Origin of the sequence: Ensifer adhaerens (genome assembly GCF_002940685.1) — a bacterium.
Lineage (GTDB): Bacteria > Pseudomonadota > Alphaproteobacteria > Rhizobiales > Rhizobiaceae > Ensifer > Ensifer adhaerens_E.
The window spans coordinates 1-56155 of record NZ_PNFP01000014.1 but is presented as its reverse complement, the minus strand read 5'-3'; the positions used below and the strand labels follow the sequence as shown (position 1 = coordinate 56155).

Here is a 56155-nt window from a genome sequence, read left to right as displayed (position 1 = left end):
TTTTTGCGTGGTGTCGATGACGGTGCAGGGCGCGATCCCGACGCCGGGTCACGCCATGGCTTGGACAACTCGGCCGATGCCAATACAGGCGTAGGCTCTGTCCAGGAGGATCAATTCCGGTCGCATACCCACGGATATCATATGTTTCCAAACGGCAAGGGAAAGATTGCCGGCAGCCCCTGGTGGCAGCAGGGCAAAGCCCAGACCGATCCCGCCGGCGGGAATGAGACCCGGCCAATCAATGCCTACGTCTACTACATCGTGAAGGCGCAGTGAGATGACGCAGCCGAAGGATTTCTGCACCTGGAGCGAAATTGATGATGTCATCTTGAACGGCATCGCCGTCGGCTCGTTGGCGGTGGATTACGAGGTGCAAGCAGGTAGCGACGTACGCAATCTTGCAAACATGCGCGCCTATGTGCTGAACGCTCATGCCAGGATTTCAATTCCATCAGGGGTTTCCGACCTATTCGCAGCGCTTGAGTTCACCGATTATGCGGCTGCTTTGATCAACGCGATGGAGCCTGTTTCAACCGACCCGAGCCTCGAAATACGATTGCTCGACTACCTGCCCAAGACGCTGAACAGTGCGATCAGCGTCAATCAGGATTCATCGACAGCGGGTACGGTCTCCCATAGCTCACAGCGTACCCGCGGCTCCTCGACGTCGAACACCCAATCCTGGGACGTCGGTGGTTCGCTTTCAGGTTGGATGGGCGGTGGCGCTACGGGTGACATGCCGACGATGAATGGCGGAGGCAGTCTTTCTTTGTTTGCGAGCGGCGGGCGCTCGGTAACTCACAGCCACTCGCTCGAGACCTCGCATGGCTCCACCACTGGAAGCTCGACCGGCCTGACAATGGGCACCGCTATGAGCATCAAGGATTGGGCAAGCTACGCCTCGCTTGATCGAGCCAGCCGCTACCCGACCTGGATATGGGGACAGGAGTATCCTTGGGACGTATTGCGGTTCCACGTTAAGGATTCCGACAAGAATGTTTCGCTGCCCGATGCGGTCAAGTGGCAGCTATCGGATGGCAAGCAAGTCTATCCACCTAGCGAACTCTCGCTTTACGGCATCACGTTTCATGCGTCCGCCAAGTGGTTGATCCAGGTTCGCAAACCGTCAGCTGCCGCAGAAACCATCGATGTGCGGCACAAGGTTCGCTATTACACCGCGAGCCATCGACTGCGCGCAGGTGAAGCGGATCCCAAAGCACCGCCACCGATCATTGCATCCATCGACAGGCGCGGCGACTTCGAAAAGGTGCATCACTTGAACCTTGCGCTGCTGGGTCTTCATCCCATCATCGCCGACGGGCCTGGCAACGAAGCGATCGTCGGGTTTGCTCCGCTCGAATTTGCCCGGGCCCCTGACGCTTCAGGCGCGTTTCGCATTTTTTCCGGTGCAAACAACATTTATGTCACGGGAGCCGGCTTTACCGAGTTCACTCAATCCGACGGCGTCCTGCGCGCAGATTTGGGCCCCAAGAACAAGACGGCGTCGCTCAGCGTATCGTTCAAGATCGCGGATACAGAAAAGGAATTTTCGCTCTATCTGAAACACTGGACTACAACTCAGGCCGCATGCACGCTGACAATTGTCATAAACAAGAACGTCAGAAACCCGATCATACGGCGCGTCGATGCAAGCGACGCCAGCAGCGGCTCCGACAACATTACGAAAGTCATCTTGCGGGACAAGGACTACGCCTCGGCGGACTATTACAACTATCTGCGAACCGGCCTGAACGAGTTGGATATCGTGATCGGTCCCCTCGACGGTAATCCGTCCGGTGAATGGTCCTGCGGCTACGCGCTTCGCGCGCTTCTGGTCTGTTGAGCAATGCCGGGGCCAAGCTATTTTGTACTCGACCCGACAACCGGAAAGTATTCGGTTTCAAAACGGCCGACGAACCAGAACGGAGCCAAGGTTGTTCGCAAAACCTCGGCTTATATTCAGGCGAGAATCCCCGCTCATCTTCGCAAGCGGCAAGTGCAGAACTTCCTCGGCGGCGTGAGCTCCAACGTCTCTTTGTCGAAGATGGCGTCAATCAGCAAGAAGGGTATCGACATGGCCCACGTCATTTCCGCAAACGAGCTGGGCTATATCCTCAACTTGGCCTTGCAGGCTGGTAAAGACGCGAAGAATGCAGCTGCGCGGCGTGTAGTGAAAAGTTATTTGAAGACTTTCTTGGACACGATTGTGAGCTCGGATGAGGACATCGCCACGATGACGAAGCGGCACGACGACATCGACGCCATGTTCCCGAACAACTTCAGCCTACCGATGGATGCAAGGGCCGCGAGCCGACTTTTCGCCAGGATCAACCGCACTTCCCGCAATCTTTTCGGCGGAGATGCGATTATCAACCGCAAAATCCAACAGCATCGTGACATCCCCCGACAATCCGATGGGACAGACATTCCCTATGTCCGACTACGAGTAGCCGCCGCCGACACCTACTATGCGAGTATGAAAACTACGGCGCCGACCAATTATCTTCCGCTGTCTGACACCACTACCGGTATGGAGCTGTCGTCCACTCAGTAATCTGGGACCATGATCCGGAAGGCCCTACCAGAAAGGAGGGCTTCCACTCGAAGCATTGCGCGCGCGCCCAGCTCCTTTGTGACGAAGGAGATCATCATGGGAAAGCGGGCCAGCCAGCCGAGAAGGCTCAGGCCCTGACATAAGCGTTGAGGCCAAGGGTCAACTTGTCAAAGACAAGGCGGCACTGGGGAACTGTCTTTTGGTCCTCGTGCATGCAGAGCCACATGCCGACCTTCGATGAAAATGCTTGCGGCAGAACGGGCGATAGCCCTTCGCGGCGGGCAAGTGGTCCGTGGCAGACGCCGATACCGCAGCCGGCGCGGATGGCGGAAAACTGGCCCATGTCGCTATCCGTGCGCAGAGAGAAGCGCTCACGCGTCACCGGTTTACCCTCCAGCTGGAAGGTCCGCGTGTAGGGTAAGGGAACATCAAAGCCAACGATGGCATGTTGTGCGAACAGCGCTGCCACACTTTCTGGGGCGGGGCGGCGGGCAAGATAACGAGGCGAGGCAAATAGGCCGAGGTCCACGTCGCCGATGCGCCTTGCCAACAGAGCCTCCTGTTGGGGCGAGGCCATACGCACCGCGATATCGGCATCGCGCCGCAGGAGGTCCGTTAGGCGGTTGCTGACCACTAGCTCCAAGACGATCCGCGGATGCTCTTCCTGCAGTCCGGCAAGGATGGGCGCGAGGACTTCGGCAGCGATGATCTCGCTGGTCGTGATGCGCACGGTGCCCACATCGTCGCCCGGCAGCCCAGAGGCGGCGCGCAGAAGGGCCTCAGCCGCTGCCTCAAGCGCTTCCGCCTTTGGACGTAGCGCCTCCGCCGCCCTGGTGGGGAGAAGCCCGTCAGGAGAGCGAGTGAACAGGCTGTGGCCAAGTGCTGTTTCCAGTGCCGCGATATGCCGACCGAGCGTCGGCTGGCTAAGCCCCAGCACCCGCGCAGCGGCCGACAGCGAACCTTCCCGCAGGACGGCGAGGAAGGAGCGATAAAGGGACCAGTCGGGATTCGATTTAGTCATTCATTCATGAATAGATGATCGACGAGGATATGCAATTTCATTTCCACCTCAGAACAGTCAGAAACTGCGGCATATCAACGGCAAAGAGATCTCATGCCCATCACGCCGCCCAAGTCTTTCCGCATCGCCCTGGCAGCAGACACGCTCGGCGACCTCCGTCGTCGCCTCGCCGAGAGCAGGATCGCGGACATCCTGCCTGCGCCTCCGGCTCATCTCGGCCTTGCCGCTCCACGCCTGCGGGAGATCGTGAACCATTGGCAGTCCTTCGACTGGCGCAAGACAGAAACAGAGATCAACGTGGTGCCTGCCTTCAAGACAGAGATTGACGGCATCCCCATCCACTTCATCCATGTGCGTGGCAAAGGTGCGAACAGCATTCCCCTCGTGCTGACGAACGGTTGGCCGAGTTGCTTTGTGGAGTTGTTGCCACTCATCCCCTTGTTGACGGAGCCGGTGAATGGCCTCTCCTTCGATGTCGTCATCCCGTCGCTGCCCGGCTACGGTTTTTCCGGCCCGCCGCAGGCCCCAGGGCTTAACATCACCCGGATCGCCACGATGTGGGCCGATCTGATGGCAGGTCTCAGCTACAGCCGGTTCCTCGCGCATGGCAGCGACATGGGTGCTGGGGTGGTTGAGCGGCTGCGTGCAAATCATGGCGATAGGCTGCTTGGCGCGCATATGATGAACGTCAATTGGTTCTATCCCCGTCCGGCCGATATCACGCCGGCCGAGGAAGCCTATCTTGGCGCCGCCGAGGCATGGCGGATGCAGGAAGGAGCCTATGCGATGCTGCATGGCAGCAAGCCGCAGACCATAGCTGCAGTTCTCGCCGATTCACCGGTCGGCCTCGCCGCCTGGATTGTGGAAAAACTTGATGCCTGGACCGACGATGCGAAGGGCCTGCCCCTCGACACGATCTGCACCCTGCTGACGATCTATTGGGCGACCGGCACAATCGGCTCGTCACTCTATCTGTATTACGAGGCCTTCGGTGACGTTGGTGTGATGTCGCCGCCGCCGAAGTATGGCGCACCGGTTGCCGTTGCTGTCTTTCCGAAGGACATTCTTCCGGCGCCGCGTGTCTGGGGTGAGCGCTGGTATGATATCGCGCGGTGGACGGTCATGCCTGCTGGCGGGCATTTCCCTGGCTTCGAGCGCCCTGACCTCCTGGCTGCGGACTTGCGCGGTTTCGCCGGAGATCTCGGCCTCTGACAGGAGCTTGTTTTAGCTGCATCCGATGCCACTGCCGGATGTCCCGTCACTGCAAGAAGTGTGCGCAGTTCCTGTTGCCGACGCGGGTAGTAAACATAGTAGACGGGAAAGGGCAGCAATAGGCCTCCACAGCACCGCCAGTTCCGCCGCGCGCCATTGCCCAGGGCGCGTTTTGGGCTGGTGCCCGCGCGCTTCGCTGCTTGGCCGCGACGCCGCCTCTTTCATTTCGTCGAACGCACCGCGTCAGGCGCTCGGGCGGCAGACCGGGAAGCTGAGCATATGTGGTTACATCGCAAAGGCATTCACACCTGCGTGGAGGGCTTCCGGATCATGGTTTTCGATACCATGCAGTATATCGAGTAATGGAAACGTCATCCGATAGAAACGCATGCGATGTCTTACCGCCGTGTCCAGCGCAAAGTGCTCAAGGACCAAATCGGCGAACCGGTCACCGAACCCTGCCGCGAGGCTGGCGAAGTCGTAAGCTGGGTCGCCGGGACCACAACCCGAAAAATCAATGACGCCCGAAAGTCGGCCGTGATCGACGAGTATGTTCCCGCTTCCGAAGTCTCCGTGGATCAGGCAACTGGGAAGCGTGTCACACATCGTCAGGAAATCGGCGAAGTCCTCCCGTATATGGGTGACGACCCCATGTGAGAGTAGTGGGAAAGCGGCCGCTTCGCATTGCGCCAGAAGCCGACGCCATTCGGACGAAGGCGCTTCGGTCGGCTGGAACTCCAGGCTGGCCGTGGGAACCGAATGCAATGCCTTCAGGAAGGCGGCAAGGTCCGCCGCCAAAACCTTCTGTGCATGTATCGTCAGGCCAGTCAGGTCCGTCAACGGCATCCCAGCGATCTTGGTGTGCAGCGAGACGAGTTGGCCGTCGATACGGCGCACATCAACATCAGGTACCGGCACGGCGATGAGCTGCCGCACCGCGCAAAGCGCTGCCGCTTCCCGTAGGAGGTCGCGTTCGGCGCCCGCATGGCGCGGCAATCGGAGAATCATGCCTGCGAACTCGTAGGCCACGGAATTCTGTCCCGAGCCAATCAGGACAGCCGGACGTTTGGAGGCCAAGCCAAGTTCTCCAACGATCCTCTCCAAGAGCGTCACTTCGCAACCGGCTTGCGCACCTTCCGCCTCCTTCTGAATGGAGGAGGGCGCTATTGGCGCTCCAAACTGGTGCTTCATTGCGCTCGTCCTTTGCAACCCCGTTTGCCAGGTCTCGGCTCGTGCTTGATCTTGTTCGCCGCGACAGCAATTAGCCTAGCCATGCGTCACCTGGCCAATTTCGACAATGCGTAACAACCTCACGCACGAACCCGTGCTGATAGGCATCCGCCATCATTTCTGCGATCCCGCGCTCTTACCGCCGGACCGGGTGATTGTTTCTAGTGCTGATCGAACGATGACACCGATACCGGCGGCATACATCCGATCGAAGCTGCCTCACTGAAAGTCCGTCGGTTTAATGTGGATCATTCGGCGACGGCGCAAGGGCGAGCAGGAACGTTGTCGCAGCTTTTTCGAGGCTCATCAGATCGTATCCGCCCTCCTGGATCAGCAGCACCGGCAGATTGAGCCCCCCAAGCATTTCCCCGATCTTCCTGAAGGCCTCGACGGTCAGCTGGAGGCCTCGCGCCGGGTCGCTTGCCAGCGCGTCGAAGCCGAGGGAGATGACCAGAACCTCTGGCCCATGGGAAAGTGCCGCTTCAAGGCACGTGCTGAACGCTGCGATATAAGCCGCGTCGCCTGTTCCTGCCGGAACCGGATGGTTGAGATTGAGGCCCGGGGCCGATCGTCCTCCCGTCTCGTCGGAAAAGCCGGTGAGGTGCGGATAGTAGTCTGTTGGGCCCCTGTGCAGGGAGGCGAAGAAGACGAGCGGATCCTCCCAGAATATGTCCTGTGTCCCGTTGCCGTGATGCACATCGATATCGATGAGGCTTATCCGCCCGAGTGTGGCTGAAAGCGCTCTCGCCGCTATCGCAGCATTGTTCAGATAGGTCGCACCGCCGCCGAAATCCCGTCCGGCATGGTGACCCGACGGCCGGCACAAGGCATAGGTGATCCGCTCTCCTGCGCTGATAAGCGACGCTGCGGTCAGTGCCGCCTGTGCGGCCCAATAGGCGGCCTGCCATGTCCCCTCGCCGAGCGGCGTCAGTTGGTCGCGTAGATGGTAACCCGCCTTGGCAATCAGCGACCAATCCGGTCTGTACATTTCGGGACGGTTTTCGAAGACAGCCGGCGCGAGCCACCCGGAACACGCGTCTCCGCATCCCGCGGACGAGAGAAAGCTGAGATAACGACCCGTATGGACGGCAGCGAGCGGCGCCATCCCGTGATCGACGGCATCGACAATCTCGAACCCGGCATGCCGCGCCGCCCGCAACAACGCGTCGAGACGATCGGGCACGTCCCGGCTCCGCCGGGCAACGCCCCCTTCGACGACGGAGCCGGGATTGTGCAACCGATGCAGGCCGGAATAGACCGCCTTCATGTCAGGCCGGGATCAGTACGGCATCGCGGCTGTTCCAGCCGAGCGAAATGGCCTGCGAGGGTGTGACATCCACGCCCGTGCCCGCATTGGGAATTTTGGCGACGAGCGTCGCATTGTCTCCGAAACGGACATGGACCCGGCGATGATCCCCGAGATAGATGACCTCGGCGACGGTCCCGGAGAAGCGATTGCTGCAGGCGGCGGCCTGCTCAAGATAGAGGCGCTCCGGGCGCAGGGACACGATGACGGACTGGCCCTTGGCGAAGGCCGCGCTGCTGGAGACGTTGATGACCTGGCCGTCTGCTGTGCGTACGCCGTATTCGCCCCCGCTACCGCCGACGATCTCGCCCACGAACCGGTTGTTTTCTCCGATGAAGCCGGCGACGAAGGCCGTGGAGGGGCGCTCATAGAGTTCGCTCGGCGGCGCAAGCTGCTCGATCTTGCCGGCGTTGAACACGGCGACGCGGTCGGACATGGTCAGCGCCTCGGACTGGTCGTGCGTGACATAGACGACGGTTATGCCGAGGCGCTCGTGGAGATGCTTGATCTCGAGCTGGAGATGTTCACGCAGGTTCTTGTCGAGGGCGCCGAGCGGTTCGTCCATCAACACCACATCCGGCTCAAAGATGATTGCGCGGGCAAGCGCGATGCGCTGCTGCTGCCCGCCTGACAGTTGCCCGGGCTTCCTCCCGCCCATCGCCCCCATCTGGACCATTTCCAGCGCCCTTCGAACGCGGGCGGTCCGCTCCTGCCTGGCGATCTTACGCACCCGCAATGGGTAGTCCAGGTTTTCAGCGACCGTCAGATGGGGAAAGAGCGCATAGTTCTGAAACACCATGCCTATGTTTCTTCGGTGTGGCGGCATGGCTTCCAGCGATCGTCCGTCGATCCGGATACTGCCGGAGCTTGGCGCCTCGAAGCCCGCGAGCATCATCAGGCTCGTCGTCTTTCCAGAGCCGGATGGCCCAAGCATGGTCAGGAACTCACCCTTCGCGATGGTGAGGTTGAGATCGTCGACCACAAGGCTGTGGCCGTCGTAGCTCTTGTCGATGTTGAGGAATTCGACGTAGTTGGAGGATGACATTTTGGTTCCCCTTTTTATCTGTCATTCAGCCGCGTGGACCGCGGGTCGGCGCTGCGCCCAGGGTCGCGCTTCTTCCAGTTGCGCCGCCAGCTGAAGCAATGTCGCCTCGTCGTCGAACCGGCCGGTGAACTGCGTGCCGACAGGCAGGCCGCCGGCTGTCCAGTAGAGCGGCATGCTCATTGCCGGCAAGCCAGCCATGTTGGCAAAGGTCGTAAAGGCGAGAAATTCCAGGAAGCGTTCCATGACCGCCTCTCCGCCATGCCGGTCGGCATCGAAGTGGCCCAGTTCCGGCGGCGGCGTGCTGAGCGTCGGGGTCAGCCAGACATCGACGTCGAGCAGGAAATTCGCCAGCGTTCTGCCGGTCGTGTGGAACCAGTTGAGATCGACGAGATAGTCCGCCGCCGAGATCCGCGAACCGACGCCGTAGAGATACTGATTGAAGCTCTCCACCTCGGCCACGAGCAAAGACGCGTCCTCGCCGCGGCTTCGCGCGAGCGCGGTGATCGCCCGTGTCGCCGTCATCGCCCAGAAGCGCTTGTAGAGGGTGCGGTAGGTTTGCCCGTCGATCGACGGCGCGCATTCCACGACCTCGTGGCCGAGACTTTCGCATAGGCGCGCCGCGTCGGTCGTCGCCGCCACACAGTCGGGATCGACCGCAGTGCCGAGCAGCGAGGCCGTCGTGAAGCCGATGCGCAGGCGGCGCGGCTTCGTCCGGATCGCATCGGCATAGCGACCCGAAGGGGGAGGTGCTGCGTAGGGATCGCCGGGCATGGAACCCTGTGTCGCGTCGAGGAGGGCGGCGCTGTCGCGCACGCTGCGGGACAGGACATGTTCGTTCACGATCCCGCCCGTGCTGTCGCCGAGATCCGGCCCCAGCGTGATACGTCCGCGGGAGGGTTTCAGCCCGAACACGCCACAGCAGGATGCGGGAATGCGGATCGAGCCTGCCCCGTCACCGCCATGCGCCGCCGGCACGATGCCCGCCGCCACCGCCGCGCCGGCGCCGCCGCTCGAACCGCCACTTGACCGCCCGACGTTCCAGGGATTGCGCGTCGGGCCGAACAGCTTCGGCTCGGTGGTGCCAAGCGTTCCGAATTCACACAGGTTGGTCTTGCCGAACGTGCTGAGGCCGGCCGCGCGATAGCGGCGCATCAACTCGCTGTCTCGGGCGGGCACGAAGCTCCGGGTCAGCCGGGAGGCACCGGTGGTGGGCACACCGCTCATGTGGCAGTAAAGGTCCTTCACCAGGAACGGGGCCCCGGCGAAAAGGCTGTCCGTGGCCGCCTGCGCCGCTTCCGCGCGCCCTTCGTCATAGAGTGGCGCGATGATCGCGTTGATCGCGGGGTTCACCTTTTCGGCACGCCGGATGGCCGCCTCGACCAGCTCCCCGGCGGTGGCCTGCCCCGACTTCACAAGATCCGCCTGCGCGGTGAGGTCCAGATTTACAAAATCGTCCATCGTCACGCCCTCACGCTGCAAGTCGGTCGGCAACATCGTCAAGCGCCGCCGCTATGCCGTCGACAAGCTGGTCGACTTCCTCGGGCGTCATGACGAAGGGCGGGCATATGGAAATGACGTCGCCCATGTTGCGGATCATGACGCCATGCGCCCGGCAGCGCTGTTCGACCAGAGTGCCGACCTTCAGAGCGGGATCGAAGGGCGCACGGCGCGGCTTGTCGGCCACCAGCTCGATGCCGGCAAGGAAGCCGGTTCCCCTGACCTCGCCGACAAGGGCATGGCCCGCAATGCGCGCGTCGAGCGCGGCGAAGAGATGGCGGCCAAGTTCGGCGGCTCGGCCCGGCGCATCCATTTCCTGGTAGATGCGCAGCACATCGGCCGCCACCGCAGCGGTGACCGGATGGCCGGAATAGGTGAAGCCATGGCCGAAGACGCCGATACGGTCGGCCTCGTCGGCAATGGCCTGGTAGACATGATCGCCGATCACCGCCGCGGCGATGGGCAGGTAGCCTGAGGACAGGCCCTTTGCGACCGACATCATGTCCGGAACGAAGCCGAGCGCCTCGGACCCGAACCACTTTCCGGTTCGCCCGAAACCGGAGACGACCTCGTCCGAAAGAAGCAGGATGTCATGCTTCGTCAGAAGCTGTCGCAGCGCCGGGAAGTATCCCGCCGGCGGCGTGACGACGCCGCCCGCCCCCATGATCGGCTCGGCGATCATCGCGGCGATGGTTTCCGGCCCTTCCGCCTCGATCAGGGCCTCCAGCGCGGCAATCAGCCTGGCGCAATAGGCCTCCTCGCTCTCATCCGGCAGGGCGTTGCGGTAGTAGTGCGGCTTGTCCGTATAGATCACGTTGAGGCCGGGCATGTTGAAGCTCTCATGCATGTGCGGCAGACCGCCGAGGGCCGCCCCCATGACGGTGCTGCCGTGAAAGGCGCCCCTACGACTGATGATCTTGCGCTTGCCGGGCTTGCCGCGCGCGACATTGTAGTACCAGGCAAGCTTGATCATCGTGTCGTTGGCTTCCGAGCCGGAATTCACGAGGAAGACCTTGCTCCCTGGGATGGGGGAAAGCGTCGCGATCTGCTCGACGACATCCACCGTCGGGTCATTCGAGCGGTGATTGAAGGTGTGGTAGGTGGCAAGCCTGCGCATCTGGCTTGCCGCAACGTCGGCAAGGCGCTCGTTGCGAAAGCCGAGCGAGGCGCACCAGAGGCCTCCCATGCCCTCGAGATAGCGATTTCCCATCTCGTCGATGACGTAGCAACCCTCCCCTGCCGTGATCACCAGGGGGCCCTCGGCCTCGAGCCTGCGCGGGTTGGTCTGTGAATGGAAGTGGTACGCCATGTCGCGCGCCCGCAGCGAATTGTGCAAGGTAGCCTCCGAAACCGTGTTTGCTATTTTATAAGTTATAAGTTATCAGCAAACGCATGCAAGTGAATTTCGCCGGAGGCGAGAAACTTTTTGCGACGTCACGCCGCCGCGGCGAGCGATAAGATATAAGCGATTGGCGGCTCGGGGCATTTTCAGCTAGAGCTGCATCAAAGATGAGGAGAATTCCCATGAGCGTTATGGAGATGCAGCCCGGCGAAGCCGGCAGCCTGTCCGCCCGGATATACAACAAGGTGCGGGAAGGCCTCATCGTCGGTAACTTCGCGCCGGGCGACCGCCTCCTGATGCAGGATCTTGCAGAACAGCTCGGGACCAGTGTCACGCCGGTGCGCGAAGCCTGCCTGCGGCTCGTCAGCGAGCAGGCGCTCGAACTGCGCTCCGGCCGCTTCGTCACGGTGCCTGACCTCAGCCGCGCCCGCTACATCCAGATCAAGCTCATCCGCATAGCGCTCGAAGGGCTGGCTGCAGAGCACGCCACCGACCATGTGACCGCCGCCGATCTGACGCAGCTCGAAAGCTTCCACGCCGCCTTCGTGAAAAATGAAAAGGCCGGCAATCTGGAGGAGGCGCGCTCCTCCAATCGTGCCTTCCACTTCGGTGTCTACCGGCTGTCGCGCATGCCGATGCTGGTCGGCCAGATCGAGAGCATGTGGGTGTCGATGGGGCCGATACTCAACGTCTACTACCGGGAAATTCCGCACGGCTATACCGGCGCGGAGGAGCACAACCATCTCATCGAGGCCCTGAGGGTCGGCGACAAGCAGAAGGCCCGCCAGGCCATCGAGAACGACATCCAGCGGGCCTCGCCCAGTTTCCTGCGTTATTTCGAGGAACGCGGCGCCGAGTGAATTCGGCGCCGGAGAGGTCCTAGACCTGCACGATGCGCGGGGTGCGCAGGCCGGCAGTCTCCCCGCCATCCACGGTCACAACCGTGCCGTTGACATAGGTCGACTGATCCGACAGCAGCCAGGCGACGACATCCGCCACTTCCTGCGGGGCCCCGAAGCGATTGGCGGGAATGCGCAGTTCGAGCTGCTTCTTGCGCAAGGCATCACTCATGATCTTGTCCATCATGCGCGTTTCGATCTGGCCGGGGCAGACGGCATTGAAGCGCACCTCGTCGCCGAACTCCAGCGCCAGCGCCTGGGTGAGGCCGATGACGGCAGCCTTCGAGGCGCAGTAAACGGCCAGCCCCTCCTCGCCGGTCTTTCCGGCGATGCTGGCGATGTTGACGACTGATCCCCTGCCGCGCCGCAGGCCTTCCAGCGCGTGGCGGATGAAAAGGAACGTGCTGCGAGCATTGACCGCCAGCACCTCGTCCCAATCGCCCTGCGTAGCGGAAGCGAAGGAAATGCGCTTCGACATGCCGGCATTGTTGACGAGGCCCGAAAGCTGGCCCCCGCCAAGGTCGAGCGCACTGTCGATGACGCGCCGGCAATCCTCTTCGCGGCTGACATCGCCGGGCAGGAAGGTGACGCCGGGACCAATCTCCTCGAGCGCCCTGCCCGCCTCCGCATCCCGACCCGTCGCCACCACCCGGGCACCGGCCGCTGCAAGCTTCTCCACGCACGCCCGCCCTATCCCGTGCGTGGCACCTGTTACGATGATCATTCCTTCACCTCTATACATTGGCAGTCGAACGGTTTGTGGCGGCACGCTTCTGGGCCAAGGCCCCACCCCCCATCAGGACGATGGAGATGATCACGAGCAATGTCGACATCGCCAGGATCGACGGATCTATATTGTCCCGAAGACCATCGAACATCTGGCGCGGCAGAGTGCGCTGGCCCGGCCCGCTGATGAAGAGCGCGACGACGACCTCGTCGAACGAAAAGACGAAAGCGAAGAGCGCGCCCGAGATGACGCCCGGCGCGATGAGGGGCAGCGTCACCGTACGGAAGGCATGGAACGGACTGGCGCCGAGGCTTGCCGCTGCTCGAACGAGATTGATGTCGAAGTTCTTCAGTGTGGCCGTGACCGTGATCAGCACGAAGGGCACCGCCAGAACCGCGTGGGCAAGAACGAGACCCAGGAAGGAAGCGACGAGACCCAGCTTGGCGAAGAAGAAATACATGCCGACGCCGCTGATGACGACGGGCACGATCATCGGCGAAATCACCACTGCCAGGATCATCGAGCGCGCCGGCAGCCGGCCGCGCGACATGCCGAGTGCTGCCAGCGTGCCCAGCACCGTGGACACCAGCGTCGCGCCGACGCCGATGAGCAGGCTGTTGAGAAGAGCCGACATCCAGGGCTGCGGCTGCAGGATCTTCTCGTACCATTGCAGGGAAAAGCCGGGCAGCGGATAGGACAGGAAGTTGGCCGAACTGAAGGAGATCGGGATGATCACAATCGTCGGCCCGATCAGGAAGATCATCGCGAGGCAGCAGAAGGCGATCTGTGCGCGTCTCAAGGCAACAGGCATCTGTCACTCCATTCCAACGATGCGGCCGATGCCGACGATCCGCCCGACAATCCCGTAGAGCGCGAGGATACAGGTCAGAAGCAGGACGCCGAGCGCGGCGGACATGCCCCAGTTGATCGTCGTGTTGGCATAGAAAGCCACGAAGTAGCTCAGCATCTGGTCCGATGCACCGCCGACGAGCGTGGGCGTGACGTAGTAGCCGGCGGAGATGATGAAGGTGAGAAGGCATCCCGCGCCGACACCCGGCAGCGTGAGCGGCAAATAGACCCGAAGAAACGTCGTGACGGGTCCGGCGCCGAGCGAAGCGGAGGCTTTGACATAAGACGGCGAGATGCCCTTCATGACGCTGACTAGCGGCAACACCATGAATGGCAGCAGGATATGCACCATCGCGATGTAGAGGCCGGTCCGGTTGAAGACGAGCTCGAGCGGCGCGTTCGTGATGTTCAGCGCCTGAAGCAGGCGGTTCACCACGCCTTCCTTCTGCAGGATGACGATCCAGGCGCTTGTCCGCACCAGGAGCGACGTCCAGAAGGGCAGAAGCACGCAGGCCAGCATGATCGCCGAGAATCGACCGCCGATGGCGACGATGGCATTGGCGATCGGATAGGCGACGAAGAGGCAGATCACCGTGACCAACGCACTGATCGTCAAAGTCCGCATCAGCGTCGACAGGAAAAGCCGCTCCTCCCGCGGTGCCATCTGCACGCCGCCGTTCTCCCCGGGGCGCAGGTCGACGGCCGAGAGCAGGTAGAAGGCTGTCAGCGGTGCGCCATTGCGCTGGATGACCCGCCAATAGGCAGGGTTGTCCCAGTTCCCATCGATGGCGAGCAACTGGATCCTGGCGGATTTCTCCGGCGCCGCGCGGACCGTTCGGACCGTTTTTGCAAGAAGGCTCCGGAATCCGGTGATCTCGTAATTCAGCCGGCGACCAGCCTCCGCCATGGTCTTCGGATCGGCGCTCGCGCGGATGTCAGCAGCCAGCGCGTCGAAGGCCGCATCGGGCGGCGTGCCCGTCCCGTCCCAATCCTCCAGCGAGGCGAGCGTCATTGGAAAGGCATTGCGGACCTCGGGATTGTTGATGGCATGGAACAGCATCGTGCCGAGCGGCAGCACGAAGGCGAAGACGATGAAGGCGACGAGAGGCCCGATCAGGAAGAGGCTGCCGATCGTCTGCCGCCGCCTGTCGGCGCGAAAGCCGGTGGCAAGGGCGGACACCCGCCCCTGCTGGCCGTCGACCGCGCCAATGCGCGGCCCCGTGAAAACAGCCGACGTCATTGCGCGCGCCATGTCGCAAATCTCGCCTCGAGCGCCTCGCCGTGGTCGGCCCAGAACTCGGTGTTGAGCGCCACCGCCGTGGCCATGTTCGCCTCGGTCGTCGGAAGATCCTTCGCGATTTCCGGCTTGACGCCGCGAATGGCGGCAAGATTGGTGACGCCATAGGCGATGTGCTGCGGGAACGCTGCCTGGGCACTCTCGGTCGAGGCGAAGGCGACGAACTTCTCCGCATTCTCCCGATTGGGCGAGCCCTTCACGATGCCCCAGTAGTCGATGCCGAAGACCTGACCGTCCCAGAGGAGGGCGAAGTCCTTGCCGGAGGCATTGGCCGCCGCGACGCGGCCGTTGAAGGTCGCCGTGGCGACGACGTCGCCGGCGGCAAGACGCTCGACGGATTCCGCGCCGGTCGCCCACCAGAGGATCGACGGCTTGATCTCGTCGAGCTTGGCGAAAGCGCGATCCTGGCCCTCGTCCGTGGCAAGCACCTCATAGACCTTGTCCTTGGCAACGCCGTCGGCAAGGAGGGCGATTTCGAGCGTCATCTTCGCCGTCTGGCGAAACCCGCGCTTGCCGGGCCATTTCTCGACATTCCAAAGGTCTGCCCAGTTCTTCGGCCCATCCACCAGTTTCACCTTGTCGTAGCTCGCCACCATCGACCAGACGAAGGCGCCGACGCCGCAATCGCTATAGGCTTCGGGAATGAAGTCCTCCCGTTTGCCGATCCTGCTCCAGTCAAGCTCCTCGAAAAGCCCCTCGGCGCAACCGGATAGAAGCGTGTTCTGCTCCACCTGCATGACGTCCCAGGAGACGCTGCCGCTGTCGACCATGGCGCGCACCTTGGCCATCTGCCCGGAATAGGAATCTTCCGTAAGCGCCACGCCGGACGACGCCGCGAAGGGCTCGAAGAAGGCCTTGCGCTCGGCATCCTGCAGGACGCCGCCGGCACCGACGACAGTCAATTTGCCGGCATCGGCAAAAGCGGCGGGTGCACCCGCCAGGGCGGCGAGCAAGCCCAGTCCGCCGAAAAACCCACGATAGGTCATGACATCCTCCCTTATTGTGCGACCCAGCGGTTGAAGCGCTGCTGAAGTTCTTCTTCGTGATCCACCCAGAACGGCGTGCTGACGGCAAGCGCGCCCGCCATGTTTTCCTCGGCGGTCGGAAGCTGCGGCTTGATGTCGGCGGAGATGCTGTCCATCGCCTTGGCATTGGTCACGCCGTAGACCATCTTCTCGGCAAAGGCCTTCTGCGGGTCGGGGCTCGTCATGAAGTTGACGATGTCGAACGCCTGGTCCCTGTTGCCGCCCTTCGGGATGGCCCAGAAGTCCATTGCATAGAGCTGGTTGGTCCAGGACATCGTGAAATGCCGTCCCTGCTGGTTTGCGGCGATGACGCGCCCGTTATAGGCCGAGGTCATCGTCACCTCGCCGGAGGCCAGCCATTCCATCGGCTGCGCGCCACTCTCCCACCACTGAATGCTCGGCTTGATCTCGTCGAGCTTGGCAAAGGCGCGGTCCTGTCCTTCCTTCGTCGCCAGGACGGCGTAAAGCTCCTCCGGCTTTACGCCGTCGGCGAGCAGGGCGACTTCGAGCGTCATGCGCGCCTGTTTGCGCAGGCCGCGCTTTCCCGGCCATTTCTCGAGGTTCCAGAAATCCGCCCAGGACGTGACACCGCTCGTCTTGTCGCCGTCATAGGCGAGGATCTTCGACCAGACGAAGGCGCCGACGCCGCAATCGGACTTGGCCGCCGCGATGATCTCGGCGCTGTTCGGCAGACTGGCCCAATCGAAAGGCTCCAGCAGACCCTGGTCGCAGGCCAGGATCATCTCGTTTTCGTCCATCTGCACGACATCCCAGGTCGTCGTGCCGGTCTCGACCATGGCCTTCACCTTGGCAATGCCACCCGTATAGGATTCCTCCAGAAGCGGCGTGCCGACCTTGTTCCGGTAAGGCTCGAAGAGCGTTTGCCGCATCGCCTCCTGCGTCGCGCCACCGAAGCCGACGACGGTCAGGTCGCGGGACAGCGCTGGAGATGCGACGACGAGTGCAGCACTCGCCATCATCGCAAAAAACCGAGTTCTCATGGGTTCCCCTTTTATCTTTGAGAGCAGGTTTGAAAGATCAGGCCGCGACCGAACGCGCGAGGCCGGCCATGGTCGTGTCGATGAGCTCGAGCGTGTCGTTAAGGACGGCGCGATCGTGACTCAGCGAGAGGTAGAGGCGTTTGAGCTGGAGCGGCTGGAAGACCTGCCGGCCGGCGATCAGGGCCCGCCGGAAGCGCATGTCCAGATCGTTGTCGTTGCGCAGGAGGTCGGAGTAGTCGCGGAACGCGCCGTCGAAGAAGTAGACGAGCCAGACCGAACCGAAACCGGCGGCCTGCGCCTTCAGGCCGTGCCGCGCGATGATGCCGTCTATCTCGCCGCGCAGATACGCGCCAAGTTCAAACAGCCGCTCGTAGACCCCCGGCCTGGCCAGTTCCTCGATCGTCGCCTTGACGGCCGCCATCGAGGACGGCGTGCCGTTGAACGTGCCGCCCATGAAGACGGCGCCCTCGCCCGTCCGGCCAACCCGCTCCATGATCTCGCGCCGGCCGGCGACGATGCCGATCGGATAACCGCTCGTGGCGGCCTTGCCGAAGGTCGAAAGATCGGGCGTGACGCCGACGATCGACTGGTAGCCGCCGAGCGCGTGCCGGAAACCGGTGATCACCTCGTCAAAGATGAGGACGACACCGTGCTCGGTGGTGATCCGGCGCAGGTCGGACAGGAACTGCTTCTCGGCAATGACCGCGCCCATATTGTGCGCGATCGGCTCGACGATGATCGCCGCAACCTCGCCGGGGTTCTGGCGGATGTAGTCCTCGACGGCACCGGCATCGTTATAGGGCAGGATGGCGGTGTGGCGGGCGGCATCAAACAGCATGCCGTCGGACATCGGATCGTAGGAGCCGATCATCTGGCGGCTCGACTGACCGTTCATGGCGACGTAATCATGCCAGCCATGGTAGCCGCCCTGGAACTTGATGATCTGCTTGCGCCCGGTGTAGGCCCGGGCGAGACGCAGGGCATGGTAGGTTGCCTCCGAGCCGCTGCTGCAAAACGCCACCTGGTCGGCGCAGGGGATCGCGTTCACGAGCAGTTCGGCCACCTCGACCTCCAGCTCCAGCACGCCGGCCCCGATCAGGTCGAGGTTTTCGGCCGTCTTGGCAATCGCGGCAGCGACGGCGGGCGGACGATGGCCGAGCACATTGGCCCCGAAGGCGCAGTGATAATCGGTGTAGCGGTTGCCATCGGCATCATAGAGATAGGCTCCCTCGGCCCTGGCGAAGGCGATCGGCGCGCCGAGGCGTCGGCTGGGACTCAACAGGCCGCCGGGTATGACGGTTTGCGCGCGCGCGGCGATCGTTTCGTTGTTCGTCGACATCGGCATTCTCCTTACGCAATGTTCTCGAGCGCCACGGCCCGGATGCCGTCGCCGTCCAGGCGGTAGTGCCTGTAGAGATGGGTGGGGGGTGCGATCAGGCTGTATTCGTCGCGGATGCCGTGCCGGACGAGACGGGCGCCCCTGCCCTTTTCGGCCAGCACTTCCGCAACGGCTCCGCCGAGGCCGCCGAGGATGTTGTGCTCCTCGACCGTCAGGATTATTTTCGAACGAGCGGAGGCCTCGATGATCGCATCCTCGTCGAGCGGCTTGATCGAATGCATGTCGATCAGACCGACGGAATGGCCTGCGGCATTCAGTTCCTCCATCGCGCGCTTGGCGCCATGCACCGGGTAACCCGCTGCGATGATTGTGATGTCCTTGCCGATGCCGTGTACGATCGCCTTGCCGAGTTCGAATGCGACGCCGTCCTCGTAGACGACCGGATCGTGCCCACGGTGGATGCGGAAATAGATGGGGAGCGGATAGTCGACGGTCGCCCTGAGGGCCGCATCGAGCGCCGGCCCATCCGCCGTCGAGACAACCGCAAGGTTGGCAATGCTGCGCATGATGGCAATGTCTTCGGTCGCATGATGGGACGTTCCGTAAAAGCCGAGCGAGATGCCGGTGTGATGCCCGATCAGGCGGACCGGCTGCTTGCAATAGGCGACATCCATGCGGATCTGCTCGCAGCACAAAAGCGCAAGGAACGAGGCGAAGGTCGCCACATAGGGAATGACGCCTGTCGTCGCCATGCCGGCGGCGGCCGAGACCATGTTCTGCTCGGAAATGCCGAACTGCACGAAGCGCTCCGGATAGCGCTGGGCGAAACCGGAAAGGCCGTTCGAATATTGCAGGTCCGCCGTGCCCGCCATGACGGGATGGCCGGCGTCGGCAAGGGCGATGAGCGCATTCGACAGCGTGGGGAGCGAGGGTGCGCGGCGGTTGATCTCGCGGTACTGCCACGAGTCCTTGGAAAGCAGTTGGGTCATTGGGAAATTACCGTGTTCAGGATCGTTTCGCGGGCCTTGGCCTCATCTTCCGCACCGAGATAGCCGAGATGCCAGCCGGGTTCGGTTTCCATGTAGTCGATGCCCTTGCCCTTCACGGTGCGGGCGATGATGCAGCACGGCTTTGTACGGGCACGGTCGGCCTTTGCGGCGCGCAGCAGCGTCGTCAGCGCCTCAAGGTCATGGCCGTCGACGGTGTGAACCTCCCAGCCGAAGGCGCGCCATTTCTCATCAAGCGGTTCTATCGCTATGACATCGTCGACCTTGCCATCGAGCTGGTAGCCGTTGCGATCGACGATGGCGATCAGGTTGGAGAGATTGTGCGAGGCGGCGGACAAGGCGGCTTCCCAGACCTGGCCCTCCTGCATTTCCCCGTCGCCAAGCAGGACAAAGGCATTGAAATCACGCTGCTGGAAGCGCGCGCCAAGCAGCATGCCGACGCCGTTCGACAGGGCATGACCGATAGACCCGGAGCTGAAATCGACGCCCGGGACCTTCGTCATATCAGGGTGATCGCCGAGGGGGCTGCCGAGCCGCGTATAGCTTTCAAGCCATGCGGGATCGAAGAAGCCGAGATCAGCGAGAATGGGGAAAAGGCCAACGGCCGCATGTCCCTTGCCCATCAGGAAGCGGTCCCGGTCGGCAAAGGCCGGCTCGCCCTTTCGGAGCCGCATCACATCGTAATAGAGCGCTGCAAAGATCTCCGCACAGGAAAAGACCGAGGTGTAGTGGCCCACCTTGGCGATCGAGATCAACCGAAGCGTCTCGAGCCTGATGAAGCGCGCGCGCTCCTGAAGGAAGGCAAGCTGTTCTCCGGACAATAGTTCATGGCTGCGCGCCACCGAAAGATGGCCGCCTGGGTTCTGTCGCATTGACAAGGATCTGCTCCCGCTGCTTGTAACTTATAAGTTATAAGATATAGGAAAACAGCGGCTATGCAACAGGTTTTTGATCCCCGTTTCGATGGAGACCCACTTCTAGCGGACTCCGGCTTATGGGAAGCAGCGCAGTCTCCGCCAGCGCTATGAAGCGATGTCAGAACGGACTTTCAAAAACGGCGTGGTTTTCCAAGGCAGCGAGGAAGGCGCGGATCTCGGACGAGGCCCTTTGCAAGGATTGAGCAAGTCGCACGCGGACAGGCTGATGATGGCGGCGTGTTCAAGAAGCGGCTCGACGACAACCTGCATCGTTCGATCGTTTTGGCAAACGCCGTTAAGTACTGGATGTTCGCCTATCTGCTCGGCCCGTGTCGTGATCAAAGTGAGGGGTGCCGTTTGCTCGCCGCGACGAAAACGGACAAACAATCGCACTGAGTTGTAGCCTTATATGCGTAAATGGAAATATACTGAGTTCCCAAGTCCAACGGAAAGAAGGACGAGAGCGTGCACGAACGTAGCGTCGAAGATGCCCCCAAGGGCACGAACTCCACGGCCGAACTCCAACACCTTGCGCAAAAACTTGCGGATCTGGCCGAACAGATTAAGACGATCGCTGCGACCCCAATCGGGGAGACCGTCTACCCGCACGAAAAAAACGAGATGTCTCGGCAGACATCGGTCGAGTAGCATCGACTGCGCCGCGCGACCCAAAGGCGCCGCATACGCTCTGCACAGGTCGCAGAAAATTTTGTTCGCCGAGATCGTTCAAAATCACTCGTTTGCGCTATGGCGATTGCCCCAATGGGTTTCGAATCCGCTTCCGTCCCCACCGTTAAACAAGCGAGCTCGTTATTTAACAAAATGGCTATTTAGTTTATTAAGCCGACCGTCAACGCGGCTCTGGATCACCTCCAGAAACTCGGGATCGTTCAAGCCGTTGCGGACCGGTTGGTGCGGCTTTGGGAACGTGGCGAGTGTGCTCGCCCCGACTATGAGGACGTCTGGATGAGTTTCTGATGGAGCGACCAGTTGCTGAGAGCATGAATTGCAGTTGGCGTCGCGCAAGGCGTTGCATGCCGCGGGAAGTTGGAATTCATGCAAGCGTTGACCTGAAAGCGCCGCCGTCGAGCAGGATATTCTGGCCGACAATGTAGCCCGCATACTGGCTGCAAAGAAATGCCGCGGTGGCGCCGAACTCCTCAATGGTGCCGAAGCGCCCGGTCGGATTCTCCGCATGCGCCTCCCGCCGCGCCTGTTCAATCGAGATGCCCTTCATTTCTGCCCTTCGCTGGAGAAGCACGGTTACACGATCGGTCTCATGCGACCCCGGCAGGAGGTTGTTGATCGTTACGCCATGTTTCGCGACTTGCCTTGCCGTCCCTGCTACGAAACCGGTCAGGCCGCTGCGCGACGCGTTGGACAGGCCCAACTCCGGGATCGGTGACTTTACTGACGCGGAGGTGATGTTGACGACGCGCCCCCAGCTCCTGTCGATCATGCCGGGCAGAACCGCTTTCATCAGCATGATCGGGGTCAGCATGTTGGCGTTCAATGCGTTCAACCATTCATTCGTCTCCCAATCAGACCACAGCCCGGGCGGCGGTCCTCCTGCATTGGTCACGAGGATGTCGGCTTTCGGTTCCGCTTCGAGAAGCTTTTGCCGTCCCTCTGCGGTCGTTACGTCGGCGACCACGGCATTGACTTCGGCATTTGTCAGCTCGCGAAGCTCCTTCGCGGCGGTCTCCAACGTTTCCCGGCTACGACCGTTGAGGGTAACGATCACGCCCGCCTCCGCGAGCTTCTGCGCCACGCCTCTGCCCAGCCCTTTCGAACTCGCGCAGACGATCGCGCGCTTGCCCCTTATTCCCAGATCCATCGCAGTTCCCTCCTTCTATCGGATCGCATCTTTTGCGATTTGTTCAACCGCATGGACAAGGCCATCGACCTCTGCCGCAGTATTGAAGTAACTGACCGAGGCTCGGGCTATTTCCTGTAGACCACGCGCGGTCATGTCGAAGGGCGTGTAGGCTATGCCGTTTGCCCCGATTGAGATGCTTTTCTCAGCTAGCCTGCTTCTCACAACCGATGCAGAAACTCCCTCCACGGTGAAAGAGACGAGGCCTGACTTTTTTGCGCCGAGGTCGCGCACCTCGACCCCCGGAATGCGCTTCAACCCTTCCCGAAGCTGGGTTGCCAGGAGGGCGATGCGGGCCTGGATCGCCTCGACACCCAACTCTAAAGCCAGCGCGATCGCCGCGCCGAGCCCCAGGAGCAGTGATATAGGCGCCTCGGACGTTTCGAACAGGCGAGCGTCTTTCCTCAGCTCGACTTTTCCATTCACCAGAGGGCCGGAGCTCACATCGACGAAACCGGGATCGAGCTTCTCAAGGAACCTAGAGCGAACGTAGACGAGAGCCGTTCCGCGCGGCCCCCTGACGTATTTCCTGCCGGCCGCCTTGAGAACATCGCAACCTATCCTCGACACATCGATGGGGAGCTGACCAAGTGCCTGCCCGGCATCCACGAAGTATGGGATGCCAGCCGCGTTGGCTACCCGCCCGATGGCTTCGGCGTCGTTTATCAATCCCCCATTGGCAGGAAGCCATGTCAGCGAGATCAGGCGCACCTTGTCGTCGATCATTGTGGAAAGAGCGTTCGGATCGACACTGCCGTCTTCCCTGCAGGGAATGATCTCGATGCTGGCCCCGGCACGGCTTGCCGCACGCTGCATCGATGCGACGTTGCCGCCCCATTCCTGTCGGCCAACGAGAATGCGGTCGCCCGACCCCAGCGGTGGCAACGCGGCAAACACGTTCCCCCAAAGGGCAGACCCCGATCCACCGAACGCAACCTCGCCTTCCTCGGCACCGATGAATTTGGCAGCGTTGGCACGAAGCATCGCGAGCTCGTCCGCAATCAATGCGGCGGCTTCCATCGGACCGCGCGTCGATTCCAGCATCAGGTGGTTGATAATTGCCTTGGTGACGCGCTTTGGAGGGAGCGAAGCGCCGGCGTGATTGAAGTGCCTCCGCTCGGCGCAGCCGGGTGTGTCGTTGCGCAGGCTGTCGATTTTTGCGTCGCTCAGCACCTGGTCGGCTCCAGTTCCACAACCGCATCGATCTCGACGGCTGCCCCGGAGGGAAGCGAACTGACACCAATGGCGGCCCTCGTGTGCTGCCCGGCTTCGCCGAACACCGCAACCATCAGGTCCGAGGCACCGTTTGCAACCTTTGACTGATCCTTGAACGCGCTCGTTGCCGCGACGAATACGCCGAGCTTCACGATGCGACGGACAGACGAAAGCGAACCGTCTGTTTTGGCGGCGATCAATCCCAAAACGTTGAGGGCTGCGATACGTGCCGCTTGCACGCCCTCATCGTTAGAGATGTCGGCACCCAGGGTGCCCGCAATGATCTCACCATCCGGTGCCCTGCTGATCTGACCGGAAATGAACAGGAGGTTGCCCGTGCGGACGACCGAAATGTAGTTCGCAGCCGGAGAGGTCGGTGCGGGCAGTTCCAGGCCAAGAGTGGCCAGTTTGTCACGGATGGATATCGTCATCGCGTTCTCCTTTTCTTTCTTGCTTCATGGAAGAAATCCGAGGAGCCCGCCAATTCAAAGCTTTGCGCCCTGCGATCGAATTCGTTAATGTCAGCCGTCATTCATCCGCGAGGCATCGGCACGTTGCGCAGTTCCCCACTCCTCCCACCCCTTTCCGCGGCCAGGGTCTTTCAGGTGGTCGCAAACCGGGGGAGCTTCCGATTGGCCGGCGAGGAACTGCTCATCACGCAAAGCGCGGTGAGCCACCACATCAAGCAGCTCGAGAATGCTCTGGGTACTCCGCTCTTTCGTCGCAAGAGCAAGAGCATAGAGCTGACAGAGGCAGGCACGATGTTTCTTGCCACCGTTGACGAGGCCTTCACGGTGCTGTCGGAGGGCACCGCAAGGGTGCGCTCGCGATCCGGGCAGACCAGCTTGCGTGTGAGCTTGCTCCCCTCTTTCGCCGCGAACTGGCTGGTCAACAGACTTGGCGGGTTCCTCAAGAGCCACCCGGCGATCGAACTCGACTTGGATCCGACCCTGCGCATTGTCGATGTCTCGCGCGGAGAAGCGGATATCGCGGTCCGATTTGGCGATTTTGGCGCGAGCAAACAGTTCTGCGTGCACCTTGCAAACGAAGATCTGTTTCCGGTGTTGAGCCCGGCGCTATACGGAGACGGCTCCCAGTTTCAATCCGCCCTGGATCTTCTCGGCCACGAGATATTGCAGGCCAAGAGCGGCCTTGAGTGGCAGCTGTGGTCGCAGGCGGCCGGATTTCCGCTTGAGAAGGCCAGGCAGACCCGCCTGACTGACTACAATATTGTCTTGCAAGCCGCCCTCGATGGTCAGGGTGTCGCCATGGGGCGCGGCCTTCTTGTTCGCGAGCACATTCGAGCCGGGCGGCTGGTCAGGCCCTTGTCGGCGTCCTTGAACTCACAGAAGGCAGCCTACTGGGCAGCCTTCGACCCGCTTTCGAAGAAACTTCCAGCGATAGAAGCGTTTGTCGGCTGGTTGAAAAACGAGATGACCCGATCGGCGTAGAAAGCGTGCGGCTCCTTCCAGTTGCTACATTATGCGATTTTACACCGCCTCCGATCTCGTCGAGCGGCTCGTGTTCTCCTTCACCCGCAAAGAGGCGGCTTGCGGTCAGACCATGGCCGCGCCCTTTCAAGTTGGCCAGCGAGTTGGAACAATGTTGCCTCATCGCCGAAGCGGCCGACGAAGTGCATGCCGATCGGCAAACCACCATCCGTCCAGAAAAGCGGTACCGACATTGCAGGCTGTCCGGTCACGTTGAACACCGGCGTCCAAGGCATAAAGGCGAACGTGTCTGCGGCAAGACGTTCAGCAATCCCGAGCCTTCGAAGCAACCAACCGGCCTTGGCGCGGCCGATCGCGCGGATGATCGTCTTCTCCCAAGGCGAAGGCTGAAGCGCCCCGATCGGCGGGGGCAAGCGCGAAAGCACCGGCGTCATGAGCGCGTCATGGGTCTCGAAAAAGGAACTGACGCCGCGCGCTGCCAGCTTGAGGTAGCGCAGGGCCTTTGCAAGATCGCCAGCGGAGAAAGCCTGCCCAAGCAGGCCCATGCCGATCGTGGAGGCGTCGAAATCCTCGACCCTAATCGGAACACCGGCCGCTCTGGCCGCGTCTTCCATGTCCACGCGCATTTCCGCGGCGAGCACGGTGAGAAATGACAGTGAGAATGCCTCCGCGTCGACGTGGGGCGCTGCCTCGACGATCTCGTGACCAAGCTCGGCCAACAGCCTTGCTGCGTCAGCGAACGCGGCAAGGACCTCCGGTTCGACTGTACCACCGAGCATCGGCGCTGAGGAAACCGCGATTCGTAGTTTCCGGGCCGGCTCTCGGACGGCGTCGAGGAAGGAGCCCGAGAAGCGCGGCAGATAGTGCGGCGCCCCCACGTCGGCCCCCTGGACGTGGTCGAGCAGAGCGGCCGAGTCGCGCACCGACCGCGTCAGGACATGCTCGACGGCGAAACCCGACCAGGGCTCTCCGATATGGGGACCAGACGGGGTGCGGCCGCGCGTCGGTTTCATCCCGAAGACCCCACAGGCCGATGCCGGGATCCTGATCGAGCCGCCACCGTCTCCCCCGGAGGCGAGCGGCACGATGCGAGCTGCGACTGCCGCTCCCGAGCCGCCGCTGGAGCCGCCCGGCGTGCGCTCAAGGTCCCATGGGTTCCGAGCCGGGCCGAAGGTTTCGGATTCTGTATAAGGGGTCAGCCCGAACTCAGGGGTGTTGGTCTTGCCGAGGATGATCAACCCCGCCTTCTTCCAGCGCTTCACGATTTCCGAATCGCCGCCGGCGGCAAGCTTCGCCCAGTGGCGGTTGCCATGAGACGTGGGCACACCCTCAACAACCGACAGCAGGTCTTTCATCAGAAATGGAACACCTGCGAAAGGCGCACTGATATCCACATCGGACGCTGCACTCCGCGCCCGATCGAACATGGTGAGAACAACGGCGTTGAGAACCGGATTGCGAGCCTCGATCCTTGCGATTGCCGTCTCTACCAGCTCAAGAGCCGACACGGACCCGGCCTTCACCAGTTCCGCCAATCCGAAACAATCCAGATCGTCGTACTCAACCAGCATGAACTTCCCCTCGAGTTCCACTCGCGATTCTATTCCGAAAACTCCGGTTCGAGAAAGCCCGGGGTATCTCTCGCCAACCAAGCAGACTATCGGGGTACCGAAGCGGCTGGCTGGGAAGCCGAGCCAGATGTTCGGCTGCTGCAACGAAGAGCCGCGGGCGTGCGGGCCAGGAAAGCTTCGACCGACAACGCGATAGGTGCCAGGCACACGCCATGCGCGATTGCCGTAAGGACCGGCGCTGGGTATGGTCGAACCGCTAAATGCAACCAATCAGCTGACGAGGATGATTATGGCCACCGGTACTGTTAAGTTTTTCAACCAGGACAAGGGTTTTGGTTTTATCACGCCCGACAACGGTGGACCGGACGTCTTTGTCCATGTGTCGGCGCTGGAAGGCGCGACATCACTGCGCGACGGTCAAAAGGTCAGCTATGAACTTGGTCAGGATCGCAAGACCGGAAAGTCGAAGGCCGAAAACGTCAGGTCAGCCTGAACTTCGCTTCCCACACCTTGAGAATTCGCTTCATTGCATTCCCCTACCGGCCCGGCCGCACCAGCGACCGGGCAATGTCGATGATGTCGTCGCGAGACACAGGGCCGGAGGCACTGCCGCCCACGCCTACGCCAAAGGCTCTTTACTGAACCGATCTCACTGCACGACGAAATCAAAACGCCCGAACTTGCCGCCGCCGTTTCTGGTCACATCGAGTACCAGCGCCTCGTGGAAAATCGAGTCGACGGCGTTGCCTGGCTCCCCGGGGAAATAGAGCTGGGTGGTAAGAATTCTGGCGCCCGGCCGCTGCACCTTGACGTGGAAGTGCCGTGTTCGGCCCGGATAAAGACCCGGTACGACGGTGTTGAACCACCAGCGGCCCTCGGCATCGCTGAATTGATGGCCGCGCAGCTTGTAGCCGTCGTTGTCGTAGTTTCCGGTTTCGTCGCAATGCCACAGTTCGACCAGTGCCTTGGCAACCGGCCGGCAGTCCTGTCTCAGCACGTAGCCGGCGAGGGTGATCTTTTCGCCGCCGGGGAGATCGCCGGTGAAATCCTGTTTCTCGGGACTGTTGGGCGTGAAATAGGGACCCTCGGTCTGGGCCGGCGTCAGATCGTCGTCATCTACACAGGACGGGCTCGGCGCGAGTTGCGCCGGAGCGGTCGAGTAGGCATTGATGGGCGCGAGCACTGGCCCGACGGCAAGCAAGGACAAAATTTGTCGACGGGACGGCATCAGCTTTCTCCAGGTTATCGCTGAGTTTGTCGCGGCGGTTTCGGCGGAAATGAGGCACAGCATCTTCCTGGCAGCCTGGCATCGCGCTGGCCCGCACACCGCATTGAACAAATTTCCGTTATCCGCCGTTCGGCCGCTCCGTGGGAATCAGCGCCGTCACCGCAATTTCTGCCGACAACCTGACAATCACAGCTCCTAGTGCTAGTGCAGCGATGTCAGAACCGACTTTCAAAACGGCGTTGCTTTCCAAGGCAGCGAAGAAGTGCGGACCTCCAGCAAGGCCCCTTGCGAGGCGATTGGACAAGTCGCACGCGGACAAAGCTGATGATCTCGGCGGCGTGCCCTCACCCGGCGCTGTAAGCAGACTCAATTTGGTGATCGGTATCTGCGACAGCGCTCGCCTGCAGACAGTGCGAAATCCGACGGCACGTTCGGCATGAGCGGCCATCTGGAAGATGCCTGCTTGTCGTCCCTCAGGGCCGAGGTCGGCAGCCACTGAGGCGCGGCCCATGAGCGACGAAGGGTTGAATTCGGCGAAGAGCCTCAGGCGGGAAAGACAGCTGTGCTTGCTTTCGCCTTAGGCCGTTGAACCCCGGCGCAGTTCATTTACGATACAACCCTGTTCGACTGGGCCCATCAGGAGTCATCGCTCGACTAACAATGTCGATAGATCGTGCTGCGAAAATGTCATCCAGAACTAAGATCAGAGCCGCCCGAGAAGAGGATGCGCCCGTGCTCGGCACGCACGGATCGCTGCTGATGGCGCTTCATCATCAATGGGATCCCAAGCGCTTCCTGGCGACGGGAACCGATACGGAGCTTTCCTATGCTCGCTGGCTTCGAAGTCAGCTTGGAAAACCCGGTGTCGTGCTTCTCGTTGCCGAACAGCAAACGACAACTGTCGGTTACGCCTATGCCTCACTTGAGGGCTATGACTACATGGCGCTCCGAGGACCGGCGGGCGTCATTCACGATCTTTTCGTAGAGCCTGAAAAGCGCAGTCAAGGCATTGGCCGGATGCTCCTCGATGCGGCCATTGCAGAGTTAAAAGCGCGAGGGGCGAACCTGATCGTGCTCTCCACAGCGCATAGGAACGAGGCTGCTCAACGGCTGTTCGCTACAGCAGGCTTTCGCACGACCATGGTCGAGATGACACTCGACGGGCAAGAGTGATCCGGGAGCACCGCCGCCTCGTAATGTTTACCCCATGTGGAGTATGTACGCTCCGGGCGATTCAACGATAACCTCAAGTGAGGAAAGTTTACCGACGTCAGCGCCTATCAGGATTGCGCAACTTCGATCAAACTTGCCCTATTTGGTTGCATACTTGCTTTGCGACAAGAGATTGCTTCGATGAGGGGTTGATGTGCGTAAGTTCGTCATCACTGCGCTGCTTTGTGGATTCGTTTCCACCCAATGGACCATAGCCGCCGCGATGACTTACGAAGAGTGCACAGCAGATGCCCTTCAGCGCGCGAACGGCTGGCACAGCGACTGCATACGAACCTATCCAAATGGCAACGTGGATTGCCGTTCGTACCGCCAACAGATCTACGACGACCATATGAACGAGTGCGCGATGATGCGACCTCGGTCGAACAAATCACCCAAGACGACCAAATCACCTTCCGGATCCACGCGCTCGTCCGACGGTCAACCATCAAAAAAGGTCAATGTCGATCCTGATCCAGACTGGGCTGGAGCGACGAGGGAAAGAATACTCAACGGCAAGCAGGAAAAGCCCATCGCGGTCAATCTGAACCCGAACCGCTTCGCGCCTTACGGATCCTCAAGTTGCGCCCAAATCACACCAAAGCCCAATCGCGGTAAGATCGATTGGGATTTCGTGGTCATCAGGAACGCTTGCTCTTATCCGATCAAGGTTTTGACCTGCTATCATGACAAGGGCCGCGACACAGACTGTGTGCCCAGAAGAGGCGCGCGGGGCTGGGGTCTGTCAGGAGTAATCAAGCCTGGCGGCACCCAAGACAGCATCATGACTAACGTCACGGCAGCTCCCGCCAAGGCCAAAATAGTGGTCTGCGATATGCGGGAGAAAAGCGATCTACTTTGTACGCTACCCTAGTATTTGCGCGCCGACCCTGCAGCGACCACTAACACCACACAGGACGCATACTCTGCAATGATCCGCAAAGCCTCAGCCCTCAATGGTATTCGTCTGATCTCGATCGCATCCGTGCTGATGGCACTGCCAGCTATTGATGTACATGGCCAACCCGCGCAAATAGGACCGGATGAACTGACCAAGCCTGCCGCTCGACAGGAGCCACCGGGTGATGCCATGGCGGCGTGCGATCTGCTTTCCGCAGATCCTGCTGACAAACAAAAACCCGCTACGATAAAAGGGGAAGCGAAGGTTTCGGTAACCGCTGTGCCACCCTGTATTGTTGCTGTCGAGAACGACCCGCAAAACGCCAGATTGAACTATCAGGCGGGCAGAGCCTTATATGAAGCCGGAGATCACTCCAGGGCCTTCTACTATTTTGACCGGGCCCATACGCTCGGAAGCGCGCGTGCGACCGTCCGTATGGCTGACGCGTACATGTCGGGTTCGGGTACGGTGAAAGATCAAGAAAAAGCGGTTGAGATCTACAAACTCGCCGCGATCCAGGGCGATGCTCATGCCGCCTTGCAGATTGGCAGGTATTTTATGGAAGAGCCTTCAAGGAATCTGGACCAGGCAGTCCACTGGATATCTGGCGTGGAAACCGCAGAAAGCTTTCTCCTATTGGGCGACGTGTATCGCGTGGGATATGAGAACGATGCGATTGCTCTCAAATGGTATCTAAAAGCCGCCGAATTAAAAGAGCATGCTGCCTACAAGCGCCTGGGCGACGCCTACTACGACGGCATGGGCGCCCCTCAAGACCGAGCCGAAGCCGTGAAATGGTACCAGCTCGCATCCGAACAGTTCCCAGAAGTGTGTCTGCGAATTGCCGGTCACTACCAAGTTGAAGGCAATGTAGGTGAGACGATCAAATGGCTGGAACGTGGCGTGTCACGCGGTGATGCCACGTCGGCCGAGGCGCTGGCAAGGATCTACAGATTCTCAAAAACCACCGAGAAGAACTTCACCAAGGCGATGTCCTGGTACCAGAAGGCCTTCGAACTCGGCGACGATAGTGCACTTACCTCTATGGGCGAGCTGTATCAGAGCGGCGAGGGCGTGGAGAAGGACATCCAACGTGCGATAGAATACTACCAACAAGCGGTCGAAAAGGGCGAAAAATCTCACTGGCGGGTGGCATACGCCTACGAAAGCTTGTCGCCTCGGGACGACCGCGCTGCATTCGAGTGGCATAAAAAAGGTGCAGAAGCGGGCGACTCGTCGGCAATGAGCACGGTCGCGGAGCGATACCGCGATGGCATGGGCGTTGAGAAAAATCCGAAAGAAGCTCTGGTTTGGTTTAGAAAAGCAGCTGACGCTGGCAATGCCCATGCGATGAACCAACTCGGCCTGCTATACGGCTCAGGAAGTGGCACCAAGCTGAACTACGTCGAGGCCGGCCGCTGGTATGAGAAGGCTGGGGCAGCGGGAGAACAATGGGGCAATTCAAACCTTGCCATCCTTTTTGCGCGGGGAATGGGAGTGAAGAAAGACACGTGGCTGGCGGTGGATCTTCAGGAACTTGCGATGGCTGAAAGTGACGATGTGTGCAGCACGTTCAAAACTAACTGGAACGAATGGCCTCGAGATTTCCTGAAGGCGCTTCAATCGAGACTCGCTCACCTCTACGCCTACAAAGGACCGGTCGACGGGAAATTTGGAACGGGTTCACTAGCAGCCGTCGATGCTATGTGCCAGGAGCGGGTGACTGCGGTGCAATGAAATCGGTGCAGGTGGAGGCACTTTTCTTTTCTGAGTTCTTGTGTAGGTTGTTCTGAAATACAACTTCCCGAGTTTCCTGCCGCCTATGCTCATTGATCTACACAAACTCGATCGAGCGCTGGACCGGACCCTTGAGGCCGCGTTCAATCCGGCGATTTGGCCGGAGATCCTTCAGGGCGTTGCAGATGCAACCAGCGCATTCGGGGTCAACATTGTGCCCGTCAAAGGACGATTCCCGGGTGGTCTAATCTCAACCGACAGCCTGCTGCCTGCACTCGAAGGATATTTTGACGGCGGCTGGGACAAGAAAGAATGGCGAACCCGTGGGTTTCCCATTCTGGCTGCCCGAGGGACGGTTCTCGAGCAGCACTACACCTCCAGAACCCAATTCGAGACCGAGGAATACTATCGCGCCCAGTCCAAGTTCGGTCTGGGGCGGACTTGCATCGTCGGCTTCAACGGCGGAGACGACCTCACATGCTTCGTGCTGCATCGAAAGATGGACGAGGATCCTTTCGACACTGAGCATGAGAGTATTTTCGGATTGATGCGCGACAGGCTGATGGTCTCGACGACCATCATGAAGAACATGTCGGCATCCAAGGTAGAAGGGATGGTCGAAGCGTTCGACAAGGCTACGATTGGGGCTGTGTTCTTCAACAGGCATGGCAAGGTGACAGCGATCAATGCTGAGGCCTCCAAGAGCATGGGAAGTCACCTGACCGTCTTTCAAAACGAGCTCCGCACCGGCAAGAGTGAGCAAACCGCCAAGATTCGAAAGCGTATGCAAGCTGTGCTCGGGACTGGTTGGCTGCAGCCCCAGGACAACCAGCCAATCTTGATTGAAAGAGAACACCAAAGACCGCTACTTCTTCGGATTCAACGGCTTGGCGGCGCTATTCCGGATGTCTTCAGCCATTCAGTCGGCGTATGTCTGATTGAAGATCTCAATCCGCGTTCCAAAACAGATCCTGCCGTGCTTTCCCAAGTGCTCGGCTTGACCAAAGCAGAGGCTACATTGGCCATGAGCTTGGCCGGGGGACTCTCGCTACAGCAATCGGCGACGGCTAGATCGATTAGCTACGAAACGGCGAGGACACATCTTCGATCGATCTTCGACAAGACCGGAACGCACCGCCAGACTGAGCTAATTGCTCTGATCAACGCCGTGTCGGGTAATGCTAAAGCGGATTGATTGAGTAAATTTTCCACCGTCGATCATGGTGAGTCGCCGACATCGCCTCATCCGTACGCCGATCGATGTGCAGAGTACTGCGTCGTCCAACTGCCCTGACGCCTGTCCGAGATATGGTCGCCGGTCCAGTTCTATGAATCTTTGAGATGTAGGCGATGGGGTGGCCCCCCGCGTTCTAATCCGCAAACCAATCACCAGCAGCGGCCGACAGCCGCCAGACAGTGCTGCAAGGCGCCCCTTTGTAGATCGAACCGAAGACATGCCTGAGTGTCGTTTGGAACTTGAACGCAAGAATGCGGCCGTACTTTTCTTGGTTGGCATTTAATTTGAGATTCTGTGGGCTGAGAATCTCAGAGTAAGTGCAACTGCGAAGATCTCCGCGACTTGCGCTCGCGGTTCGTCGCCACCTCTAGCGCCGGGTCAAGCTTCCCGTGATGACGGCCGCGTCATCGACACCGCGATATCCAAGGCTGTTCGGCCCGTTCCTTGTCAGCGTGATGTGCATGGTCCCCAGTTCGTTGGTATAGCTGTAGCTGAGCGCATTACCGTTAATCGTTCCAACGATTTCCTCACGGGAACCGTCTCGAGGGAAGTATGTGAACCCAGAAGCACGATTTCCGCTGACGCTTTTGATCGTCACCTCGACCGGTCCGCGAAAAACGAGGATTCCCGCCGACCCGGACCAATGACCCCGAAAGAACTCGGGTCCGGATGCAGAATCTCGTCCGGCATCCGCTGGTACCTCGGCATATCGGGTGCATCGCTCGATTTGAATGTTCTTCCTGGTAATCGGCTTCGCGTCGAAGAGGCTCTCGTGGGCGGAGCTACTGTTCTTCAGCACTGTCGAATGCGGTGTGTTGTCCAGGTAGTATTCCACCTTGGAACACGACGCAGCCGAGCTGCGTACTGTTATCTCCGCGGAATAGCTCGGCTTGGACCCGCCAATCTTATCCAGTGTTATGCGGCCCCTGCAACTCCCGATCGGCTTCTGAAAGTCGCACTCCGCAGCCAAGGAAGGCCCGGCGGAAAAAGCTGTAGAGGAGATGGCAAAAGCTGCGAGTATTGTCTGCACCGAGTTCATTCGCTGTCCCTTATGAGGTCTCCGTGTGCCACCGCATCCGTCAAGCCGGATCACGAGGCTGGCCGCACGGATAGCTTTAGTGAGCGTGGGGGGTATCATGTTCAAGCGTCATTGAACGCTGCAGGCATTACGCTTCCAGTCGTCGTAGGAACAGACTCTGTACGAAATGTCGTATGTCGCTGGAGTTGCTGTGACTTCCTGGCTTCCGGAGCGAAGCGGTCCGACCGTTCCTTTCCCGAGATAGTCACTCGTGTATCCGATCATCACCGGCGCGTTGCAGCCATTGTAGAAGCCGTGATTGTTGCCAATTCTCACTACTTCGACGCACTGCGCGCTCGCCGTGGCAGGTGCAAGCAACATTGCGCCCAGGATAAGATGTATGCGTTTCATGTGTTCCTCCATGCCCGAAATTGCGAATGCTGAACCGCGAACGTCGACTCCCCATCCTCTATTGAAGTCGGTTGTGTTCTCGCAGCGTTTAAAACGTCCCAAATCTACGTCATCGACAGCAGGCTCCGCCTCACTCATTTGGAGGAGAGCGTGCAGGCTGTTGTCTGTGCCTGAAGCCAGCGACGCCGAGAGGGTGCCCATCGCCGTGGGGCATTAGAAGCCGACGCCGCCCTCGAGGCTTTCGCTGCGAACGGCAAGGCCCTCATGTTGTTGAGCCCGTGTGAACAGGTCTGCGCAGGACGCGCGGACCGCGATTTCCTGCACGGTAACACCGATCGCATCGGCAGCCCTCAGGGCGAGGTCATTGGCGAACCGCAGAATTTGCTGCCGGCGAGGGAACCGGGCTTTCGCGGTTCGGGCCGAGAGGGCCAGCCGAGTTTTAAGACACCTGAACGGACGCCTCTCCTCCAAACGTAGGATGTGACTTCTGCGATATCTGCATCGCGCCCCTTGTTTCCAGGCGCACCCTGGAGAACATAAAGTCCTACCTCTCCAGCTTGATCCTTTACCGCAAACATCCGCCGGCGCGCGTGTGCACCGCGACCCCTTCGAGCCGATCATGTCCGTGCTTGAGTCTGACAGACCGCTCGCCGAGTACCGCAAGATCACCGATGAAATCATCCCGCGCATGCCGGATCAGGATCGCTACCCGCGGTCGGCGGCCGAAGCGGTTCGATCCTTCCTCATGCTGCGCCTTTGCCTCCATCTCGGTCTGCGCCAGAAGAACCTCACGCAACTGCTTGTTTGCCCACGGGGGCATTTCCCGACGTCAGAGCGTCGTCTTGAAGACATGAAGCGTGGTGAGATCCGCTGGTGCGATCGCGATAGCGGTTGGGAAGTTCTGATCCCCTCCAACGCCTTCAAAGAATGCGAACTCCTCATTCTTCGGTTCGAAGCCGTTCCGTCTGGTGCGTCCGAACCTGCAAGGTCTCTAGGGGAAGCAGCGTAGTCTCCCAACTTTTTCCGGCAACTTGATAGTTGTAGCACCTGGTGCTATATAAAGCGATGTCAGAACGGACTTTCAAAACGGCCTGGTTTTCCAAGGCAGCGAAGAAGGCGCGGATCCCCGACAAGGCCCTTTGCAGGGCGATTGAGCAATTCGCGCGCGGACAGGCTGACGATCTCGGTGGCGGCGTGTTCAAGAAGCGGCTCAACGGCAACCTGCATCGTTCGATCGTTCTGGCAAAAGCCGGTGAGTACTGGGTGTTCGCCTATCTGTTCGCGAAGAAGGACCCGCGCAAACATCGATGACGACGAGCTCCTGGCCTTTCGGAAGCTTGCCGAACTCTATCGGCGAAAGACGCAGGCCGAGCTTGACGCCGAAATCGAGACCGGCGCCCTACTGGAGATTTGCAATGACGACTAAGCGCAAGTTCAAGAGCGATGCCTTTGAGGCGATCCATAGCGCCGTTGAAGGCATGTATGCGGCAGGCACCATCGATAAGGAAACCATGAAGACCTTTGATGAGACTTGCTTGTCCATCCCGCAGGAGCTGACGCCAAGCGAGATCAAGGCTCTGCGCGAGAACAATCATGTCAGCCAGCCAGTCTTCGCCCGCTACCTGAACACCAGCGAGTCGACAGTGCAAAAATGGGAAACGGGCGCGAAGCGGCCGAGTGGCCCCGCATTGAAGCTGCTCTCGATCGTCCGGAAACACGGCCTAGAGATACTGTCCTAGCGACACATTGGCACTGGCGGCGCAGTGTAAAGACGCGACTGTCAAGGTTGGTGGCACCTCACCAAAACCCGCGCATCTTCCGGTTCGCCTTCTGGCTCTGCATTCTGTTGAACTCTACCTGGATGCGCTCCTGCTTGCCAAATGGCTCGACCACAAAACGATCTGCAGCTTTCAATAGGATCTTGGCGAGCGGTCCAGGATAGCCATCGATGCTGGGCTCGTGCTGCGCAAACGCACGGTGGCCCACTTGGTAGCCCTCTCCTCCACCAGAGAAAATGACACCATCATGTATGGCCCAACGCCGGCTGCCATGTTCTCCCAGGTGAACCGGGTGATGGCGACACTCGACGAAATCTTGGAGAAGGTGCGAAGGGTGTTGCGGCCCGTCTCGTAATCAAGGTCTGGGTGCGGTTTGGCTCGCCGCGACAAAATCGGAAAAATAATCGCGATACGTTGTAGCCTTATATGCAGACATGGAAATATACTGAACTCCCAAGTCCAACGGAAAGAAGGACGAGAGCGTGCACGAACGTAGCGTAGAAGATGCCCCAAAGGGCACGAACTCCGCGGCCGAGCTTCAACACCTTGCACAAAAGCTTGCGGCTCTGGCCGAACAGATCAAGACGATCACGGCGACCCCCATCGGCGAAACCGTCAACCTGCACAAAAGCATCAAGATGCCTCGGAAGCGATCGCTCGAGTAGTACAGAAGCGCCACGCTGCCGCGCCATCCTCCGCACAAGCCTCAGCCGACTTTGCACCCCAAAATCGTTCGAAATCAATCGTTTGAGGTATGGCGATCGTCCCGACTTGCACTTAGAACCTGGCGCACGGTGGCAGCCGTCGGGATATTCGATGTGCCGGTACGAGGCGCCGCGCTCAAATATCCCACGCGCGCTCACCGATCGTTCAGGTCGTCGGCCTTTGCTCGCCCGCAGGCTTTGAGGCAGGGTTCCTGCCCTGCCTAGGGAGACAGACCGGAAGGCTCAGTTTCCGGTGGACCATTTCTGACCGCTGCCTAAAACTCGAATTGATTAGTCAAATCCTCTAGAAATTCATTGCTTTCAGTCGTCGCAATTGCGACAATACACTTGTAATTGCGCAACCAAAAAGCACACGTAAGAGAAGAGTTTCGTGCTGGTTTTATTGCCGCGCAGTTCCACAATTTCAAGAGAAGCGCGCCTCGAATGAGCCTCCGCCCCCTGCGGAGGCTCATTCATTTTGTGGGTGTTCGAATTCTCTCGGAGAGGACCGGGCTCCCTCACCTTCCGGGCCGCGACAACGACCGGGCGATATCGATAACATCGTCCCTCGCCGCCGTCGGGTCGTCCTTGTTCCAGGCGACGCCGAGCCCGATCTTCAGATCGACACCGCGCACGGGCCGGAGCTCGAAACCACGGTTCGGGAGGTCCTTCGTCCATTCCGGCGCAAAGCCGATGCCAAGGCCGGCGGAGACCAATGACACCAGCGAGAAGGTATCATCACAGCTGTACGCGATATTCCCGCTTAACCCATGGGTCTCGAACATCTCGGAGAAATAGCGCTCCGAATAGGAGAGGTTCTGGCGGGAAAAGGCGATGATCTTCTCACCCCTCAGGTCCTCGATATCGATCTCGCTTCGTAGAGCCAGTGGACTCGTCTTTTCGACGGCCAACAGGTAGCGCTCATGCGCGATCGAAAAGAAGCGCAAGGAGCCGATGTTTTCGACCGGGCGGATGAAGCCGAGATTGATCTGGCCGTTCTCGATCGAGCGGATGATGTCGCTGGTCGAACCGCTCGTGACATGCAACGCGACCTCCGGAAACTTCCGGCCGATGCGCGAAAGAAACGCTGGCAACACCCCTATGGTCGCCGGATACACGGTTCCGATCTTGATCGTCCTCGCCGCCTTGCCGGCTGCAGACCGCGCCACGTCCATCGACAGTCCGACATCACCAATGATCCGCACCGCCCGATCGTAGAACACCTCCCCTGCCCGCGTGAGTTCGACCCGACGCGTCGACCGTTCGAGCAATCGGACACCCAATTCCTTCTCCAGAGCCTGGATGTGTGCACTTAGCGCCGGCTGAGCGATGCACATCCGCGCCGCGGCACGATTGAAGTGGAGCTCTTCGGCCACCGCTACGAAATAGGAAAGCTGGCGTAGTTCCATGCTTACGCTCCACACCTACCGACAACAGCGTTGTTCCGGTGCTTCAGCGAACCCTTACGCTCGAAACAAGCACACAACATGCGATCGGCCGTACGCTCGCGCACGCACCGTTAGGTCGCTATAGTCCGGTTAGAATCACCTGGAGTCATATTGCGCTCCGAGGTTGTAAATAGGCTGTCAAATTCGCCACGTCAAGGCGAAATCGATATGGAGAGGCGATATTGTTGCCGGTTCAATGCAGAATGGCTCGAATAGCGCTTCAAATGAGCGTCAAGGAGCTGGCTGAAGCGGCGACGGTCTCCACCAACACCATCGTTCGATTCGAACGGGGTGAAGGCCTCAAACCGCGCACCGTCGCTGACATTCGTTCCGTCTTCGAACACGCCGGCATAACCTTCCTTGACGGCGATTACACAGGTAGCGGCGGACCTGGCGTGCGACTGAACAAGTAGCGATCACCTTCAACCGGCCGATGGGCCGTTGCTGTCCCGTGATCTGTTTATGGCGTTCAGGCGCCGGCCACGCGTTTACGCTGTAACGCTTGCAACCGGGTTTTTATGCATGGGCGTACCGGAATCAGGAAAACAGACCTTCCCTCCCCTGAGCTATCCACTTAGCGTACATGAGCAGTTTCTGTTGGACTGCACTCCTACCCGCGCCCAGTGAGCCATGGGTGCGATACTCGCCCCGCCTACCAGCGGGGCCTTTCTTTGCGGCACGAAAGTTGCCGTCGCTCGAGCCACACATCAGGACTCTCTCAGAGGCACTGCATGAAAGCTGAAGAAACGTCGCCGAGGTACCTCACTCTTGGAACTGACGGCGCCCTTGCGCAGATTGAATTGAACCGAGAAATTGCTGCGTTGCTCTCGCGGCTTCCGGATGACCCTGCGCTCTACTTCAACCTTGACGAACCACACGTTATGATTCCGCTTGGTCAGTTGGTCAACGCGCGTGCGCGCGAACGAGGCATCATCAATGCGCACCGTCACATGCTGTCGGCGGCGACGGGCAAGGAGAAACGAAACCCCCTCACGGTTCGTCCCTTGGGCGACGAGCTGTGGCTCGTGGTGGATGGGAATTCGACTTTGCTCAACGCGCGTCATTCGAAATGGCAGACGATACCTTGCCGCATAGAATGACCGCACACATGTCAGTGTCTCCGGAGGCGCTGCGGCGGCAACGGACGGGCGTCTACATTTCTCGCGTATGCCGACGGACCGCTGGTCGGTCAGCCAACATTTGAGCAGTCTGTGTCGGAGTCAAAATAACGGCACCAGCAAATTCCGCTTTGTTTCGTAGGCGTGAAAAGCTTTGATCGCTGGTCACAAAGATATCGCGCTGCGCATTCTCATGCGCCCAGAAGGTTTGAGCCGCCCCCAGGCAATTGCGCCACTTCCAGGCACCGGCACTGCAGAGATCCCTCTTATCGAGTCCATTTATCGCGGCAAAGTCAGACCATCGTGCCGGTATGGTTGGAAAAAGGGTTCTGAAAATGAGCCGCTCGCGGAGAACCGCCGCCTCATCGCTCATGATGCCGAATCCATGAAACGAACGACCGTGTCTCGCGATGGGGCGCAGTAAAGTAATCTCGCCAAGGCCGATCTCAACCATGCGTGCGCGGAAGTCGGCAAGTCGGTTGAAGCTGCCGCCTCCGGGCTGACACTCGAAGGAGCTCGAAGCCAAAATCGCGACATCGGCTTCTCCGCGCCTTGCGGCTTCAGTAATTTTCAGGATGTCACCCCGAATCGGTCGACTTTCCTCGACGTCGGCGAAGCAGTTGATATCCAGCGTGAGGTTCAGCATCGGTTCACCGCGTTGTTTCGGGCGCGATGGATGTTAGCGTCTCCCCCTTTCCGGACAAGCCCTTGGTCAAATCTCTTTGGACGCTTGGCGACGCCGCATCAGCAGCCCGTGAAGGCAAAAGTACCCTCCGGCCAGCGCGTCTCGGCGTCCTTCATCGCGCCTGTTCGTGGGGCCATCGTCAGGCTCCCTTTGGCAAGGGCTATGATCGCGTCCCGGTTTCGCGTTTTTGCACCTTCGGACTGAACCGCCTTGCGCCTGAAATACTACAGGGCGCGCGTGGGCGGCCAGAACAATGGCGGCAACGATGGTGGAAACCAGGGCGGCCAGGACGCGGCGGCCAGAATAACGGGCTGCCTGACGGGAACGGCGCAAACGACGGCGACGTCGAAATGGGCCAGATCGCAAGAGACGACGACGTCCGGCAGCCGCAACAACGAATGGACGATGACCCCCAGAGCGAGGACAGCAGCGATGCGTCCTCGTCAAGCAACTCCTCGTCCGAGGGCAGCGACGACGAAGACGGCAACGACGGCCTTGATGGCGGACCGAGAGACGGCGAAGCAAACGGCAGTGGCGAAGTGAGCGACGGCCAGGGGACGACGAGCGATCCGCTGGCAACGGCAAGCCAGTCGAGCAATGAGGCAATCGGTGAGACGGAGCTTGGCGCGAACTCGGTGAACAATCTGGAGTTGCCAACGGTCGCCACGGCCTTGCAAAACAGCGTCAATGATGCGGCCGTGTCGAATTCGTCGGCGCTGGTCTCTTCGACTGAGGGAGATGCCAGCGGTATTGAGGCCAGCATTTCCGTTTCGACGGGAGGTGAATTCGGCGAAACGACGGCAACGACTACAGGGATAGTGACGGAGATCGCGGCAGACACGACCGCCGCGGCAACGGGCGAGGCCGTCGCCGAAACGCTTCCGTTCTTCCTTCTGCTCCTGATTTGAAGCAGGCACACGGCGCCACTTCGTCCACGGGTGGCGCCGTCGAACGGTCACCGCACTTGTGGCGCTTCATCATCAAAGCTGCGACCGCATGCACGGCTTTGCTTGGAAATAGCGCCTATCGCTCGTCAACGCACCCCATTACGGCTTCGGCGCTGCCATGGCGAAGAACGCCGGTGGCGCCTCTCCGTTCTTGTCCGCACCGAAATAGATCGTCTGGTGCGGGAACGGCAGTTCGATGCCGCGGGCGCCGAAAATCCGCTTGACCGCGCCGTTGAGCGCCCGTCCGATCGCCCACTGCTTGCCGGGCGTCGTCTTGATACGCACCCGAACGATGACCGCGCTGTCGCCCAGGCTCTGTACCCCGAACCACTCCATGTCGCCGAGAATGAAATCGCTCAAGTCCGGATCCGATCGCAACTCCTGGAATGCATCGACGAGCGCTGCACGCGCATCCTCGACATCCTCACGGTATGCGATGCCGATATCCCCGACATGGAACGAGAAGTCGCGCATGTGGTTGGTGACCATATCGACCGACGAGAACGAGATGATGTGGTAGGCGCCGTGCACGTCGCGCAGGCTGACGGACCTGATCGTCAGCCGTTCGACCGTACCGGTCGTACCGCCAATGGCGATGACGTCGCCAACATTGATCGCGTTCTCCAGCTGAATGAAGACGCCGTTTATGACATCTTGCACCAGCTTTTGCGCCCCGAACCCGATGGCAAGTCCGAGTACGCCTGCAGACGCCAACAGGGGCGCAATGTCGAGCCCAAGCTGAGACAGCGAGAACATGAGAGCCACCACGACGATAGCGATCGTGGCGGCGTTTCTAAGGAGCGTCAGAAGCGTCGTTTCCCGCGAGGCTGCAATCGAGCCGAAAGCCGGGTTCAAGCGGTAGTCCACCCATGAGGTGAGCGCGAGCCAGGCCGCATAGGCAAAGAGCAGTATGGCAAGAACCGAGGCGAGCGAACCGGTGAACGCCAAGCCAACGCGCGATTGCAGAGCGCCGACCACATCGAACAAGCCAATCGCGCTTGCCACCATCGCCAAGACTGCGGCCAGTATCACCAGGCGAAGGAGCATCAAGAAGCGCGGCACGAGACCGTTCACACGCCGCTCGAGCAGCGGAAGCCGCTCGTTGACATTTTCTGGCAAACGTACGCCCTTCGTCACTGCGCGGGCCAGCCAATCGGCAACGACGAGGCCAAGAAGGATTGCGACGAGCGCCTGGGCGCTCGCGGAAAGCACCAGGAACAGCCGTTCTGAGGGCCCGATCAGAACGACGACAAACAGGAAAGTCAGATAGGCAAGAACGGGCCAATGCCACCGTGCTGCGATAAAGCGGACCTGACGATGCCGTGCGGAATGGTCAGGCGTAGACAACAGCCATTGCGTGACGGATCGCCGGTTGGCGATCGTTGCCGAAATAGCCATGATCAGGGCAACGAGGGCCACCAGCGCCGATGTTGCCTGGCCGGAAGCAGCTGAAACGGTCTGCGACAGGATTGGCTGGAGCAGCAACTGGCCGTAGCCGAGAATGCTGATGATCCAGGCCAGAATTCGACTGGTTCGGCGGGCCGCCTCATCAGACACACGAAGGAGCCGCAACTCGCCGGCTAATGGCGACAACACGGTTCTGAGTGCCACCTTTGCCAACTGAACCATCATAAAGGCGTTCAGATAGAGGGTCTGCTGAACATCCATCCGCCCGATTTCGCCAAAGACCGTAAGCGCAGCCAGGTACCCGCCGCCCCAGGCGGCAACGACGATCCCGACATCGACGGCGGCGGAAGCTGCGATCAGCATCGACTTTTCGACAATCCCGGCTGTTGCAGCCCGTCGGCCGAATGATTGATCGATGCGACTTGTGCAAAGGCGCAAGGTCACGAAGAGCCCGTAGGTCACGACGATGACGAGCGCGAGATCGCGCAAGGTGCGCAAAAGCACCTGCCGCTCGTCGCCGTTCAGCTTTGAAAATGTCGCGGGGGCCGAAGCCAGCTGTGTCGCGAATACGGCAGCTGTTTTGACTGCGTGCTCGGCAAACCGTCGTGTAACGTCCGCTGCCCTTGCTCCGAGCGAGTTGCCGGTGACATCGGGTGCTACGTTTTCGCCGCCCCGCCCGCGGGCAATCTTCCGCAGGCCTCGCGTTCGCGGTCGTCGCGCAGCACGTCGATCAGCTCCTGTAGCTGGGAGAGATCTGACGATCCCGCCGGGGCACCGGGCAAACCAGATTGCTGAGCAAGCGCGGGCGCCATCCCTGCGGCAAAAAGAGAGATAAAAAGCGATAAAATTCGCACGAAGGAAAAGATCATCAGCTAAGCCAGCCATCGTGTTGGAGGAAACAAGGGGCGGGGAAACGGGGTCGTCGTCGCGATCGCTTCTCATTGGCGGGGGGGTCTAAGTGACGACGGGGCCCCATCGGACCCTGATTGTTCCGAATTGAACAGGCCGCCCAAAATCGCCGCAAATCTGATCATAGCCTTGCCGGCGAAAGAATGACCCGCCGCAGAACGCGGCAGGCCGAAGATCCGGAAATCTCTAAATTTTCATCTCAAAAATACGCCTTATGCAGTACAACATTTCGTGCACAGGGGTATATTAGCCACAAAAAAACCACGAATCCCACCCCAAATCGCCATAATCTCACGGGATTGTGAACCTGGGAAAGTCGGTTGATGCGACGTTAAGACGGCACTGGCCAGCAACGATCGGTGTCGAGGCGAAATGCCTCCTGGCGCATTGCAATTGCCTACAACGCTTTTGCGCCGATGATCCCGGGGCTGCGAAGGGGCGAATGATCTGGGTTGTCAAACACCTGTAGGACCATCATCGCCTCTGTCTTGGATTGCGCGCCCCGCAAACCCTCCAGGACGCGCGCCGACCTGAACGGCCGGCATAGTTTTGCAAGTGCCGGCAGGAAACTTTGAAGCTCGCCCTTTGGCCAAAGCACGGCCAGCAATATGTCGACAGGCCTATCATCAGGCGATCCGAAGTCTATGCCGTTGCGAAGCGTCATGAGCACCTTTGCAGGCGAGCGCAAGCCCGGCACCAATGCATGCGGAAGCGCAAATCCTCCTCCAAACCCCGTCGAACCGAGGCCCTCGCGCGCCTCCAGTGGTACAAGTACGTCCCTGATCGGGAATCCAGTCCGCTCCGAAAGATCTTCGGCGATTGTTAAAAGCGCCGATCGCGCGTCGCAGCACGGTGCATTGATAATCAGCTCTCGCTGCCAGTGAAACTCATCGATCTGCATTGCCCCTCCTTACCGGCTTTCCTTGTGTGAGTTCCTTCCAAACACAAGAACCGCCTGACGATGCGCGTGGCGCCCTCACATTTCAGTCGATCTTGAAGGTCATACCTCCACAACAGGTTCGGACTGTTAGGGGTTCAATCAACTCCGTTCACGATCGATCTACATCCCTCCCATCCAACCACCGCAAGATCAGTTGACCTTGGCCGAATCGTCGGCTCGACGCTTATATCATGGCATGATATATGGTCACATACTCAACAAGGAAGAGGTCCGCGGGCGATATGGCCAGCTTGTGCCGCAAGGTCATCACGCTCGCAAAAACAAGACCCGATGCGCGAGACGAGGCTTGCCGCATTTCAATCAAAATGAATGGAACCCCGATGGACCGGTCAAGGGCTTTCGCGCCTGTAATGGATCGAGCGGTGAAGGCTTTCGAGACGCTTGCACCTTCCGATATTCAGAGGCTCACTCATGACAAACAGGAGGCGTCGAAAGCTCTGCGCTCCGCTGCCGGACGATTTCAACGTGATGAATGCGTACATCGCCGATCAACTCGGGATATCGGTGTTCGACTTTGAGCGTTATCACCATTTGGGATTGGTTTCGGTGCGCGTGAAAAAGGACCCGCACCTGCGTCCCGGCCTGCGCCACATAAAGGTGGGCCTGGGAAACCGGCTGTTTGAAGCGGTAACCGATGCTCGAGGAACGATCCTCTATGAGGCTTTGAGGAGCCTCGCCAGAAGCGGTTCGCCCGGGAGGTGAACGGTCCAAGGACCGCGCAATCGAGCCCGGGCCCCGCAAACGAGAATGACTACGTCTGACGCGTCAGGCCTCCATCCTCCTTCAAATCAAGACCCTGCCAATAAGGCTCAACATCTTGCCAAGCAGACCGAGCCGGAAACCCTCAATGCCGATCCCAAACGTAAACTCAGAATCTTGCGCCGGTCCAAAGTCGTTCTGGGTTCTCGTGGCCAGTGGCGAACAAGGGTTGTGTTTTGGTCGGGCGCCATGGCGATCGGCGTTGTCAGTGTCGGCTTCGCCGAACTTGCAGACCTTGCGCAGGCGATGTTCGCAAGGTTCACTTCGGTGAGCCAGTGGGCCTATTTGGCGCCGCTCGCGCTGACACCTCTCGGATTCATGCTGTCAGCTTGTTCCGCGATCAGGTTTTTTCCCAATTCGCAAGGAAGCGGTATCCCCCAAGCGATCGCCGCACGCCATCTGGACGAGACAGAGCGGCCTCTTCTCCTGTCGCTGCGGATCGCTTTCGGGAAGATCGTTCTGACCATTCTGGGGCTCGCTTGCGGAGCCTCGATCGGGCGGGAGGGACCGACGGTACAGGTCGGCGCATCGATCATGCTTGCCGCCGCTCGCTTCGGCGAACTCCCGCACGCGCGAGGTCTCATACTCGCGGGTTCGGCGGCTGGAATAGCGGCGGCCTTCAACACGCCTTTGGCAGGAATCGTGTTTGCAATTGAGGAGATGAGCCGCGCCTACGAATCTCGTTCGAATGGGGTGGTGCTGAGTGCGGTGATCCTGTCGGGACTGGCTGCACTCGGTCTTTCGGGGAGCTACAACTTTTTTGGCGTTTCAAGCGTTGCGCCAGCACATTTGCGCGACTGGGCTCTGATCATCGTTTGCGGCATTGGCGGAGGAGCGCTCGGGGCCGGGTTCAGTGGCCTTGCTCTTCACCTGGGCCAGCGCATCCGGCGCTGGACGCAGCCGGACCAGTTGAAGCGGACGATGGTTCTGGCCGGTCTTTGCGGACTGGGCGTCGCGATAATCGGCATCACCTCGGGTGGCACCACATACGGGACGGGGTACGAGCAGGCGCGGCATGCGATCGAAGGCAATCCTGCACCGCCGCTTTTTTTCATTCAGAAGATCGTCGCGAGCTTCCTCTCGATGATTTCCACGATACCCGGCGGCATTTTCGCACCCTCGCTCTCGGTCGGAGCTGGATTTGGAAGCACTGTGGGCCTGGTCCTCGGCACGAGTATCGGTCTTGGAGCTATTCTTGGCATGGCCGGCTATTTTGCAGGGGTTGTGCAAGCGCCGATGACAGCCTTCGTGATTATCCTTGAGATGACGGGTGCCCACCAGGCAATCATGCCGATCATGGCGGTTTCAATGATTGGGTACATCACGTCGCGAACTCTGTCGCGCGATCCACTCTACCACGGCCTGTCGCACGTCTTCTTGGCAGCCGCCATCAGGGCGAGGCGCGCTTCCCATAAGGCAGGCCAGGCGCCGGGTGATGAATAACGGGCGGCTCGGGCGCGGATCTCAACGCGCCCGTGAACCCCAAAAACTGTGCGATGGGTTGGCGCCCAAACTAGCGCGTTTGCGCAAGCTCGCGAAGCCGGGTCAGCGATTCAGCCAGCAAGGGCTCGTTGGCGAGCATGGCGACCAGGTGCTTCCTGGCCAATGCGTCAAGTACCGTCTCGCCTAATGCAGTCAAGCCGACAAGAACACTTCGTTTGTCGATCGGAGATGGCGCGCGCTCCACAAGGCCGGCCGCCTCAAGCCGGTCGACGAGCTGAACGGCACTGTTGTGCTGCATCAGCATCTCGTCGGCGAGCCCTCGCATCCGGATCCTGTTCTGTTGCGCGGCCTTGATAACCAACAGCGCTTGGTATTGCTGGGAGGTGATGCCCGCCCGCGACAATTCGATCTCGCTGCTGGCAAGGAAACGCCGCATAGCCAACCTCACCCCCGCAAGACCACTGAACACTCCGGGGTCGAGCGGGTCGCCTGGAGTGGTCCCGGAAACTGAAACCGCAGACTTTACACGAACGCTGGAAGGCATGGAACGCATCCTTTATTTATATCATGACATGATATATAGTCGCAGCAACTCCGTGGGGGAGCTTCGCGGGCGCGGCAAAAATACAGACTTCGATGGAAGCCACAACAGGCCGCGCTCGCGATTGTTAATTTTCAATCGTGTCATGGCGAGGGCGCATATTGAAAGAGGTTGCCGCAGTCCACGATGGGGGCTTTGGATCTGCAATAGCCGGTCTCGTTCGGGCATGCGACAGCGTCACGCTCGCGGGGTCCGGGTGGCTGGTGAAAGAGCACGTTATATGACGCGTAGGAGATGGCGAAGCCCACCCCCGCCGCCTTCGGCGGATCTCTTCGTCCAACCGGCATATGTCGCTGACCAGCTCGGATTAACCGGCGACGATTTCGAGCGGTATCGCAACCTTGGAATGATCACCGTCACAGTCGAATACGCTTGTGGTGAGCAGAGAGACCTCAACCGCGTGCAATGCCGTCTTGGCAATCGGGTCTGGGAAGCCATGGTCAGCAGCGACGGAACCGTCGTCTTCGAAGCCACGACTTATCTTCGAGGAAAACGCGCAAAATTGGGCCCCGGTCGATAGGCGGGCGCCCGGTTCGCCCACAATGGAGGCGACTATTCGACGGGCAATTTTTCCGCAAACGTCTCAGAACGCCCCAAGACCCGAGGCCGGGGAGGCAGATCGGTGACCGGCCCCTTGGTGAGGGTGCGTTGTGCGATCGAAAGCACACTGTCGAAAAGTTCGTCGCCTTCTGAGGATTTCGGCGCCGAGGACGTGTGCATGACGCTGATCACGGACGCTCCTGGGCACCTGGTTCGGATCGTGGCGTGAAAGGAACTCTTCGCTTGCAGGTCCAGAGCGCTGGTCGGCTCGTCGAGAAGTAGAAGCCCCGGCCGCAGCAGGAGAATGCGTGCGAGAATGAGCTTCTGCTTTTGCCCTCCCGACAAGAGCTGGTCCCAGGTCTGATTGCTCCTGCCTGCGTTGGCGAGGTCGTCTACAAAATCGGCTAGCCCCACTTCCTCCATTGTTGCAGCAACGTCGGCGTCCCGGTAGATCCGGGTGGAATCGGGCAGGCAGATCAATTCCTTGAGCGACGTCGACGGCAGGTAGACGTCTTGTGCCGCATAGAGCGTGCGCACGTTTTCCGGCAGGATGATCGTTCCCCGTCCGTGGGGCCACAGGCCACTGATCGCTTTCAACAGGGACGACTTGCCGCTTCCAGATTCTCCCAAAAGCAATGCCCACTCGCCCCTCTCGACGCGCAGCCGCTCAGTCGAAACAAAAGGTTCGGCTGCGCCTGGTTGCATGAGCTCGACGTCCTGCATGGTCAGGCCGAAGCGCGGCTCCTGGTGTCGATAGCGCAGCCGCGAGCACCCTGAGCGCGCGTAGAATTCCTTGGGAAACTGGGCTCCCTCGATTGCCTCTGCAAGGTCTGTCACGCGCTTCGCATTCGCTCGCAACCGCGCTATGTCGGGCATCACGTGAATGAACCAGGAGCAGTCATTGATGACTGCGTTCGCAAGCTCGGCTCCCGTCACGTAACCTTGCAGACTGATCCTGCTTTCGGCGTAGGGAAGAAGCCCCGGCGCATAGGCGATGATGCGAGAGGAGAAGAAATTGTAGACGAGCTCAAATCCCATATATCCTGCGGTGAGGAAGTTCAGGCTGCCCCAGGTATGGTCGATCTCGGCGTAGCGCTGTCGGTTGATGCGCTTTTGCACACCTTCCCCGTGAGAGGCTGCGACGTGGAAGCTTCGGTTCAAGAGCGTTGCCAGCTCACGGCGATAGCTTCCTTCTGCCCATTGCATCCTGACATCCAGCCGCTGGAGGATCGCCCCGAGTTTGACTGCAAGATAGGTATTGAGCGGCACGTAGGCCAGAACCGCCGCAAAAGTCACGCAGGCACTGGCGTAGCTTCCAAGAAACTCCAGACCGGTGATTTCAGTGGAGTTAGCGATGATTTTTCCGCCAACGAAGTAAAGCGAGAGCGTAACGCCAGCGATCCCCATGGCAAGGCCAATGGCGCCGCCGGTGAGGCCCTTGATCGATTCCTGAATCCGCTGATCAAGGTTGTCGGGCACTGCCGCGGCGGACGGGGTCGCTTCCGCGGCGCCGTTTTGGAGGTGGAAATGGGTATGATTGCCGTCGAGGATTGCGCTGTTGAAGCGCTCGTCGAGCCAGGCTCGCCACTTGCGATGCAGGGTCGTCGAAAAGTAGTGACGGACCGCGATGAAGCCGATCTCCTTGAGTACGACAATCGCGACCAGAGTTGCAGCACTGTTGAGAAGCGCGCGAAGCGTCGACGGGTTTTGCGGGTGATGAAGGAATGCGATCGCACTGATGAGATCGCCTGACGCTTCGGCGAACCATACGCTCGCCATGGCTGATAGCGCAGTGAGTACGACAATTATAGCTGCGAGCGCCCAGGCCTCCTTCCACCGTTCGGAAAGCCAGTACGCACCCATGAGCCCCCAAAAACCGCGCATTGACGACACAGGGGTCAATCGTGACCGCATTTCACTGGACCGTTTATGCCAGTTCAATAAATTCTCCTTGCCTGAACGCCTCTCAATCCCATCGAAGTCAACTCGCCGGAAAGCACGGCAGCCACTCGCAACCCTGCCTAAATTAGCACCATAGTGAAGCATGTCGTGACGATTGCCTAGTCGCTGCGGGCAATTGCGTTGTCGCAGTGTCCTTTTTGCGACATCGATCCACCGCCGATTTCGCCATCATCAAGCAAACCGCGTCCATTGCCCTGGCGCGATCGGGGCGAGAGCTACGTCGTCATCGATCCGGCGTCCCTTGCTCTTGCCAACGAAAACGGCGTGTGGAAAGCCTATGAGGACACCAACAAGGACGACCTCTCCAAGGCCCCCCAATTCGACTACGCCAAGCTGAAGAAATAAATAGGCAGCCTGCCAATGCGCGCTCGCGATGCGGGGACGTGTAACGTGGTCCTTTGGCGCGAGCGCGCGTTTTGAAGCCTTCTTCAAATACCCGTCATAAGGCTGAGGCTGGATCACTCACAGCGAGCTGCTCGGCGGCACCTCGACGAAAATTGGCAGTTCCTTGAGATCGATCAACGCCTTGGCGCAAACATCGGCGGCATTCGGAACGGGCGCGACGAGACCATCGACTGACGCCCATCCGCCATTCGTAATAAAGTCGTCCCGCTCCCAGCTCGATTTGGATTTGAGCTCCTTCAAATTGTCAGCCGCATTGGCGGCAGAGACAAAGTTGTGGACGCAGATATTCGAGATCAACTCCGCGCGAGCCGTCCTGACCGCTTGATCCGCCATGACGGATGCTCCACCGGCGGTCATCCAGCCACCAAAGGTGAAGCCGACGACCATCGTGAGAAGCGAAGCGCCGACAGTCGACCAGAACCACACTTTCTTCGTGGGTCGATACTCGGACCACGTTCCACTTTTAGCTTCGGTCATAGCAACCTCCTTAGCAAAGGTATATCATACCATGACATAATTTGATCACCAACTCCCGGCCCTTTACGCAGACAGCTAGTTCGGTCGCGGTGTTGCATTGCACCATCGCGTGGGTTAACAAGCCTCATCCACAAGGACCCGGTGAAAATCCGGGTGGCTCTTCTGGCCGCCGATCCGCCAGACAACACATGAACCTGTGCCAAGCGCCACCGATCGCGTCGCGCTCGCAGCCTTCAATTGTGATCCAATCCACCGAATGAATACGCTTTCAAACTACCGCCGGGAGTGGTTCTCCAATATCCGCGGCGACGTCCTTTCCGGTGTTGTCGTCGCGCTTGCCCTCATCCCCGAAGCAATAGGCTTTTCGGTCATCGCCGGCGTGGACCCCAAAGTGGGGCTTTATGCCTCTTTTGCGATCGCATGCGTGGCAGCTGTGGTCGGTGGACGGCCAGGGATGATCTCGGCCGCAACCGCAGCAACGGCGGTCGTCATGGTCACGCTGGTCAAGGAACATGGGCTGCAATATCTCTTTGCCGCTACGCTTCTGATGGGCCTGATCCAGATCGTCGCGGGGCTCCTGAGGCTTGGCCGGGTCATGCGCTTTGTCTCACGGTCGGTCATCACGGGTTTCGTCAACGCCCTTGCGGTTCTCATTTTCATGGCGCAACTCCCCGAACTGCTCGGCGTCTCTATCGAGACTTATGCAATGATCGCCGGGGGCCTTGCGATCATCTACCTTTTTCCGCACATCACCACGGCCGTTCCGTCGCCACTTGTCGCAATTGCGGTTCTCACCTGCATTGCCTGGTCGACGGGGATGGATCTACGCACTGTTGGCGATCTCGGCGAGCTTCCCGACGCACTGCCGGTCTTCAGCTTTCCCGATGTGCCGTTCACCCTGGAAACGCTGCGGATCATCCTGCCTTATTCGATGACACTCGCAGCTGTCGGCCTTCTTGAATCGCTCCTGACCGCGCAGATCGTCGATGACATGACAGACACACCAAGCAACAAAAGCCAGGAATGCCTGGGTCAGGGAGCCGGCAATATCGCCTCCGCATTGATCGGCGGCATGGGCGGATGCGCGATGATCGGACAGTCGGTCATCAATGTTTCATCGGGCGGCCGTGGGAGGCTCTCGACATTCGTGGCCGGAGCCTTCCTGTTGTTCCTGATTGTCGGACTTGATGATGTCGTGCGGATCATTCCGATGGCAGCTCTGGTCGCCGTGATGATCATGGTATCGATCGGTACATTCTCCTGGCGATCTCTCGTCGACTTGAAGCGTCATCCTTTGCCCTCGTCGGCCGTGATGCTGGCAACGGTCGTCACGGTCGTCGCAACGCATGACCTTGCCAAGGGCGTGATCGTCGGTGTGTTGCTTTCGGGAATATTCTTTGCCGGAAAGGTCTCCCGGCTGTTTCGCGTGACACGCCAGGAAGACACTTCATCCAACAGCGTCACCTACCTGGTCGAGGGCCAGGTGTTCTTCGCCTCCGCGCAGCAATTCATGAATGCTTTCGACTTCACCGCGCTGAGCTCCAAAATAACGATCGACCTCAATCGGGCGCATCTTTGGGACATAACTGCGGTCGGCGCACTCGACAAGATCGTGATGAAGTACCGCAAGGCTGGCATCCAGGTCGAAGTTCTCGGCTTCAACCAGGCGAGCGCCGAAATGATCGATCGCTTCGCCTTACACGACAAGGATGAACGCCGCGCCGCCAGCGCGGCAATACACTAAAGCGGCGTCCCGTCCGGCCGCTTGCCACAGCGTCACGCCGATACCACCACGCGCCGAGATCAACTTCTCCAGAAGAATGGGGAGACCAAAACCAGGACGGTCATTACCTCCAGGCGTCCCATGATCATCAGAACGGATAGGATCGCCAGCGCGGGATCGGACATCGTTGAAAAATTCCCAGCTGGTCCGACGACGGGCCCGACGCCCGGTCCGACATTGGAGAGTGCCGTAATAACCGAAGAGGCCGCGGTCATTAAATCATATCCGAGCGCTCCAAGCGCCAATGTGCCGAAGGCCCAAAGCGCAAGAAAGACGGCGAAGAAGAGAAAGACCGCCCGTTGCAGTTCGGGATCTACGGTCGCTCCGCCATATCGCACAGGTGTAACACTGTTCGGATAGAGGATTTGCCTGACCAGCGGCCTGACGGCTCCTATAAGAATGACGAACCTGTAGGCCTTGATGCCGCCTGCGGTCGAGCCGGAACACCCGCCGGCAAATGTCGCGAAAAACGCCAAAGCGACGGCGAATGGGCCCCATAGGGTATAGTCTTCGCTTGCATATCCCGACGTCGATAATATCGACGCCAGATTGAAAAAGGAGTGGGATAAGGCCGTTGCGAACGGTACGCCGTTATAGACCCGATGATAGGCCGCCAGCGCCATAGCCATCACCGCGAGATAGCCAAGGAAGACACGGATTTGCGGATCTCGCAACGCCGTTGTGCTGCGGTTGACCACAAAGAGGATCAGCACGGAAAATGGCAGAGAGCACAGGGTCATGAAAAATGTCGAAACCCACAGAAGCGGCACGCTTTCATAGTACCCGAACGATGCATCATGCGTCGAAAACCCACCGGTCGCCACGGTGGTCATTGCGTGGTTCAGCGCATCGAACTGCGTCATTCCGAACTGATGGTACGACACCGAACACGCCAGAGTGATCACAACATAGATCACCACGAACGCCCGCATGAACGTTGCAATCCGTGCAAACACCTTTTCGTTGGTATCGGACGATTCCATCCGCAGAAACGAAATTCCGCCCACTCGCAAGAAGGGCATCACGAAGAGGCCAAGTGCGACAATGCCGATGCCGCCGAACCACTGCAGCATCGACCGCCACAGCAGCACGCCCGGTGCCATGTGGTCCAACCCGACCATGACGGTCGAACCCGTTGTCGTGACCGCGGATACGGATTCAAAAACTGCCTGCATCAGGTTCAGCTCCCTTGACGACAGCCAAAGCGGAACTGCGCCCACGAGCGAAAAGACAACCCAAAGCAGATTGACCAGCAGGAAACCCATCTTTCGATTGAGCTGCGGGGGCACATCGCGCGTAGCCAAGGCAGTGGCAGCGAAGAAGGCGCCACAAAAGACGCTGGCGCGGGCAAACACGATCCAGTCCCGGTAGTCGCTGTAAAAGTCTGCAAACGCCGGAACCAGCATTGCGCAGGACAAATAAAACCCGAATATCGCGGATATATGGACCGCCGACCTATAGGATTGCGATGACATGACGGCCCTTCGATAAAGGCGGAAAATGAGGATGCGTTCCAGTCAGCCGATCGGCGCAAGCGCGTCGACCGGGCGACAATCATGAGTACTCGTTTCCAGCCGATCATCAATTCTCATGGGCAGACCATTTCCTTCTTTTTTTGATCACCGTCCCACTCGCTCCAGCTGGTCAATGACGCGGACGGCGTCGTCAATACCGCCCTCGTCGCGTATTTGAGAGCTCAGCTGGCGGACGTTATCCCGCACAAAGGGAGTGTCCATCGCGCGCATTAAGGTCGTCATTTCCCCAACCGACAGGCGCTTCACATCAACAGGAGGAGGCCCGGCGCCGAAATCGTGAATGCGCCTTGCCCAAAACCGCCCCCTCAATCCACGATAGATCGCGCTCGGCCTGCCGGCGCGCAACGCCGCGGCTGTTGTTGCGGCTTGCCCATGATGAAAGATCGTATCGACCCTTGAGAGAACCTGGTTCAGGGGCACATCGTCCAGCGCAAGTATGTCTGGTGATCGCAAGCTCCCAACCGATCTGCCTGCCGTTGCAAACAGCACCCGCTTGCCAAGCATCCGCGCGGCCCCGACAGCCGCGCAAGCCAGGTCGTGTGCGAGGCGCTGGGGTAGGCCTGCGAGCGTGACATAGACAGGCGGTACGCCTACCGACAGAAACGTTTCCAGTTCCACAGGGAGCCTGCGATCAGGCTCCTCAAGCCACCACGCGCCCGTAACGTGGATGTGTTCGCCCCAGTCTTTCGGAGTGGGCACCAGATACCGGCTATAGGCGTAGAGCTTGCGATCGGGAGCGTGACGCCCGCGTGCACGCTCTGGTAAACCGAGCGTCTTTCGCCTCCATTTCAGGACCGGCTTGCGAAAGGCACGCTCGAAGTTTTGCTCGACCATCGTGTGGCTCATCCTGTTGAGAGGACCAATCGTTCGCCACGGCACGCTTGGTGTCGGGAAAGCCGAAGTCGGGGTATGAACAGGAAGAGAAGAGGCCAAGATCGAGCGGCAGCCGATACGCTCGACCATATGAGGCGACGCTATCGACTTCGGATGATAGACGATCAGATGGGGCCGGAAAATATGAGCGGCCCGCCACTCGCTCCGCAACAGCTCGTCAATGAGCGCATGAATGTGTCGTGCAGAACGGCCGTTTAACAGGAGCCCACAGAACAGTACTCGGTAGCCTTCATCTGTCTCGCAAAGCGCCAGAATATCGTCCGGCAACGGCTCATATAATACCCCATGCCCTCTTGCCAGCTGTGCAAAGCGGTGCGGTCCTGCTAGCTGGACTGCATAACCGGCCAAGTGTAGCCTCTTGGCTAAAGCGATGAAGGGCTCGACGTCGTCACGCGTCCCATAAACGTGAATACCTATCCGCAAGGCAACCCCTTCAAAGCCCGAGCGTTTGCCGGCCTTCCCCTCAACTGCAATGCAGCATATCCTCGCCAACTGCCGGATCAGGACCGGCGAAAGATGAAAAAGGCGTTCAAGAACATCGACCAGAGGTTTGGCCCCGGTTCAGCCACGGCGCGAACGCATTCGGCAACCGTGCCTGATCGCACGGTTTCACCGGTGTGACAGCTGCACACCAGCTGATGCATTTCAATGTCGCTCAGCCCGAAGAACCGTTTTGCTTCACCATAGCTGTCGTCGTTCAAACCTTCCTTTCGAAGCAGCGGATCTTCGAAAGCGACCTCAAGAGGTGAGCTCTCGCGGCGCATGGAATCGCGAGTCGAAATGGGCTGAAATTCGGTCTCGAAGAGAGTGTTGAGGCGACGGTCAGGCATCTGGTCGAGAAGATCCGCCCAACGTTGAAGCCGCTCCTCGCGCGTCAAGGCATTGCGCTGCATGTCTTCGCGCACGCCGGCGATTCCCACAAGCCGTTCACGAGATTGATGTTTCATGGCCGCCTCCCTGAAATAGTGTTTGACCATTGGCACACACATTCCAACCTGCGCCGTCAGCCTACGTCTCTCAAAATTATATCACAGGATGACTTTCTTTCCGAATCTAACATCGATGCGGGCTCCCGCTGCCGTTTGCCTGGCCCAGTCGATACGAAAGGAGTTTCGCGAACGTTGAACTATCAAGACGAAGGAACGCGGCTCAGCCGCAAGACAACATGATCCGCACCGACAGCACGTTCTGCAATCCTGCGAATACGCTCGACGTCCCTTCGGGACTTGACCCTTCCTTCAATGACGACACGGTCCCCAACAGCACGGAAAGACAAGCTTCGCATCTGCTTTGATGCTTCGGCGGCAAGAACCGTCTTGATAGACGCGATCAGGTGCGTGGCGTCCACGTCGTGAGCACCACGACATCGATATGAAGATGGGATCAAGATCATCGACCGCTCCCTTTGATTGCCCAAATTCCTATTGCTGCTCTTGTTCCATTGAAGCTCACGGGATCGGGGCTGTTCTCGGCTTGACCGCTTGCTTCCTGGAAGGAAGCGAACGAAATTATATCACAGGATGACTTTTAGCGGCACTCGTTGTCCCTTGCGAAGCGGGCTTTGACCCAGCCACGGGTGGTGCGATCACCGCTATAGGGTCGCGTCCCCACAAGTGGTGTAGCTGGGCGGTAGCGAAGCCGCTCGCGAGCGCGCCCTCGACAGCGCCGTAGCGA

Annotated in this window: 53 protein-coding genes, 3 pseudogenes and 1 other annotated feature (1 of these 57 cut by a window edge); of the genes and pseudogenes, 23 read left to right on the top strand and 33 right to left on the bottom strand. The window is 59.8% G+C overall.

What is annotated here, in order from left to right:
* The 3 genes in view from C1A35_RS24925 to C1A35_RS24915 are tightly spaced (at most 3 nt apart) and all read left to right on the top strand, a layout consistent with a single transcriptional unit that may run on beyond the window.
* Positions 1-276 carry the 3' portion of a tail fiber protein gene (locus C1A35_RS24925; protein ID WP_104666955.1) on the top strand. Its footprint begins 213 nt before the window's first position, so only the last 276 of its 489 coding nucleotides appear in the window; its start codon lies off the left edge, out of view; its stop codon occupies positions 274-276.
* A 1-nt stretch (position 277) separates the two neighbouring features.
* Positions 278-1843, top strand: a complete 1566-nt coding sequence (locus tag C1A35_RS24920) for a hypothetical protein (RefSeq protein ID WP_104666954.1) — start codon at positions 278-280, stop codon at positions 1841-1843.
* A 3-nt stretch (positions 1844-1846) separates the two neighbouring features.
* Entirely contained in the window at positions 1847-2554 is a 708-nt protein-coding gene (locus tag C1A35_RS24915) for a hypothetical protein (protein WP_158665157.1), read from the top strand.
* A 127-nt stretch (positions 2555-2681) separates the two neighbouring features.
* Here C1A35_RS24915 and C1A35_RS24910 read toward each other — a convergent pair whose 3' ends face one another.
* A complete protein-coding gene (locus C1A35_RS24910; protein ID WP_104666952.1) occupies positions 2682-3575 on the bottom strand; it encodes a LysR family transcriptional regulator in 894 nt (297 codons plus the stop codon).
* A gap of 93 nt (positions 3576-3668) precedes the next feature.
* Between C1A35_RS24910 and C1A35_RS24905 the strand changes: the two genes are divergently transcribed.
* The gene (locus C1A35_RS24905; RefSeq protein ID WP_104666951.1) at positions 3669-4787 is read left to right on the top strand and encodes an epoxide hydrolase family protein; all 1119 of its coding nucleotides are present in this window, start codon (positions 3669-3671) and stop codon (positions 4785-4787) included.
* A gap of 285 nt (positions 4788-5072) precedes the next feature.
* On the opposite strand, the gene C1A35_RS24900 is transcribed toward C1A35_RS24905, so the two are convergent.
* The 5 genes from C1A35_RS24900 to C1A35_RS24880 form a co-directional block, all read right to left on the bottom strand.
* Positions 5073-5978, bottom strand: coding sequence for a phosphotransferase family protein (locus C1A35_RS24900; RefSeq protein WP_104666950.1), 906 nt, complete (start codon positions 5976-5978; stop codon positions 5073-5075).
* Positions 5979-6255: 277 nt separating this feature from the next.
* The gene (locus C1A35_RS24895; RefSeq protein ID WP_104666949.1) at positions 6256-7284 is read right to left on the bottom strand and encodes a histone deacetylase family protein; all 1029 of its coding nucleotides are present in this window, start codon (positions 7282-7284) and stop codon (positions 6256-6258) included.
* 1 nt (position 7285) lies between these two features.
* A complete protein-coding gene (locus tag C1A35_RS24890) occupies positions 7286-8368 on the bottom strand; it encodes an ABC transporter ATP-binding protein (protein WP_104666948.1) in 1083 nt (360 codons plus the stop codon).
* 21 nt (positions 8369-8389) lie between these two features.
* Positions 8390-9826, bottom strand: a complete 1437-nt coding sequence (locus C1A35_RS24885; RefSeq protein ID WP_104667101.1) for an amidase — start codon at positions 9824-9826, stop codon at positions 8390-8392.
* 10 nt (positions 9827-9836) lie between these two features.
* Positions 9837-11201, bottom strand: coding sequence for an aminotransferase (locus tag C1A35_RS24880; protein WP_104666947.1), 1365 nt, complete (start codon positions 11199-11201; stop codon positions 9837-9839).
* Between the two features lie 188 nt (positions 11202-11389).
* On the opposite strand from C1A35_RS24880, the gene C1A35_RS24875 reads away from it, so the two are divergent.
* Positions 11390-12067: a GntR family transcriptional regulator gene (locus tag C1A35_RS24875; protein ID WP_104666946.1), complete on the top strand. Its 678-nt coding sequence runs from the start codon at positions 11390-11392 to the stop codon at positions 12065-12067.
* A gap of 19 nt (positions 12068-12086) precedes the next feature.
* On the opposite strand, the gene C1A35_RS24870 is transcribed toward C1A35_RS24875, so the two are convergent.
* Genes C1A35_RS24870 through C1A35_RS24835 form a run of 8 tightly spaced genes read right to left on the bottom strand, consistent with a single transcriptional unit; the run spans position 12087 to position 20223 of the window.
* Positions 12087-12830, bottom strand: coding sequence for an SDR family NAD(P)-dependent oxidoreductase (locus C1A35_RS24870; RefSeq protein ID WP_104666945.1), 744 nt, complete (start codon positions 12828-12830; stop codon positions 12087-12089).
* Between the two features lie 10 nt (positions 12831-12840).
* The gene (locus tag C1A35_RS24865) at positions 12841-13644 is read right to left on the bottom strand and encodes an ABC transporter permease (protein WP_104666944.1); all 804 of its coding nucleotides are present in this window, start codon (positions 13642-13644) and stop codon (positions 12841-12843) included.
* Between the two features lie 3 nt (positions 13645-13647).
* Entirely contained in the window at positions 13648-14922 is a 1275-nt protein-coding gene (locus C1A35_RS24860; RefSeq protein ID WP_104667100.1) for an ABC transporter permease, read from the bottom strand.
* Positions 14919-15965: an ABC transporter substrate-binding protein gene (locus tag C1A35_RS24855; protein ID WP_104666943.1), complete on the bottom strand. Its 1047-nt coding sequence runs from the start codon at positions 15963-15965 to the stop codon at positions 14919-14921. The genes C1A35_RS24860 and C1A35_RS24855 overlap by 4 nt, the downstream gene beginning before the upstream one ends.
* An 11-nt stretch (positions 15966-15976) precedes the next feature.
* Positions 15977-17005: a polyamine ABC transporter substrate-binding protein gene (locus C1A35_RS24850; protein WP_104666942.1), complete on the bottom strand. Its 1029-nt coding sequence runs from the start codon at positions 17003-17005 to the stop codon at positions 15977-15979.
* 37 nt (positions 17006-17042) lie between these two features.
* Positions 17043-18344, bottom strand: a complete 1302-nt coding sequence (locus C1A35_RS24845) for an aspartate aminotransferase family protein (protein ID WP_104666941.1) — start codon at positions 18342-18344, stop codon at positions 17043-17045.
* Between the two features lie 11 nt (positions 18345-18355).
* Positions 18356-19333: a transketolase family protein gene (locus C1A35_RS24840; protein WP_104666940.1), complete on the bottom strand. Its 978-nt coding sequence runs from the start codon at positions 19331-19333 to the stop codon at positions 18356-18358.
* A complete protein-coding gene (locus tag C1A35_RS24835; protein WP_104666939.1) occupies positions 19330-20223 on the bottom strand; it encodes a transketolase in 894 nt (297 codons plus the stop codon). The genes C1A35_RS24840 and C1A35_RS24835 overlap by 4 nt, the downstream gene beginning before the upstream one ends.
* A 160-nt stretch (positions 20224-20383) precedes the next feature.
* On the opposite strand from C1A35_RS24835, the pseudogene C1A35_RS37215 reads away from it, so the two are divergent.
* Positions 20384-20664 (top strand): annotated as a pseudogene (locus C1A35_RS37215) (type II toxin-antitoxin system RelE/ParE family toxin).
* Between the two features lie 658 nt (positions 20665-21322).
* Here C1A35_RS37215 and C1A35_RS24820 read toward each other — a convergent pair.
* Genes C1A35_RS24820 through C1A35_RS24810 form a run of 3 tightly spaced genes read right to left on the bottom strand, consistent with a single transcriptional unit; the run spans position 21323 to position 23790 of the window.
* Positions 21323-22105 carry an SDR family oxidoreductase gene (locus C1A35_RS24820; RefSeq protein WP_104666937.1) on the bottom strand — a complete coding sequence of 261 codons (783 nt, stop codon included), beginning with the start codon at positions 22103-22105 and terminating at the stop codon, positions 21323-21325.
* Between the two features lie 15 nt (positions 22106-22120).
* Entirely contained in the window at positions 22121-23317 is a 1197-nt protein-coding gene (locus tag C1A35_RS24815) for an aminotransferase class V-fold PLP-dependent enzyme (RefSeq protein ID WP_234822992.1), read from the bottom strand.
* Complete coding sequence (locus C1A35_RS24810) at positions 23311-23790, bottom strand: RidA family protein (RefSeq protein ID WP_104666936.1); 480 nt, start codon at positions 23788-23790, stop codon at positions 23311-23313. Before C1A35_RS24810 ends, C1A35_RS24815 begins: the two co-directional genes overlap by 7 nt.
* Positions 23791-23877: 87 nt before the next feature.
* On the opposite strand from C1A35_RS24810, the gene C1A35_RS24805 reads away from it, so the two are divergent.
* On the top strand, positions 23878-24810 hold the full coding sequence (locus tag C1A35_RS24805; RefSeq protein WP_272939268.1) for a LysR substrate-binding domain-containing protein: 933 nt from the start codon (positions 23878-23880) through the stop codon (positions 24808-24810).
* Positions 24811-24890: 80 nt separating this feature from the next.
* Here the strand turns inward: C1A35_RS24805 and C1A35_RS24800 are convergent, their stop codons facing one another.
* Positions 24891-26525 carry an amidase gene (locus C1A35_RS24800; RefSeq protein ID WP_234822990.1) on the bottom strand — a complete coding sequence of 545 codons (1635 nt, stop codon included), beginning with the start codon at positions 26523-26525 and terminating at the stop codon, positions 24891-24893.
* Positions 26526-26670: 145 nt separating this feature from the next.
* Between C1A35_RS24800 and C1A35_RS24795 the strand changes: the two genes are divergently transcribed.
* Positions 26671-26874, top strand: a complete 204-nt coding sequence (locus C1A35_RS24795) for a cold-shock protein (RefSeq protein ID WP_034791723.1) — start codon at positions 26671-26673, stop codon at positions 26872-26874.
* 156 nt (positions 26875-27030) lie between these two features.
* On the opposite strand, the gene C1A35_RS24790 is transcribed toward C1A35_RS24795, so the two are convergent.
* On the bottom strand, positions 27031-27672 hold the full coding sequence (locus C1A35_RS24790; RefSeq protein WP_440271562.1) for a dioxygenase family protein: 642 nt from the start codon (positions 27670-27672) through the stop codon (positions 27031-27033).
* A gap of 669 nt (positions 27673-28341) precedes the next feature.
* On the opposite strand from C1A35_RS24790, the gene C1A35_RS24780 reads away from it, so the two are divergent.
* From C1A35_RS24780 to C1A35_RS24770, 4 genes are all read left to right on the top strand, one after another.
* Positions 28342-28782, top strand: coding sequence for a GNAT family N-acetyltransferase (locus tag C1A35_RS24780; RefSeq protein ID WP_234822989.1), 441 nt, complete (start codon positions 28342-28344; stop codon positions 28780-28782).
* 193 nt (positions 28783-28975) lie between these two features.
* Positions 28976-29695 (top strand): hypothetical protein, encoded by a 720-nt coding sequence (locus tag C1A35_RS36055; RefSeq protein WP_158665156.1) that lies wholly within the window; start codon positions 28976-28978, stop codon positions 29693-29695.
* A 57-nt stretch (positions 29696-29752) separates the two neighbouring features.
* Positions 29753-31459: an SEL1-like repeat protein gene (locus C1A35_RS24775; protein ID WP_158665155.1), complete on the top strand. Its 1707-nt coding sequence runs from the start codon at positions 29753-29755 to the stop codon at positions 31457-31459.
* 85 nt (positions 31460-31544) lie between these two features.
* Positions 31545-32654 carry a helix-turn-helix transcriptional regulator gene (locus C1A35_RS24770; RefSeq protein ID WP_104666932.1) on the top strand — a complete coding sequence of 370 codons (1110 nt, stop codon included), beginning with the start codon at positions 31545-31547 and terminating at the stop codon, positions 32652-32654.
* A 409-nt stretch (positions 32655-33063) separates the two neighbouring features.
* Here C1A35_RS24770 and C1A35_RS24765 read toward each other — a convergent pair whose 3' ends face one another.
* Complete coding sequence (locus tag C1A35_RS24765) at positions 33064-33735, bottom strand: hypothetical protein (RefSeq protein ID WP_104666931.1); 672 nt, start codon at positions 33733-33735, stop codon at positions 33064-33066.
* 108 nt (positions 33736-33843) lie between these two features.
* A complete protein-coding gene (locus tag C1A35_RS36050; RefSeq protein WP_158665154.1) occupies positions 33844-34125 on the bottom strand; it encodes a hypothetical protein in 282 nt (93 codons plus the stop codon).
* A gap of 589 nt (positions 34126-34714) precedes the next feature.
* On the opposite strand from C1A35_RS36050, the pseudogene C1A35_RS24750 reads away from it, so the two are divergent.
* The 3 genes and pseudogenes from C1A35_RS24750 to C1A35_RS24740 form a co-directional block, all read left to right on the top strand.
* Positions 34715-35117 (top strand): annotated as a pseudogene (locus C1A35_RS24750) (hypothetical protein); the annotation flags it as partial.
* Positions 35118-35190: 73 nt separating this feature from the next.
* Positions 35191-35551, top strand: a pseudogene (locus tag C1A35_RS24745) (type II toxin-antitoxin system RelE/ParE family toxin).
* Positions 35541-35864, top strand: a complete 324-nt coding sequence (locus C1A35_RS24740; RefSeq protein ID WP_104666928.1) for a helix-turn-helix domain-containing protein — start codon at positions 35541-35543, stop codon at positions 35862-35864. Before C1A35_RS24745 ends, C1A35_RS24740 begins: the two are co-directional and overlap by 11 nt.
* A gap of 58 nt (positions 35865-35922) precedes the next feature.
* On the opposite strand, the gene C1A35_RS24735 is transcribed toward C1A35_RS24740, so the two are convergent.
* Complete coding sequence (locus tag C1A35_RS24735) at positions 35923-36111, bottom strand: hypothetical protein (protein ID WP_104666927.1); 189 nt, start codon at positions 36109-36111, stop codon at positions 35923-35925.
* 274 nt (positions 36112-36385) lie between these two features.
* Here C1A35_RS24735 and C1A35_RS24730 point away from each other — a divergent pair, with 274 nt between their 5' ends.
* Positions 36386-36568: a hypothetical protein gene (locus C1A35_RS24730; RefSeq protein WP_104666926.1), complete on the top strand. Its 183-nt coding sequence runs from the start codon at positions 36386-36388 to the stop codon at positions 36566-36568.
* Between the two features lie 557 nt (positions 36569-37125).
* Here C1A35_RS24730 and C1A35_RS24725 read toward each other — a convergent pair.
* A complete protein-coding gene (locus C1A35_RS24725; RefSeq protein WP_104666925.1) occupies positions 37126-38016 on the bottom strand; it encodes a LysR family transcriptional regulator in 891 nt (296 codons plus the stop codon).
* A gap of 242 nt (positions 38017-38258) precedes the next feature.
* Here C1A35_RS24725 and C1A35_RS24720 point away from each other — a divergent pair, with 242 nt between their 5' ends.
* On the top strand, positions 38259-38468 hold the full coding sequence (locus C1A35_RS24720) for a helix-turn-helix domain-containing protein (RefSeq protein ID WP_199773022.1): 210 nt from the start codon (positions 38259-38261) through the stop codon (positions 38466-38468).
* Positions 38469-38786: 318 nt separating this feature from the next.
* Entirely contained in the window at positions 38787-39155 is a 369-nt protein-coding gene (locus C1A35_RS24715) for a hypothetical protein (RefSeq protein WP_104666923.1), read from the top strand.
* Between the two features lie 52 nt (positions 39156-39207).
* On the opposite strand, the gene C1A35_RS24710 is transcribed toward C1A35_RS24715, so the two are convergent.
* Positions 39208-39819 carry a hypothetical protein gene (locus C1A35_RS24710; protein ID WP_104666922.1) on the bottom strand — a complete coding sequence of 204 codons (612 nt, stop codon included), beginning with the start codon at positions 39817-39819 and terminating at the stop codon, positions 39208-39210.
* A gap of 26 nt (positions 39820-39845) precedes the next feature.
* Here C1A35_RS24710 and C1A35_RS36045 point away from each other — a divergent pair, with 26 nt between their 5' ends.
* A complete protein-coding gene (locus C1A35_RS36045; protein ID WP_158665153.1) occupies positions 39846-40766 on the top strand; it encodes a hypothetical protein in 921 nt (306 codons plus the stop codon).
* Positions 40767-40904: 138 nt separating this feature from the next.
* Here C1A35_RS36045 and C1A35_RS24700 read toward each other — a convergent pair whose 3' ends face one another.
* The 3 genes from C1A35_RS24700 to C1A35_RS24695 all read right to left on the bottom strand — a co-directional run bounded on the left by C1A35_RS24700 (position 40905) and on the right by C1A35_RS24695 (position 44022).
* Positions 40905-42716: a mechanosensitive ion channel domain-containing protein gene (locus C1A35_RS24700; protein ID WP_158665152.1), complete on the bottom strand. Its 1812-nt coding sequence runs from the start codon at positions 42714-42716 to the stop codon at positions 40905-40907.
* Between the two features lie 152 nt (positions 42717-42868).
* A complete protein-coding gene (locus tag C1A35_RS36040; RefSeq protein ID WP_158665151.1) occupies positions 42869-43081 on the bottom strand; it encodes a hypothetical protein in 213 nt (70 codons plus the stop codon).
* A 437-nt stretch (positions 43082-43518) separates the two neighbouring features.
* The gene (locus C1A35_RS24695; protein ID WP_104666919.1) at positions 43519-44022 is read right to left on the bottom strand and encodes a PTS sugar transporter subunit IIA; all 504 of its coding nucleotides are present in this window, start codon (positions 44020-44022) and stop codon (positions 43519-43521) included.
* A 471-nt stretch (positions 44023-44493) separates the two neighbouring features.
* Here C1A35_RS24695 and C1A35_RS24690 point away from each other — a divergent pair, with 471 nt between their 5' ends.
* Both C1A35_RS24690 and C1A35_RS24685 read left to right on the top strand, forming a co-directional pair.
* Entirely contained in the window at positions 44494-44784 is a 291-nt protein-coding gene (locus tag C1A35_RS24690; protein WP_104666918.1) for a hypothetical protein, read from the top strand.
* A gap of 45 nt (positions 44785-44829) precedes the next feature.
* A complete protein-coding gene (locus tag C1A35_RS24685) occupies positions 44830-46284 on the top strand; it encodes a chloride channel protein (RefSeq protein WP_104666917.1) in 1455 nt (484 codons plus the stop codon).
* Positions 46285-46354: 70 nt separating this feature from the next.
* Here the strand turns inward: C1A35_RS24685 and C1A35_RS24680 are convergent, their stop codons facing one another.
* Positions 46355-46828: a MarR family winged helix-turn-helix transcriptional regulator gene (locus C1A35_RS24680; protein ID WP_104666916.1), complete on the bottom strand. Its 474-nt coding sequence runs from the start codon at positions 46826-46828 to the stop codon at positions 46355-46357.
* 609 nt (positions 46829-47437) lie between these two features.
* Positions 47438-49288 (bottom strand): ABC transporter ATP-binding protein/permease, encoded by a 1851-nt coding sequence (locus C1A35_RS24670; RefSeq protein WP_234822988.1) that lies wholly within the window; start codon positions 49286-49288, stop codon positions 47438-47440.
* Between the two features lie 288 nt (positions 49289-49576).
* On the opposite strand from C1A35_RS24670, the gene C1A35_RS36035 reads away from it, so the two are divergent.
* Entirely contained in the window at positions 49577-49732 is a 156-nt protein-coding gene (locus C1A35_RS36035) for a hypothetical protein (RefSeq protein ID WP_158665150.1), read from the top strand.
* Positions 49733-49849: 117 nt separating this feature from the next.
* Here C1A35_RS36035 and C1A35_RS24665 read toward each other — a convergent pair whose 3' ends face one another.
* Positions 49850-50269 (bottom strand): hypothetical protein, encoded by a 420-nt coding sequence (locus tag C1A35_RS24665; RefSeq protein ID WP_104666913.1) that lies wholly within the window; start codon positions 50267-50269, stop codon positions 49850-49852.
* 131 nt (positions 50270-50400) lie between these two features.
* Positions 50401-50456: a sequence feature (sul1 is cis-regulatory element that is thought to sense ions involved in sulfur or methionine metabolism; They are found in Alphaproteobacteria), on the top strand.
* Between the two features lie 69 nt (positions 50457-50525).
* On the opposite strand from C1A35_RS24665, the gene C1A35_RS24660 reads away from it, so the two are divergent.
* A complete protein-coding gene (locus C1A35_RS24660) occupies positions 50526-52013 on the top strand; it encodes a SulP family inorganic anion transporter (RefSeq protein WP_104666912.1) in 1488 nt (495 codons plus the stop codon).
* A 59-nt stretch (positions 52014-52072) separates the two neighbouring features.
* On the opposite strand, the gene C1A35_RS24655 is transcribed toward C1A35_RS24660, so the two are convergent.
* From C1A35_RS24655 to C1A35_RS24645, 3 genes are all read right to left on the bottom strand, one after another.
* Positions 52073-53527 carry a TrkH family potassium uptake protein gene (locus C1A35_RS24655; RefSeq protein WP_104666911.1) on the bottom strand — a complete coding sequence of 485 codons (1455 nt, stop codon included), beginning with the start codon at positions 53525-53527 and terminating at the stop codon, positions 52073-52075.
* Positions 53528-53671: 144 nt separating this feature from the next.
* A complete protein-coding gene (locus C1A35_RS24650; protein WP_158665149.1) occupies positions 53672-54829 on the bottom strand; it encodes a hypothetical protein in 1158 nt (385 codons plus the stop codon).
* A gap of 152 nt (positions 54830-54981) precedes the next feature.
* Positions 54982-55428 (bottom strand): hypothetical protein, encoded by a 447-nt coding sequence (locus C1A35_RS24645; RefSeq protein WP_104667096.1) that lies wholly within the window; start codon positions 55426-55428, stop codon positions 54982-54984.
* Positions 55429-56155: the final 727 nt, after the last annotated feature.

What these genes read in the sequence shown, in the direction of transcription:
- C1A35_RS24920 (WP_104666954.1), top strand. Translation starts at nt 278, where the DNA reads ATGACGCAGCCGAAGGATTTCTGCACCTGGAGCGAAATTGATGATGTC.
- C1A35_RS24915 (WP_158665157.1), top strand. Translation starts at nt 1,847, where the DNA reads ATGCCGGGGCCAAGCTATTTTGTACTCGACCCGACAACCGGAAAGTAT.
- C1A35_RS24910 (WP_104666952.1), bottom strand. Translation starts at nt 3,575, where the DNA reads ATGACTAAATCGAATCCCGACTGGTCCCTTTATCGCTCCTTCCTCGCC.
- C1A35_RS24905 (WP_104666951.1), top strand. Translation starts at nt 3,669, where the DNA reads ATGCCCATCACGCCGCCCAAGTCTTTCCGCATCGCCCTGGCAGCAGAC.
- C1A35_RS24900 (WP_104666950.1), bottom strand. Translation starts at nt 5,978, where the DNA reads ATGAAGCACCAGTTTGGAGCGCCAATAGCGCCCTCCTCCATTCAGAAG.
- C1A35_RS24895 (WP_104666949.1), bottom strand. Translation starts at nt 7,284, where the DNA reads ATGAAGGCGGTCTATTCCGGCCTGCATCGGTTGCACAATCCCGGCTCC.
- C1A35_RS24890 (WP_104666948.1), bottom strand. Translation starts at nt 8,368, where the DNA reads ATGTCATCCTCCAACTACGTCGAATTCCTCAACATCGACAAGAGCTAC.
- C1A35_RS24885 (WP_104667101.1), bottom strand. Translation starts at nt 9,826, where the DNA reads ATGGACGATTTTGTAAATCTGGACCTCACCGCGCAGGCGGATCTTGTG.
- C1A35_RS24875 (WP_104666946.1), top strand. Translation starts at nt 11,390, where the DNA reads ATGAGCGTTATGGAGATGCAGCCCGGCGAAGCCGGCAGCCTGTCCGCC.
- C1A35_RS24870 (WP_104666945.1), bottom strand. Translation starts at nt 12,830, where the DNA reads ATGATCATCGTAACAGGTGCCACGCACGGGATAGGGCGGGCGTGCGTG.
- C1A35_RS24865 (WP_104666944.1), bottom strand. Translation starts at nt 13,644, where the DNA reads ATGCCTGTTGCCTTGAGACGCGCACAGATCGCCTTCTGCTGCCTCGCG.
- C1A35_RS24860 (WP_104667100.1), bottom strand. Translation starts at nt 14,922, where the DNA reads ATGACGTCGGCTGTTTTCACGGGGCCGCGCATTGGCGCGGTCGACGGC.
- C1A35_RS24855 (WP_104666943.1), bottom strand. Translation starts at nt 15,965, where the DNA reads ATGACCTATCGTGGGTTTTTCGGCGGACTGGGCTTGCTCGCCGCCCTG.
- C1A35_RS24850 (WP_104666942.1), bottom strand. Translation starts at nt 17,005, where the DNA reads ATGAGAACTCGGTTTTTTGCGATGATGGCGAGTGCTGCACTCGTCGTC.
- C1A35_RS24845 (WP_104666941.1), bottom strand. Translation starts at nt 18,344, where the DNA reads ATGTCGACGAACAACGAAACGATCGCCGCGCGCGCGCAAACCGTCATA.
- C1A35_RS24840 (WP_104666940.1), bottom strand. Translation starts at nt 19,333, where the DNA reads ATGACCCAACTGCTTTCCAAGGACTCGTGGCAGTACCGCGAGATCAAC.
- C1A35_RS24835 (WP_104666939.1), bottom strand. Translation starts at nt 20,223, where the DNA reads ATGCGACAGAACCCAGGCGGCCATCTTTCGGTGGCGCGCAGCCATGAA.
- C1A35_RS24820 (WP_104666937.1), bottom strand. Translation starts at nt 22,105, where the DNA reads ATGGATCTGGGAATAAGGGGCAAGCGCGCGATCGTCTGCGCGAGTTCG.
- C1A35_RS24810 (WP_104666936.1), bottom strand. Translation starts at nt 23,790, where the DNA reads ATGACGATATCCATCCGTGACAAACTGGCCACTCTTGGCCTGGAACTG.
- C1A35_RS24805 (WP_272939268.1), top strand. Translation starts at nt 23,878, where the DNA reads ATGTCAGCCGTCATTCATCCGCGAGGCATCGGCACGTTGCGCAGTTCC.
- C1A35_RS24795 (WP_034791723.1), top strand. Translation starts at nt 26,671, where the DNA reads ATGGCCACCGGTACTGTTAAGTTTTTCAACCAGGACAAGGGTTTTGGT.
- C1A35_RS24790 (WP_440271562.1), bottom strand. Translation starts at nt 27,672, where the DNA reads ATGCTGTGCCTCATTTCCGCCGAAACCGCCGCGACAAACTCAGCGATA.
- C1A35_RS24775 (WP_158665155.1), top strand. Translation starts at nt 29,753, where the DNA reads ATGATCCGCAAAGCCTCAGCCCTCAATGGTATTCGTCTGATCTCGATC.
- C1A35_RS24770 (WP_104666932.1), top strand. Translation starts at nt 31,545, where the DNA reads ATGCTCATTGATCTACACAAACTCGATCGAGCGCTGGACCGGACCCTT.
- C1A35_RS24765 (WP_104666931.1), bottom strand. Translation starts at nt 33,735, where the DNA reads ATGAACTCGGTGCAGACAATACTCGCAGCTTTTGCCATCTCCTCTACA.
- C1A35_RS36050 (WP_158665154.1), bottom strand. Translation starts at nt 34,125, where the DNA reads ATGAAACGCATACATCTTATCCTGGGCGCAATGTTGCTTGCACCTGCC.
- C1A35_RS24740 (WP_104666928.1), top strand. Translation starts at nt 35,541, where the DNA reads ATGACGACTAAGCGCAAGTTCAAGAGCGATGCCTTTGAGGCGATCCAT.
- C1A35_RS24725 (WP_104666925.1), bottom strand. Translation starts at nt 38,016, where the DNA reads ATGGAACTACGCCAGCTTTCCTATTTCGTAGCGGTGGCCGAAGAGCTC.
- C1A35_RS24720 (WP_199773022.1), top strand. Translation starts at nt 38,259, where the DNA reads ATGGCTCGAATAGCGCTTCAAATGAGCGTCAAGGAGCTGGCTGAAGCG.
- C1A35_RS24715 (WP_104666923.1), top strand. Translation starts at nt 38,787, where the DNA reads ATGAAAGCTGAAGAAACGTCGCCGAGGTACCTCACTCTTGGAACTGAC.
- C1A35_RS24710 (WP_104666922.1), bottom strand. Translation starts at nt 39,819, where the DNA reads ATGCTGAACCTCACGCTGGATATCAACTGCTTCGCCGACGTCGAGGAA.
- C1A35_RS36045 (WP_158665153.1), top strand. Translation starts at nt 39,846, where the DNA reads ATGGATGTTAGCGTCTCCCCCTTTCCGGACAAGCCCTTGGTCAAATCT.
- C1A35_RS36040 (WP_158665151.1), bottom strand. Translation starts at nt 43,081, where the DNA reads ATGATCTTTTCCTTCGTGCGAATTTTATCGCTTTTTATCTCTCTTTTT.
- C1A35_RS24695 (WP_104666919.1), bottom strand. Translation starts at nt 44,022, where the DNA reads ATGCAGATCGATGAGTTTCACTGGCAGCGAGAGCTGATTATCAATGCA.
- C1A35_RS24690 (WP_104666918.1), top strand. Translation starts at nt 44,494, where the DNA reads ATGACAAACAGGAGGCGTCGAAAGCTCTGCGCTCCGCTGCCGGACGAT.
- C1A35_RS24685 (WP_104666917.1), top strand. Translation starts at nt 44,830, where the DNA reads ATGACTACGTCTGACGCGTCAGGCCTCCATCCTCCTTCAAATCAAGAC.
- C1A35_RS24680 (WP_104666916.1), bottom strand. Translation starts at nt 46,828, where the DNA reads ATGCCTTCCAGCGTTCGTGTAAAGTCTGCGGTTTCAGTTTCCGGGACC.
- C1A35_RS24670 (WP_234822988.1), bottom strand. Translation starts at nt 49,288, where the DNA reads ATGGGTGCGTACTGGCTTTCCGAACGGTGGAAGGAGGCCTGGGCGCTC.
- C1A35_RS24665 (WP_104666913.1), bottom strand. Translation starts at nt 50,269, where the DNA reads ATGACCGAAGCTAAAAGTGGAACGTGGTCCGAGTATCGACCCACGAAG.
- C1A35_RS24660 (WP_104666912.1), top strand. Translation starts at nt 50,526, where the DNA reads ATGAATACGCTTTCAAACTACCGCCGGGAGTGGTTCTCCAATATCCGC.
- C1A35_RS24655 (WP_104666911.1), bottom strand. Translation starts at nt 53,527, where the DNA reads ATGTCATCGCAATCCTATAGGTCGGCGGTCCATATATCCGCGATATTC.
- C1A35_RS24645 (WP_104667096.1), bottom strand. Translation starts at nt 55,428, where the DNA reads ATGAAACATCAATCTCGTGAACGGCTTGTGGGAATCGCCGGCGTGCGC.